The following is a 56,663-nucleotide window of genomic DNA, read 5'->3' on the forward strand; positions in this document are numbered from 1 at the left end:
GGACCCACTCTAGGCACCGCAGCGGCGGCCGCAAACCGCATAGTTAATTTAACCTTAACGCGACAAAACAGGGGTTAACGGAAGCCCGTCCGGCTTCCGGCATGGACGCTGCAACGGCCCTCCTGCAGAACCATTCAGGGGTCTGCGCTGCGCGGATACGGGACAGAACTGTCCCGGACGCGCCCGGCGCGGGCCAGGGACACGTATGAAGCATCCGTCGAGTCGCGCATTCTTTGCCTATTGGGACCGACAGCGCGGCGCCGCGCCGACGCCCCAACGCAGCGAGATCGAGCCCGGCGCAGTCCGCGAGCTGCTCGGCGACATCTTCGTGCTGTCATGCGATTCCAGCGCCGGCTATCCGTTCCGCGTCGCCGGAACACGGCTGTGCGCCCTGCTCGGCCGCGATCTCAAGGGTGAAAGTCTGACCGGCCTGTTCGCCGCCGACAGCCGACAGGAGTGCGAGGACATTCTCGGCGTCGTCGCCGAGGAAGCGCTGCCGCTGGTCGCGGGAGCCACCACCGCGTCCGGCGACGGCTCGATCGCTCATTTGGAACTGTTGCTGCTGCCGTTTGCGGCGCGCGCCCATACGCCGCTGAGCATGACCGGCCTGCTGGCCCCGCTCGGCGCGAGGATCGCAGGCGAGTTCGGCGAATTGCGGCTGACGGCCTGGCGCACGCTCGGCCGCCCGTCCCGCCGCCTGCGGCCGCGGGTGTTGCGCAAATGGGAAGTCGCGCGCGGGCTGATGGTCTACGAAGGACTGCGCTGAGCCAGACCGAACTCCTGCGCCGGCCGTTGCGCCAGCAGCGCCGGGCACGGACGGACCGGCATTTGCGCGACCGTCAGACGATCCGCGGTGTGGCACTCGCACGAACGCCGATTGAGTCCTTCGACATCGACGATCGACATCCGACCGCGGCTGTAGCGGATCAATCCTTGCTGCTGAAGCCCGTGCGCGATGAGCGAGATGGTGTTGCGCTTTACCCCGAGCATCTGCGCCATCAGCTCCTGGCTCAACAGCATGGAGTCGCTCGCGGCCATCTCCCGGGACTGCAGCAGACGGCAACACAGCCGCGCTTCAGCGGCGTGGGCCGCGTTGCACGCCGCGGTCTGCTCCGCCCTCACGACGCGGACCGATTGATCGTGCAACAGCGCGTTGCGTAGCGCGGGGCTGAGTTCCACCGCGGCGCGGAAATGGCCGGCATCGATCACTGATGCAGCGCCGGGATAACGAACGATCGCCGCAGTCGAGGCCAGCGCATCGTAGAACGCCGCGCCGGCGCCGACGACGCTGTCACGCCCGATCACCCCGACCTCGACGGTCTCGCCGCGCCGCAGCCGCGCCAGCGTCGACACAATGCCCGCGTGCGGGAAGATCACCTGCTTGAACGGCGCACCGGCCTCGACCAGCAGCTGGCCGAAGCTCAGTTCCATCGTGCGCAAATGCGGCCGCAACAGATCAAAATCCTGCGACGGCAGCGCAGCCAGAAGATCGTTTGGTGATTGGCGACTCGTCAGCATCGCAGCCGTCCCGACAAAGGCCGGGACGCAGGGCGGTTACCTGCTGCCAACGGCCAGTTCCCCGATCCCGCGCGATTCATCAGGAACGCGAGCCCTGGTTACATAATTGTGCCGTTCGGTCGGACGTCTACTTCGTATCACTACGCGCGGCGCTGGCTCAGACCGCCTTGTCAAAGTCGGAAATCAACCGCGGCGGCCGCGAATGCGGCATCAGGCTGCGGCGATCGTGACGACCGCCGGTGTCCTCGGCCACCATGATACACCCGATCAGGGCGGTGAGGACACGCAGTTCCTCTTCGGCGTCGACCTGCACGACAGAATCGCGGCGTGCGGATTCAAGGCTGTCGTCGATGTTTGCCATGGGCATTTCTCCTGACCGAAGTGTGCAATAAGGCACGTGAAAATGGCAGCTTTGATCTTGCTCAAGTTCAAAGAATTTCTTGGCCATGCGGGTTGCACCGGCCGGGTCGAGCCGGCCGCTACCGAGATCGGCGCGGTGAATACAGCGCGGTATGACGCCTTCGGCATCAAGGATTTGCCGGATATCCGAACAGTCGCGCTCGCGCCCGCCTGCTGCAGGGCGATGGCCGCCAGTGGACTGTTCCTGCACACCGAGCATCCGGCGAGTTCCTCCGGGGTGAGCGACAGGTTGTCGCGGATCGGGAGCAGCGATGACTACAGCCGGGCCGCGATCGAGGCGCCGGCGATCGGTTCCACCGGTTGCAGGTTCGGATTCGAAGTCGATTGCCGTGAGAGTCGATTACTCGAGGCTGTTTCGCGGGAACTTTTTCGTCGATCGCCGACGACGCCATCGTCACGCCTTTCACAATTGAACCGGACCGGCGATTGTTCCAACTACCAACTAATCGACGGTCGTTGACGGGGCCACCGGCAAGATCAACCGTGGACTACGCTTCGTATTCCGCAATTCGGGCAGACATTCCGTGCGCGTGTCGAAAAGCTGTGACGGCGCGACGATTCGTTCATGCAGCGTTCTGCGCGATGCGTCGGCCGGGAAGGACTTGGGATGGAGCGACTTGGCACCGATCACGATTGCGTTGCTACGTCGCCCCGCCAAAGCCCATCGCAGGACATGTTGCACGATCTGCTGTACCAATCGTATCGAGCACCGTCCGCATTGCGGGCGAAGGCTTGGCCCAAAAGCGGATAGCGATGATTTCCGAGAACCCCGAGGCATCGATCCTTCGCGCGCTGATCAAAGCCGCACCCGACGGTGTTCTCCTGGTCGACCCTCAACAACGCATCGTGCTGTTCAATCAAGCCTGCGAAGACCTGTTCGGTTGGACGGCCCGCGAGGCGCTCGGCGAGGAAATCGCCAAGCTGATCCCAGACTGGCGCGAGCTTTCCCGAAGCACGCACCGGTCCTCGGCGCTGGCACGGCGCAAGGATGGAGCCTCCTTCACCATCGCGCTGTCGACGGCGCCCGTCCCGACCGGGGATGCGGATTTCCACGTCGTGCTGGCGCGCAAACGCGATGAGGATGTTCTTCCGCGCGCCGACCGCAACGTCGACGAACACAGCTTCCGGCGATTGGTCGAAGGCGTCACCGACTATGCCATCTTCATGCTCGATATCCACGGCTGCGTCAGCAGCTGGAACCGCGGTGCCGAGCGGATCAAGCAATATACCGCCGCTGAAATCCTCGGCCGGCATTTCAGCGAGTTCTACCCGGAAGAGCAACGCGCAAGCGGCGAGCCGGCGCGGAACCTCGACCTCGCGCGCGACAACGGCCGCTTCGAAACCACCGGCTGGCGGCAGCGCAAGGACGGCAGCCAGTTCTGGGCCCATGTGGTGCTCGAACCGCTGCGCGACGAGAACGGCGCGCTGATCGGCTACGCCAAGGTGGCCACCGACATCACCGAACAGCGCCGCGCCGAGCAAGTGATCCGCGAGGCGGATGCGCGCATCCACACGTTGATCGAGACGGTGGTCGACGGCGTTATCCTGAGCGATCGGCTGGGCCGGATCCGAACCTTCAACCTCGCCTGCCACCGGCTGTTCGGTTACGAGGCCGAGGACGTGATCGGCCGACACATCTCGATGCTGCTGCCGGCGACGAGCGCCGATGAAGTGCACTCATTCTTCCGCCACGGGGCGTACGCCGGCGAACACGACCGGATCGGCAGCGTTCGCGAAATGACCGGACTGCGCCGCGACGGCCGGACTTTCCCGATGGATCTGTCGATCGGCGAGACCATGCAGGACGGCGAGTCGGTATTCGTCGTGGTGGTCCACGACCTCACCGACCGCAAGCGGACCGAGGAACAGTTGGTCCAGGCGCAGAAGATGGAGACGGTCGGCCAGCTGTCCGGCGGCATCGCGCACGACTTCAACAATCTGCTGACCGTGATCGTCGGCAACGCCGAGTTTCTCGGCGATCAGCTCAAGGCGCGGCAGGATCTGCGTAGCCTCGCGCGGGACATCAGCCGCGCCGGCCAGCGCGGCGCGGAACTGACGCAGCGCCTGCTCGCCTTCAGCCGACGGCAGACGCTGAAGCCCGTCGAACTCGATTGCAATGAACTCGTGGATTCGATGCACAAGCTGCTGCGGCCGACACTGCGGGAAGACATCGTGATCGACACCGATCTCGACCCCGGCCTGCGCACCGCCTATGCCGACCGCTCCCAGCTCGAATCCGCGATCCTCAATCTCGCGCTCAACGCGCAGGACGCGATGCTTGGCGGCGGCAGGCTCAGCATCACCACGTCGAACGTCTCGCTCGATGCCTCGTACCAGGTCGTCAACCAGGACGTTCGCCCGGGCGACTACGTGCTGGTCTCGGTCACCGACAACGGCTCGGGGATGCCGAGGGAGGTGCTCGAGCATGTGTTCGAACCGTTCTACACGACCAAGGAAGTCGGCAAGGGTTCGGGCCTCGGGCTCAGCATGGTGTACGGCTTCGTCAAGCAGTCGAACGGCCACGTTTCTGTGTACAGCGAGCCCGGCCTCGGCACCACGGTGCGGCTTTATCTGCCGGCGATCGCGACCGGGCAGCCGGCAAGCGCCGAGACCGCCGACGTGACCGAGCACCTGCCGTCGCGCGGCGAAGTCGTGCTGATCGTCGAGGATGACCCGTTCGTCCGCTCCTATGCGGTGATGTGCCTGCGCAGTCTCGGCTACATCGTCATCGCCGCGATCGACGGCGCCGACGCGCTGCAGACGCTCGATGGCGACGGCCACATCGACGTGCTGTTCACCGATATCGTGATGCCCGGCGGGATCAGTGGATGGGAGCTCGCCGAGACCGCGATGCTGAAGCGGCCCGGCCTGCACGTGCTGCTGACGTCGGGCTACGCGCTCGACACCATCGCCGGGCGGAGCCGCGGCGGCGGCCTGCCGGTCCTGAACAAGCCCTACCGCAAGGCCGATCTGGCGAGGCGACTGCGTGAGGTGATCGATACGCCCAGATCGCAGCGCTGAGCCTCGAATGCTAACGAGGCGTTAACCCTGACCATCCTAGGGTTACCAAATTGCGTTCCGGCCGAGCAACGGAAATCCCGTGCACTTGCAGAAGCAGACCATCCAGCCGGCCACGGCCGAGCGGCGGCGATTCCAGCGGGTCAAGCTGCACCTGCTGGGACGCTACATGCTGCCGGATCGGCGGGAGTTTCCCTGCCAGGTGATCAACATGTCGCCGGGCGGTCTTGCGATGCTGGCGCCGGGGATCGGCAATGTCGGCGACCGCGTCATCGCCTATCTCGACCACATCGGCCGCGTCGAGGGAAAGATCACCCGGATCATCGACAACGGCTTCGCGATGACGGTCGGCGCGACGCCGCGCAAGCGCGACAAGCTCGCCGCGCAACTGACCTGGCTCGCCAACCGCGACATCCTCAACCTGCCGGAAGACCGCCGCCACGATCGTATCGTGCCGCGCAATCCGATTTCGCTGCTCACCCTTCAGGACGGCAGCCGGATGACCTGCCGCATCATCGACATGTCGCGCTCCGGTGCGGCGATCGCAGCCGAGCATCGGCCGCCGATGAACTCGCAGGTGTCGCTCGGCCGCGTCCAGGCGCGCGTCGTGCGATATCTCGAAGACGGCTTCGCACTGGAGTTCGTCCACGAGCAGCTCGAAGAAACCCTCGAAGACAGCGTTACCGCGCGGTGAACGCTCGCGGCCCCGCGGCCGCCCCCTGACAGCTCTGCATCGGCCTGCCGCGCGTCTGTTCAGCCGCGCGCCGACGCACGCGCCCGAGCCGGCGATGGTTAATCCGCGCGATTGTTGAACCCGAATTCGCAGCGGCCGCAACGCGTTGCGGCCTAATCCCTCAAATTTGAATCAATTACAGTCTTGTCAAATTTTACGCGTATTTGATTCAAGTATAGAACGAACATCCGAACAATTTTACGAGTATTCGTCTCAACTCTACTTGTTTGATTTAGCAGCCCTGCAAAGCGTTTGTGCAAATCATGGTCCCAACAAGAAAGCGGGGGCCACAATGCTTGTTAGCAGGGGATTTCGGACGGGACTGATCATCGCAGCGGCGATCGTCACGATGACGGCGGCAGCACAAGCGGGAGAGAAAGTTCGCTACGCCAGCATCGGCGATACGACGCGTGCGCCGATCGGATGGATCGAATTCTGCGCCGAGAATCCCGGCGAATGCCGCGGCGGCCGAAACCAGGCGCGCGACATCGTGCTGACGCCGATCGCTTGGCGCGATCTACTGAAGGTCAATCGCTGGGTCAACGACAACGTCAAGCCGCTGACCGACATGGACCACTGGGGCGTGATCGAGAAATGGTCGATGCCGACCGACGGCTCCGGCGACTGCGAGGACTACGTGCTGCTCAAGCGCAAGATGCTGATCGACGCCGGATGGCCGCGCGAAGCTCTGCTGATCACCGTGGTCCGCGACAAGAAGAACGAAGGTCACGCGGTGCTGACGGTGAAGACCGACAAGGGCGAGTTCGTTCTCGACAATCAGAACGAGGATGTCGTCGCCTGGACCGAGACCGGCTACCGCTTCGTCAAGCGTCAGTCGCAAACCGAAGCGAATGAATGGGTTGCTCTCGGCGATTCCCGCCCGGCCGTCGCTACCGCCAGCGCGCAACAGCGCTGAAGCGACGACAGCAAGCGATCGAACCACGACAGGAGAATTTCGGAATACACGATCCGGTCAAATCCCCACCCCTCCCCGTCCCAGATCGGATCGTGCGCGGCCAGCCTCCCCCAAGGCTGGCCGCAACTTTTTTGGGGCGAGACAAACGAGCGTGCGCTGAAAGCTGAATGAGCGGCCGTCTTGGGATCGGCGCTTAGTTGTCTTCCGCTACGCGCTGCATCGCGACCTTGGTGCGGCGCTTCAGCATTTCGAGCTTGGCCTTGACGTCGTTCATGGCCGCGGCGTCGAAGTCGCGGAAAATATATTCGTGCAGCGCCTCCCAGCGCGGCATCAGCTCCGTCATCTTTTGCCGCGCCGTCTCCGACAGCGACATCAACACCACGCGCGCGTCGGTGGTCGAGGTGACGCGGTTGATCAACCCCAGTCGCTCGAGGATCTTGGTCTGCGTCGTCACGAAGGTCGAGACCGCGTGGATCTTTTCCGACACATCGCCAACCGACACGCCATTGCCTTTGTCGAGATCGCTGATCGCCATCAGGATCAGCCATTGCGACCCGCTGATGCCGAACAGTTTCGCCCAGGCGCGACGGATGTCTTCGAGATTGTTGCTGATCGAGACGAAGTCCCAGATCACCTGATACGACAGGTCACAGTCCGCAGTGCCGGGCGCCTTCGCGGGCTCGAGTGCGGTCACTTTGATCTTCTGAGCGTTATGCCGGTACGGCATTCGGCAGGCCTCCGATCCCGACGTTTCCCTGAGTTGTCCATTCGTTCGAATCCACCTCGTTAGCGATGGGCGGAATGTAATTTGGTGAGGCATAGCGCGGCGCAATTTACAACCACAGTAATACTTTCTCGACCCAGCGCTGGATGGCATGCCCTCGGCGCCGCCGCTGAGGAGAAGCCTCACGCGCAATTCTGTTTCAGATTCAGCAAATTATCTCCCGAACTCGGGATCGACCGGGTTGAATAAAGCGCGCCATGCCTGATCCTTCAGTATGACGGAATCATGACGCAGTGTTGCGTGCTTACCACAGGTTCCCCAAATGAAGATAGGTATCTTTGTTTGGTCCTTTCAATAGCTAACTTTGTTATGTATCGAGTCTCTGACGGACGGAGGGGGGCACCTCGAAGTCATCCCTGCCCAACGAGAGGCCACGCAGGATCTGCGGGCTCTCCCAGGGTGGTTCGCGGGTGATACCGTGCGGCCGATGCTTGAAGCCGACGGCGTTGCCCAAAAAGGCAAACTTGGAGGTTTCAAATGAATTTCGTTAAGGGGCTGTTGCTGGGCAGCACGGCCGCGTTGATGGCGACGACCGCACAGGCCGCCGACCTTCCGCTCAAGGCCAAGGCCGTCGAATACGTCAAGATCTGCTCGCTCTACGGCGCGGGCTTCTACTACGTCCCCGGCACCGACACCTGCATCAAGCTCGGCGGCTACACCCGCGCTGAAGTCGCGTTCAACGCGTCGGGCATGACCGAGACCCCGGCCTGGAACGGCAATGCCGGCCAGGGCAACCGCCTGTCCAACAACACCATCTTCCGGTCGCGTCAGGACATCAACATCGACACCCGCACCGCCACCGAATACGGCGTTGTGCGCACCTATTTCGACTCGGTGTTCACCTGGACCAGCGGTGGCTCGGCTTCGACCGTTGCGGGCGGCGAACTCGGCGTGTACTTCGCCTTCGTGCAGTTCGCCGGCTTCACCTTCGGTAAGGCGGTGTCGCAGTTCTCGACCCCGTGGAACGGCACCCCGGGCAACATCACTTCGAACCTGCTCGGCGGCGACGACACCTCGACCGGCGTGAACCAGGTCGCCTACACCGCCGAATTCGGCAACGGCGTGAGCGGATCGGTCAGCCTCGAAGATCAGTCCAGCTATCGCCAGGCCCAGGGCGTCTCCGGCGTCTTCAACACCACCGGCCTTGGTGCGAGCGGCACGACCCAGAACACCCCAGTGAGCTGGCTCTCGGGCGCCGGCCCGGGCGTGAACTACATCGCCGGCACGCAGGTTCCTGACATCGTCGGCAAGATCCGCGTCGACCAGGCCTGGGGCCTGTTCCAGGTGTCGGCGGCTGCGCATCAGATCCGCGCCAGCTACTACAACCCGACCCTCGAGACCACCGGCCATCCTGACGACAAGTGGGGCTACGCCGTGCTCGCCGCGCTGTCGCTCAAGAACCTGCCGACCGGCCCCGGCGACAGCATCAACCTCGATGCGACCTATGCCGACGGCGCGATCCGCTACGTGATCGGCGGCACCAGCCCGAACAACTTCTCGATGTTCGGCAACAACGCGCTCGGCGCGTACCAGTCCATCGCGATCGGTTCCGCGGTCGACGGCGTGTTCACCACCGGCGGCGGCATCGAGACCACCAAGGCCTGGGGCATCCGCGGCGCGTTCAACCACAACTGGACTCCGCAGTGGTCGACTTCGATCTTCGGCGCTTATTCGTCGGTCGACTTCGGCGGCACCGGCGGCGCCCTCTACACCACCGGCCTCCGCAACGCGATCGGTGGGAACTTCACGGGCACCCCGAACTTCAACATCGCGCAGATCGGCACCCGCACTGCGTGGACTCCGGTCAAGAACCTGACGTTCTCGGGCGAAGTGATCTACACCCGCATCGACCAGAACTACGAAGGTACGACGAACGCGGTCAACGCCGGCGCAACCAAGCCGACCAGCGCTGTCTACCAGTTCAAGGACCAAGATACCTGGACCGGCGCGCTCCGCGTCCAGCGGACGTTCTAACTTGTAACGAAAGGAAACATGTAAACCTCCAGGAACCTCCGGCGATGCCCCGCCGGAGGTTTTCCTGTTTGTGGGGACCGCTGAGCTGCGCCGGGTAGCAGACGAGAACTCATCGACAGATCGAACTGATAGCAGACGCGAATGAGCAAGAGGCTTGAACGCGCTGCAACCGCCAGCCATCGGCGTCGATGCCTTGGGCGCTGCCAGCGCCGCGAAGGCCAGCGTGGCCAAGGCGACGATCCTTTTCCGAAGCAACTCTCAGTCATTCCGGTCCGTCCGTCGCCACGCCAGATCTTCGCTTCTGTCGCGGTTTGTCGATCGAACGCTGGAAGCAGCTTTCACATCCGCGCGACGCCCCCACCCTGCGGAACCATTGGCGGCGCGGCGCTTTGTGATTGCGGGAGAACAAATCGCACCATGCGCAAGCTGATCGCGTTCGACGAGGACACGTTCGACAAGCTCAGGCAGCTCGGCCGCGACCGCATGGCCACGCTGCAGGAGCTGGCCGACGAGGCCTTCGCCGATCTGTTGAAAAAGCACGGCATTCCGATCGATCTGAAGGACGCGCTGCGCAAGAGCGCTGCGACGTCCGACCAGCATCGCGGAAAACACTGAGGGACAAGACCGATGGCAAACGATCCGTTCGAACTCGGCGAACGCGCCGCGCGGCTGAACATTCCCGCCGAGGCCAACCCCTATCAGGACGGCAGTGAAGAGCACGCGCTCTGGGCCGCCGGCCATGAGCGGTTCGCATCCGCGATCGAAGCAACCGAATCAGAAGGCGGATGAGCGGCGACCCGATGCAGATCGGTCAGCCGATCTTCTTGAGGCCCTTGGCGTAGCGCGGGCCGTTGGCCGCGTAGAACATCGCAGGCCGCTCCATCGCCGCCGCCTGCGCCGAATCGAGCGCGCGCGCCACCTTGGCCGGCGCGCCGATGATCAGCGAATTCTCCGGAAACTGTTTGCCCTCGGTCACGATCGCGCCGGCGCCGACGATCGAGCCGCGGCCGATCCGCGCGCCGTTCATCACGATCGCGCCCATGCCGATCAGCACGCCGTCCTCGATGGTGCAGCCGTGCAGGATGACGTTGTGGCCGATCGTGCAGTTCTTGCCGACGGTGAGCGGGAATCCCGGGTCGGTGTGGCAGGTCGAGCCGTCCTGCACGTTGGAGCCCTCGCCGATCTCGATCCACTCGTTGTCGCCGCGCAGCACCGCGCCGAACCATACGGTGGCGGACGGCTTCAAGCGAACCTTGCCGATCACCGTCGCGGTGTCGGCGATGAAGTAGTTTCCATCCTGCGGAAGATCAGGGCGCTGCCCGTCGAGCTCGTAGATCGCCATCTCGGTCTCCTGTTGCCGAAGCACTCATGGCAACGCGGGCGCAAGAGGGCAATGGTTTTTCAGGCGACGACGCCGACCGCGTGCAGCACCATCAGCAGCACGGTGCCGGACATCATGCTCCAGGTGCCGGCGAGCACGGTCGCCAGCATCACGAATTCCGTGCGGCGGCGCTCGATGCGCGGACCGAGCAGGGTGTTGCGCATGATGATGAAGGGTGCGGCGAACATCAGGAACGGAACCGCGGCGAAGCTCCGGGGCACGACCCCCTGCTGCAGCAGGCCGAAGCCCGCCGGCTGGCGCAGCATCGCCTGATAACCGCTTGTGAGCGCGCCGGCGACCGCAAAGCCGATCAGCAGCGAAAACAGATTGTTGAATGCATCCGGCGACATCGACAGCCTCGCTTACGCAACCCCACGCCCCCGGGTGTCGCAAAAAGCGGCCTTGCCCGCCATCGCATCGTTAAAGAACGGTTAACGGGACGCGTGCGAAGGTGGCGCTGCATTGCTCAAAATCGTTCGGCGGTGCCGCGCCGCAATGGCTCGTCGTTCGTCATTCGCTCGGGTTATGATCCTGTAATGACTTTGGTTTCGTCCGCGTCCCAGCGTCACCGCCGCCGCCCTGCGGCGCCCCGCAGCACCCGCATTCCGATCGCTGTCGGGGGCATCGTGCTCACCGTTTCAATCGCGGCGGTGGTCTATCTGCTGTGGCCGACTTGGCGCGCGCAGGCGGTCGGCGATCCCGAACGCACGCCGGTGAGCGTCGGCGAGACGCTGTTCAACGTGCCGACCAAGGCCTTCCGGGTCAAATTCCAGCGCCATTCCGGGCCGCAGGAGCGCGTCGACCTGGCGTTCCTCTATCCCTCGCTCACACCGCCGGAGCGACCAAAACGCGCCACCGCGGAAGATGTCGCGGAGTTCCATCCGATCGACCGGATCTTCGTGTCGATCGCCGAGCATAACGACACGCTGGCGCCGGAGGCGCGGCTACGGACGATCTACCCGCGCTATCTCGCGCCGTCTGCGCAGCAGGTCGAGGACGGGCTCACGGTCCGCCCGTTCGCCGAAGCATCGCCGTACAGCGCCGAGGATCTGGTCACCGCCGAGCAGCCGGGACTGGCGGCGCGCTGTACCCGCGACCGGCAGACGCCGGGCATGTGCGTCGCCGAGCGCCGGATCGACGGCGCCGACCTCAGCTTCCGGTTTCCGCGGCAATGGCTTGCACAATGGCGCGACGTCGCAGCCGCGATCGAGCGGCTCACCGCGCAGCTCCACGCCATTCACGGTTAGAAATTTCGAGGCTCTGATCGAATCAGAACCTCGGCGCGTCCTCCGCGAGCGAGCTGCGCGACTGCGGACGACGCGCCGTGGGGAGGGTCGCGGGTTCAGCCGAGGTCGACGAGATCTTCTTCGAGGATCGCCATCTGAAACTGGAATGAGCGATCGTCGTCCTCGTCATCGACGAACAACACGCCGACAAACTCCTCGCCGATATACACTTCGGCGGAATCGTCCTTCTTCGGCCGCGGCACTACGCGGATTTTCGGATTTCCGAACACCCGCTTGAGATACGCATCGAGTTTTCTGACTTCCTGAACGTCCACGGTGTTCTCCAATCCAGACAAAATACAAGCGCTTCCGGCGCGATTCGGACATGCCGTCCGAACGGCCAATCGCGGCAAGCGAGGCCGCCGTCAGTACGTTCTGGGGCCGTTCACCGCAACCCCTCGCGTCGAGTTGCAAACCGCATTCGCGGCGAGATGCGCAACGCCCGACGAAAGTTCATCGGCTCATATCCCGATGGCGTTGAGCATCTGATCCATGGTGCGCGACGGCTCGGCGCAGCCCGCCTCGCCCACCACCTTCGCCGGCACGCCGGCGACCGTCATGTTGTGCGGCACATCCTTCAGCACAACCGACCCGGCGGCGACGCGCGCGCAATGCCCGACCTCGATATTGCCAAGAATCTTCGCGCCGGCGCCGATCATCACGCCGTGGCGAATCTTCGGGTGACGATCCTCGTGCTCCTTGCCGGTGCCGCCGAGCGTCACGCCGTGCAGGATCGAAACATCGTCCTCGATCACCGCGGTTTCGCCGACGACGAGGCCGGTCGCATGATCGAGGAAAATCCCGCGGCCGATCCGGGCGGCGGGATTGATGTCGGTCTGAAACACCGCCGATGCGCGGCTCTGCAGATACAGAGCGAAATCCTTGCGCCCCTTGAGATGCAGCCAGTGCGCAAGCCGGTGTGTCTGGATCGCGTGGAAACCTTTGAAGTACAGCAGCGGATCGATGAACCGGGAGGTCGCCGGATCGCGATCGAAGATCGCGACCAGGTCGGCACGGAAAGCATTGCCGATATCGGGCTGCTCGCGCAGGGCTTCCTCGAAAGTCTGGCGGATCAGATCGCCCGACAAAGCCGCGTGATCGAGCCGCTCGGCGACCCGATGCACCACCGCGTCTTCGAGCCGGTCGTGATGCAGCACGCTGGCGTAGATGAAGGAGGCGAGTTCGGGCTCGCGGCGGACAACGTCTTCCGCTTCGTTGCGCACCCGTTCCCAGATCGGATCGAGCGTCGTCAGTGTCGCGGGTTGCGAATGGACCTGATGCATCACCATGCCGGCTCTCTCGATCTCGTCTCTCGCGTTCATTATAGCACGCCGACGGCAACCCTGTCGCGGCGCCTGACGACCGCCGCAAGGCCGCCTGATGGCGTCGTTAACCTGTTGAACGCGCCCGACATTCTTTTTGAACGCGCGGCAGCGCCCGCGGTTCGTGCGGACTCTCGAGATGGGGAGCCGGGCGCTTCCGTCAAGCGCAGCGCCCGCGGACCGGGGACGTGCGGCTTACGGACGGCGCGCGAGAAAATCAACCACGCCCTCCTTGTAGACGCGATCGCCGACCGCGCGCATGTGGTCGCGGCGCGGGATATCGAGCACTTCGGAGCCTGGGATCATGCCGCTGAGTTCGTGCGCCGAGCCCGCGACGTCATCGGCCGTGCCGACCGCGATCAGCACCGGCACCGCGATCCGCGCCGCCTCCTGTTCGCTCATCAGCAGCCGTGAACCGCGCAGGCAGGCGGCCAGCGCCTTGCGATCCGAGCGGGTCTGATCGGCGAAGGCGCGGAAAACCCGGCCGACCGGATCGCTGACGTCATCGAGCGACGGCGCTTCCAGCGCCTGCGCGACGGTCTCGCCCGGCCCGCCGCCTTTGACCAGACCGCTGCCGATGCCGCCGAGGATCGCCGCGCGGACGCGCTCGGGACATTCGCGCGCCAGCGTCGCGGTGATCCGGCCGCCGAGCGAGTAGCCCATCACATCGGCGCGATCGATCGCCAGATGATCCATCAGCGCGATGACGTCGGCCGCCATCGCGGCAAGTCCGTAGTCGGCGGGATCGTACAATTTGGCCGACTCGCCGTGGCCGCGATTGTCGATCGCGATGACGCGACGGCCCGCGCGCTTCAGCTCCGACAGCCAGGACGGATACACCCAGTTGACGTTCTTGTTCGACGCGAAGCCGTGCACCAGCACGATCGGATCGCCCTCGCCGTCGTCCAGATACGCAATGTTGACACCGCCGTGATTAAAGCTCGGCATCGACCGTCCGATGAGTTGTTGAAGGAGATGGTGAGGCAGGAACGCAGCAGGACCAGGAGGGAGCAGGATAGAGCGTTACTTCGGTCGGCGACAGTTACGAAACAGACAGGGCAGACGCCACCGCAGACGGATTGACTTGCGCGCGCTGCGCCCGCTTCGCCTCGGCCATCAGACGTTTCGCGCGTCGCGCCTTGCCGCGATCGATCGCGGCCTGTGTCAGCCGCTCGACGCCGGCCTTGAGCGAGGTAACGAGGCCGAACAGAGTCATCAGCGCGCCGAATATCCACCAGGCGAAATTCCAGGCGCCGGTGGTCAGCAGCAGCGCACCGCGGCCGAGGATCTTGAGAAAGGCGCGCGTCTGACCGCCCTTGGATTCGGCGAGCCGCGCCGCCCGCGCAACGTCCTTCGGCCCCTCGGCGATCTTCAGCGTATCGAACGCGCCGCGCGCGCCGGCTTTCTCGCCGACTCGCCCGACGTCCTTGGCGAGCCGCATCAGGCCGCCGGCCTTCTCGGCGCGGAACGCGGCCTTGACCGCCGTCAGCATCTCGGCCGGGCGGCTGATCGACGAGCCTGCGACCGCGCGCTGCAGCGCCGGCGCATCGACCACCTCGCGCGCCGAGCGGCCGGTCCATTTCGCCAGCCCCTCGCTGAGCCGGCCGACCTTGCGGGCGTCCTTGACCAGCGTCAGCCCCGCCCGCACCGGCGCAGCGCCGCCGATCGTCACATAGGTCGCCGCGGTCGCCGCGATCCCAGCCGCGGCGAGGCCGAGCACGACGCGATCGATGTCCGCGCCGGTCGCGAGATTTTTTCCTTCGCGCACGACGTCGCGAATGTCGCCGAACACCAGCAGGTCGCCCGCCACTGTGCCGGACAGGCTGGCGACATCATCGGCCTGTCCGGTGACGAGGCCGGTGGCGAAGCGGGTGGCGATGTTCACCGCCGACTGCTCGGCCGCAATCGCCTCCCTGACTTTCGCGATGAGGTCCTCGGGAAGTTTGATATTTCGTGTAGCGGCAAGCTCGACCAGACTGCTGGCGAGGTCGGCGTCCTTGGCGTCGAGCGCGTCCGAGATGTGACGTTCGATCAGTCCCGGGTCTTGTTGTAACGCGGACCCGATCTGCAGTTCCGACAGTTGCGCCGGATCGTCCTGCGCGGCAAGAAGCGCGGCACTGCGGCGGGCATGCGGCAGGGCGAGCACCAGCGCGACCGCGCAGAGTGCGATGCCAGCCTTTGCGATGCCTAGTTTCAGACGCATTTCACGCGGCCCTCATTGCTCTCAATGTGGGATGTCACACTTGGGACACAACCGATCCGACGAAAGAAGGGCTTCTCCAACACCATGGGATTGTGTCGAATTTCGACGGGCAAAGCCTGTCCGCGCGCTCTAGGAATCATGAGCAGACGCCGGTATGGTGCGCTGCACCGTGATGATTGCCCTCCGTCGCGAGCAAAGGTGAGCTGAATGTCCGACCACGTAGTTCCACATTTCCAGAACGATGCCGGCGTTCCAATGATCGAGATCGGCTCGAAGGAATTTATGTGCGTGGGCGCCAATCCGCCGTTCGATCATCCGCATGTGTTTCTCGATCTCGGCAACGACAACGAGATCATCTGCCCGTATTGCTCGACGCTGTATCGCTACGCGCCCGACCTCAAATCCGGCGAAGCGCGTCCGCCGGAATGCGTGCTGAAGGACAAGGTCGCCTGATCGCGACGTGTCAGCCCCCCGCACAATCATCGTTGCTGGTGCGGGAATTGGCGGGCTGACGACGTCGCTCGCGCTCGCGGCAAAGGGCTTCCGAGTCATCAATCTGGAGAAGGCGGAACGGCTCGAGGAAGCCGGCGCCGGACTCCAGCTTTCCCCCAACGCCAGCCGCGTGCTGATCGATCTCGGTCTTGCCGGCCGGCTCGCGCAGCGCGCGATCGTGCCGGACGCGGTGACGGTGATGAGCGCGCGGACCGGCCGCGCGCTGGTGCGGCTGCCGCTCGGCGACGCCGCGGGCGCACGCGCCGGCGCGCCCTATTGGGTGATCCACCGCGCCGATTTGCAAGCCGCGCTCGAAGCGCAGGTCAACGCCCACCCGTCGATCGATCTGCGGCTCGGCTGCCGGTTCGAGGATTTCGCCAACGACGTCCACGGCGTCAGTATCGGCCATCGCTGCCGCGCCGAGCGCAGGCAGGACTCTGCGCTGGCGCTGATCGGCGCCGACGGCATCTGGTCGACGGTGCGCGGGAAATTGTTTCCGACGGCGCAGCCTCGTTTCAGCGGACTAATTGCCTGGCGCGGCACGGTCGAGGCCAAGGCGCTGCCGCAACGCGCCGCGCTCGCCGGCGTGCAGCTCTGGATGGGACCGGACGCGCATCTCGTGGTCTATCCGATCTCCGGCGGGCGGCTCGTCAATCTGGTGGCGATTGTTGCGGACGACTGGCGCCGCGAGGGTTGGAGCGCACCCGGCGACGCCCGTGACATCCAACGCCGGTTCGCCGCCGCCGGCTGGGCGTCCGCGGCGAGGCTGCTGATTGACTCGGTCGAAAACTGGAAGCGCTGGGCGCTGTTCGCGATGCCGGATGGCGGGGTGTGGACCGCGGGCTCGACCGCGCTGCTCGGCGACGCGGCGCATGGAATGCTGCCGTTCGCAGCGCAGGGCGCGGGCATGGCGATCGAGGACGCCGCGGTGCTGGCGAAATGCCTCGGCGAAAGCCATGGCGCGGACGCTTCAAACGCCGCGCTCCCGGTTGCGGCGTCGCTCCAGCGCTACGCGCAGGCGCGCAGCGCGCGGGTGGCGCGGGTGCAGCGGCTGGCGCGGCAGAACGGCGGCATCTATCACCTCAAGGGTCCGATCGCACTGGCGCGCGATCTGGCGATGCAGGCGCTCGGCGGCGAACGGCTGCTGGCGCGGCAGAATTGGATCTACGACTGGCGGGCGTGACGCACGGCGTCGCAACGTCGGGTTTCTGATCGCATCCGACCCCGAGTGTCAGCGTTTCGACGTGACGCGGTCCGATCGTGCGGGGTCGCGGGCGCCGGACGGAGCCGCCACAGGCGCAGGCGGCTCCTCGACGCATTTGTTGTCGCGCCAGGTCTGCTCGGCGAGGCGCGATTGCGCCTTCAAGTTGATGTAGTCGTTGCGATAGGCGATCTCGGAGACGGCCGAACCGGCGACGCCGGTCTCCGCCTTGCGCATCAGCCCGTTCAGCTCGGCAAGGCGCGCGTCGAGCCCCTTTCGCTCGACCGCAAGCTGCGGGCAATTGAACAGCTCGTACTTCGCCGGATCGACGAACGCCTGCGATATCGCGCTATCGCCGATCACGGCGCAACCCGACAGACCGGCCCCGCCGGCCATCAGGACGGCGGACACCGCAAGCCGAATCCGGAACGGACGGCCGCGGCGATCGATCATCAGACTGGGGCGCTGGTTCAGCATGGTGGCGGCGTCAGATCACGCGTCGGTGTCCGGAATGAGGCCGATTTCGCGCAAGGCCAGCGTCGGGCCCGCATGAGCCGACAGCATCGGAGACTCGTTAACGCTGACAATTGACAAAGCCCCTTTGAGACCAGCACTCATTGACTGAATCGATTCAACGCTATCTGTTCCCTGTGGAAATCACCATACTGGTTGAAGGACGAGGCATGCACGGCCCGAATATCCGGCGCAGGATCGACAGCGAACCGGCGCGTTGTGGGACGGATTCGGCCCAGACACAACCCGCACCACAACCGACCGATCGCCCCGCTGCAGATCCATCCGCGACCGGAACCGCCCTGCCCGCCGCGCTCTCGATCGCTGTGGCGGCGAAGCTGTCGGACCTCCCGTTCTGGCCCGGGATCAGTGAAGCGACGCCCGGCCATCGCTTCGTGTTTCAATGCGCCGACGTGCTCGAGGTCTGGCGCGACACCATCGGCGCGGCGCAGCGCGTGAAGCCGCTGTTCGTCGCCGTGACCACACAGGACGGCGCACCGCTGCTGCTGCTGCCGCTCGGGATCGAACGCCGCGACGGACTGCGCGTGCTCGGCTTCCTCGACGGCACCGTCAGCGACTTCAACGCGCCGATCGTCTTCGCGCCCGCACAGCATTGGGACGGCGCTGCGATGCGTCGGCTGTGGGACGATCTGCAGCCGCATCTGCCGGCCTACGACATCGCGATCTTCCGCAAGATGCCCGAGACCATCGACGGGATCGCCAATCCCTTCCTGCATCTGGCGACCGCGCGCAGCGCCCACGGCACGCATACGCTCAAACTGCCGGCGGACTGGTCGGCGGCTGCGCGCGACATCCTGCCCGACCTCTCGGATTCGCGCCGCAGGCTGCGCAAGCTCGACCGACTCGGCGCGACGGAGTTCCGCATCGCCGACAATGTCGACGAGGCGATCGCCTTCACGACGGCGGCGATGGCGATGAAAGGCCGGCGGCTGGTCGACACGATCGGCGTCGACCGCTTCGCCAGCGAACCCGGCTACGCCGATTACTACGTCGAGATCACCCGCCGGCTGTTCGCAACCGGCGCCGTCCACGTCTCTGCGCTGATGATCGACGGCACGCCGCGCGCAGCGCATTGGGGCTTCGTGTTCGCCGGCCGGTTCTATCATCTGCTGACGGCGTTCGACGTCGACGCGGCGTGGCGGCCCTACGCGCTCGGCCGGATGCACAATGAATTCCTGATGGAATGGAGCGCCAATGCGGGGCTCGCGACGTTCGATTTCGGCGTCGGCGACGAGCCGTACAAGACCGCCTACAGCAACGACTATCAGCAACTCGCCGATGCGATCCTGCCGCGCACGCTGATCGGCCACGCCTATGGATGGCTGGTCGACCTGCGGCGCTATTCCGCGCGCACGATCCGCGCCTCCGCTTTCGCCACGACGGCCGAGCGCATCCGCCGCGATCTCAACAAATGGCGGAATTGAAATCAGCAGTGAGCAAGGGACGCGCACCGATCGCTGCGTGAACGGGACACGCGGGCGGTGCCGCATCGCGATGCTGAAGCTGATCAGAAAGTACTGCTTCGCCGGGCGAGGACATGCCGCGCTGTGCAAAGCATTGACTTCGATGCCTGTGGTGCGGACGGCGGGGGTCGAACCCGCACGACGTTGCCATCGAGGGATTTTAAGTCCCTTGCGTCTACCAGTTCCGCCACGTCCGCATCCGGCCGCCGGGTCGCAACGGATGCGACCGCAATGGTCAGGTCCAGGCGGGCGGCGATGCACGCCGCGTTCCGCGCCAGATCGCCGCATTCATAATCGAGGTGGCGCGGCAACGCAAAGCGGGGTTGCGTCAGCGAAGCGGCTTTCGCGGCTTGGCGCTTTGACATCGCCCCGCAATATCGGCTGAGATGCCGCCCGGCGCCCTGCGGCCCGTGCGGATCGTCGCTGCCCGATCCCTGCCGGTCCTTGCCTGCAGATCGCCCTAACGTGTCCCGAACCCCCAGGGTGACCTCAGCATGCCGACGATCGACCGCATCGATGCCTTCGCCGACGAACTGACCGCGATCCGCCGCGATCTGCATATGCATCCGGAGATCGGCTTCGAGGAGGTCCGCACCTCCAACATGGTCGCCGAGAAGCTCGACGAATGGGGCATCGAGGTGCATCGCGGGCTCGGCGGCACTGGCGTGGTCGGCGTGCTCAAGGGCAAGGGCAATAGCGGCCGCCGGATCGGCCTGCGCGCCGACATGGACGCGCTGCCGATGGAGGAGCACACCAACCTGCCGTGGCGCTCGACCATCCCCGGCCGCTTCCACGGCTGTGGCCATGACGGCCACACCACGATGTTGTTGGGAACCGCGCGGTATCTCGCCGAGACCCGGAATTTCGACGGCACGGTGCATTTCATCTTCCAACCGGCCGAAGAAGGGCTCGGCGGCGCGCGCGCGATGATCAAGGACGGGCTGTTCCAGAAATTTCCGTGTGACGAACTCTACGGCCTGCACAACGCGCCCGATCTGGCGCATGGCGAGGTCGCGATCCTGCCCGGACCGGCGATGGCGGGCGCCGACTTTTTCGACATCACCATCTCGGGCTACGGCGCGCATGGCGCGATGCCGGAGCGCTCCAAGGACCCGGTGGTGATCGCGATGACGCTCGGCCAGGCGCTGCAGACCATCGTCAGCCGCAACGTCGATCCGCTGCACTCGGCGGTGCTGTCGATCACCCAGATTCATTCCGGCTCGGCCTACAATGTGATTCCCGGCGAAGCGCGGCTCGCCGGCACCGTCCGTGCGTTCTCCGACGACATCCGCAAGCTGGTGCGCGAGCGAATGCGCGCGCTCGCCGCCGGCATCGCAGCGGCGTTCGACGTCGAGATCAGCGTCGACATCCGCGACATCTTCAGCGTGCTGGTGAACCAGCAGGAGCAGAGCGACGTGGTCGCTACGGTCGCGCGCGGCGTGGTCGGCGACGCCAACGTCAAGCTGCGCGAGCAGCCGAAAATGGGTAGCGAGGATTTCGCCGACATGCTGCAGACGATCCCCGGCGCGTATTTCTGGATCGGCCATGACGGCGACGTACCGGTGCACAATCCCGGCTACGTGCTCGACGACAAAATCCTGCCGATCGGCGCCAGCATGTTCGCGCGCATCATCGAAACCCGGCTGCCGGCGGGCGCCTCACATGTCTGACGGCGTGATGAACAAGGCCACCGCGCTGCACGCGCTCTCCGCCACCGAACTGCTCGCCGGCTACTACGCCAAGCAGTTCTCGCCGCTCGACGTGATCGACGATGTGATCGCGCAAATCGCGCGCTGGGAGCCACACATCAAGGCGCTGTACGCGTTCGATCCCGACGGCGCGCGCGCCGTGGCGAAGGCCTCCACCGAACGCTGGCGCAACAGCGACCCGATCGGCCCGCTCGACGGCGTGCCGGTGACGATCAAGGAGAACCTCGCGACGCAAGGCACGCCGGTGCCGCTCGGCGCGGCGACGACGGGGCTCGCGCCGGCGCCGGCCGATGCGCCGCCTTCGGCGCGGCTGCGCGAAGCGGGTGCGGTGATCTATTCCAAGACCACGATGCCGGATTTCGGGATGTTGTCGTCGGGGCTGTCGAGCTTCCACGGCATCACGCGCAATCCCTGGGATCTGACGCAGAACACCGGCGGCTCGTCCTCGGGCGCCGGCGCGGCCGGCGCTGCGGGCTACGGGCCGCTGCATCTCGGCAGCGATATCGGCGGCTCGGTGCGGCTGCCGGCGAACTGGTGCGGCCTGTTCGCGCTGAAGCCGAGCCTCGGCCGCGTGCCGATCGATCCGCCTTATGTCGGCCGCTGCGCCGGGCCGATGACCCGCACCGTCGACGACGCCGCGCTGATGATGAGCGTGCTGTCGCAGCCCGATGCGCGTGACGGCATGAGCCTGCCGCCGCACGATTTCGCGTGGCACGATCTGGCGATCGATCTGCGCGGAAAGAAACTCGGGCTCGTCACCGATCTCGGCTTCGGGCTGGCGCTTGAGGACGAGGTGCGCGACGTCGTGGTGAAAGCCGCGCGCGCATTCGAGGCGCAAGGCGCGATCGTGCAGGAGGTTCAACTCGGCTTCACCCGCGCGATGATGGACGGGCTCGACAATTTCTGGCGGGCGCGGCTCTGGGACGATCTCGCACAGCTCAGCGACGAACAGCGCAGTCAGGTGCTGCCTTACATCTATCGCTGGGCCGAGCGAGGCGCGCAGCTGACCGGCGTCGAGGTTATGCGCGGCTTCAACATGACGATGGCGGTCCGCGCGATCGGCGCGGAGCTGTTCGCGGATATCGACTACCTGATCTCGCCAGTCGCGCCGGTCGTCAGTTTTCCCGCCGAGCGCGCCTCGCCGCTCGACGATCCCGACAAACCGTTCGATCACATCCTCTATACCGTGCCATGGAATATGGCCGAGAACCCGGCCGCGTCGATCAATGGCGGCTACAGCGCGAAGGGCTTTCCGATCGGCGTGCAGATCGTCGGACGCAGGTTCGACGATCTCGGCGTCCTCAAAATGGCAAAAGCGTTCGAAGGCCTGCGCGGCCGACAGCTTCCATGGCCCGAGCCGCCGCGCTGAACGTCCGAGCTTGACCAACACACCGCGCACCAACTAACCATCGTCATTCCGGGGCGCCGCACAGCGGCGAACCCGGAATCCATAACCAATGCAGGGGATATGGATTCCGGGCCTGCGCGCAACGGCGCGCATCCCGGAATGACGCGACGAGAGGCTTCAACAAGAATAACAACGGGCGAAGGAAACACCCATGACGTTCGAGACGATCAAATACGAGGTCGCCGACCAGATCCTGACCATCACGCTGAACCGGCCCGAGAAGCTGAACGCGTTCAATGCGGCGATGCAGACCGAGCTGATCGAGGCGTTCGACAAGGCCGACGCCGACGACGACATTCGCGCCATCATCGTCACCGGCGAAGGCCGCGCGTTCTGCGCCGGCGCGGATCTATCCTCGGGCGCCGACACTTTCGATCGCGACGCGCGCCGCGGTCCGGTGAAGCGTCATGCCGACGGCGCCGCCGACTATAGCGACCCGCAGGTGCGCGACGGCGGCGGCCAGGTGACGCTGCGCATCTTCAAATGCCTGAAGCCGGTGATCGCGGCCGTGAACGGCCCCGCGGTCGGCATCGGCGTCACCATGCAACTCGCGATGGACATCCGCATCGCCTCGGAGGCTGCGCGGTTCGGATTCGTGTTCTCACAGCGCGGCATCGTCCCGGAAGCGGCGTCGAGCTGGTTCCTGCCGCGCATCGTCGGCATCAGCCAAGCCTTGGAGTGGTGCTACACCGGCCGCGTCTTCCCGGCGCAGGAAGCGCTCGCAGGCAAACTCGTCAGCCGCGTCGTGCCCGCCGATCAGTTGCTGGAGACCGCCCGTACGCTCGCGAAGGAAATCGCCGCGAAGACCGCGCCGGTCTCGGTCGCGCTGATCCGGCAGATGATGTGGCGGATGCTCGGAGCCGACGATCCGATGGAAGCGCACAAGATCGACAGCCGCGGCATCTACGAGCGCGGCCGCTCCGACGACGTCAAGGAAGGCGTCACCTCGTTCCTGGAAAAACGCCCGGCGCAATTCAAGAACAAGGTCTCTGCCGACATGCCCGCATATTTCCCGTGGTGGGACGAGCGGGAGTATAAGTAACAATCGTCATTCGGGGATGCGCGCACCCGCGCGCAGACCCGGAATGACGAACGAGAGGTGGACGCGCGACGCGCCCTCACCCCTCCTTCGCAGGCGCGGCTTTCAACTCCGGAAAATCCTCTTCGCGATACTCGACGCCACGCAGGGTGTCGGCGCGGTCGTCGTCGTGTTCGAGGCGACGCAGATGCACGCGGCGGATCTTGCCGGAGATCGTCTTCGGCAGTTCGGTCACCAACTCGAGCTTGCGGATGCGCTTGAACGGCGCCAGACGTCGCTGCATGTGGCGGAAGATCGACAGCGCCGTGTCGCGCGAGCGCTCGGCGTCGGCCGTGAGCAGCACATAGGCTTTCGGAATGGCCAGCTTGATCGCATCGGGGCTCGGGACCACAGCGGCTTCGGCGACGGCCTCGTGTTCGAGCAGGATGCTCTCCAGCTCGAACGGGCTGATCCGGTAGTCCGACGATTTGAAGACGTCATCGGTCCGACCGACGAAGGTGAGATAACCGTCGTCATCGGCGAATGCCACGTCGCCGCTGCGATAGATATCGCCCTCGGCGCCCGACAATTTGCCGCCTTCGCCCTGATAGCCCTGCATCAAGCCGGCCGGGCGCGCATCGCCGAGCGCCAGCGTGATCTCGCCTTCCTTCGCGGGATGGCCGTCGGCGTCGGTGATCCTGACGACGTAGCCCGGCAGCGGCCGGCCCATCGAGCCGATCTTCACGGGCTGGCCGGGCGAATTGCCGACCATCGCGGTGGTCTCGGTCTGGCCGTAGCCGTCGCGGATCGTGGCGCCCCATGCCGCGTTGACCTGATCGATCACTTCCGGATTGAGCGGCTCGCCGGCGCCGCACACTTCGCGCAGGCTCACCTTGTAGTCGGCGAGCTTCTCCTGAATGAACATCCGCCACACCGTGGGCGGCGCGCACAGTGTGGTGACGCCACAGCGGCCGATCGTCGCGAGCAGACTCTTGGCGTCGAACCGCGGCTGGTTGACCACGAACACGGTGGCGCCGGCGTTCCACGGCGCGAAGAAACAACTCCAGGCGTGCTTGGCCCAGCCTGGCGACGAAATGTTGAGATGGACGTCGCCCGGCTGCAGACCGAGCCAGAACATCGTCGACAGCGCGCCGACCGGATAAGAGCGCTGACTGTGCCGCACCAGTTTCGGCTTCGCCGTGGTGCCGGAGGTGAAGTACAGCAGCATCGGATCGTCGGCCTGGGTCGGCCCATCCGGCGTGAAGCTGTCGGATTGCTGCGAGGCCTCGTCGTAACCACGCCAGCCGTCCTGCGGGCTGCCGACCACGATGCGGATGAGGTCATCGCCGCCGAGATCGGCGAATTTCGCCACCTGATCGGGCGCTGCGACCACCGCCTTGGCGGCGCCGCGGTCGAGCCGGTCGCGTAATTCGTCGGGCGTCAGCAGCGTGGTCGCCGGGATCACCACGATTCCGAGCTTGATCGCCGCCAGCATCGTCTCCCACAGCGGCACGACGTTGCCGAGCAGCAGCAGCAGATGATCGCCGCGTTTCAGGCCCTGCGCGCGCAGATAGTTCGCGACCTGATTGGAGCGCTTCGACATCGTCGCAAAGCTCGGCTTGAGCTCGACGCCGGTGATGCCGTCGACGATCCACAGCGCGGCGCGATCACGGCTGTCGGCGTTGGTCGCGAGTTCGGCGTCGAACCAGTCGAGCGCCCAGTTGAACGGCGCCGGATCCGGCCAGCGGAAGCCGGCGACGGCCGCGGCGTAGTCGGTCCGATGTTCGAGTAGAAAGGCACGGGCTTGCTGGAAGGTGGTCATGGCGCCCTCATTAAAAAGCAACAGCATCGGCTATGCTAACCAGCGTCATCCTGAGGAGCCGGGCCTGGCCCGCAGGGCGAAGCCCGGCGTCTCGAAGGATGGGCCGCTTGCGCTTGTGTCCGCATCCGTCGAGGCTCGCCCTGCGGGCGAGCGCCTCAGGATGACGGCTCTGTGCCCACGGCACGCGACAGAGGCGAAACTACTTCCTTCCCTGCTCGCGCAGGTGGTTGATGATTCCCGAAAAATCAGCGCCGCCATGGCCGGCCTGTTCGAACGCCGTGTAGATTTCGGCGGCATGTGCGCCGAGCGGGGTGGCCGCGCCGGAGGCCTTCGCCGCCTCCTGCGACAGCTTCAGGTCCTTCAGCATCAACGCCGCGGCGAAGCCCGGCTTGTAGCTGTTGTTGGCGGGCGACGCCGGCACCGGGCCAGGCACCGGGCAATAGCTGGTCAGCGACCAGCACTGGCCCGACGAGGTGGACGCGACATCGAACAACGCCTGATGCGACAGGCCGAGCTTCTCGGCCAGCGTGAATGCTTCGCTGACCGCGATCATCGAAATGCCGAGGATCATGTTGTTGCAGATCTTGGCCGCCTGCCCGGCGCCTGCGCCGCCGCAATGCACGATCTTCTTGCCCATTTGTTCGAGCACCGGCTTGGCCGCGGCGAACGCCGCCTCGCTGCCGCCGGCCATGAAGGTCAGCGTCGCCGCTTTCGCGCCGCCGGTGCCGCCGGAGACCGGCGCATCGATCGACGCGGCGCCGCACTTCGCCGCCAGCGCATGAGCCTGCACCGCGCTTTCGACGTCGATGGTCGAGCAGTCGATGATCAGCGCGCCCTTGGCGACGTGCGGAAGGATCTCGTTCCAGACCGCGAGCACGTGCTTGCCGGCGGGAAGCATGGTGACCACCACGCCTGCGCCCTGCACGGCTTCGACCGCTGATTTCGCAATCGTAATGCCGTCGGCCTTGGCCGCCTCGATCGACGCCGCGGCGAGATCGAAGCCGGTGACGTGCCGCCCGGCCTTGACCAGATTGGCGGCCATCGGGCCGCCCATATTGCCGAGACCGATGAATGCGATTGCTGTCATTGTCCTCCCCTTCTTCGTTCTCGACGGGCCCGTCTGTTCAGTCCGGAAACTTCAATTCCTCGACACCGCGATCGGCAAAGTAGCGCGCCACGATCTGCGGCGTCACCTCGTCGATCCGCGCCGGCTGCCATTTCGGAGCGCGATCCTTGTCGATCACCGCAGCGCGGATGCCCTCGACAAAGTCGGCGCTTCGGAAGACTTCGAGCGCGGCGCGATATTCATGCACCAGACACTGTTCCAGCGTCGCCGCGCCGCGCGCCATCCGCAGCAGCTTCAATGCCACCTTGAGGCTGGTCGGCGACTTGCCGCGCATCGCCTTCAGCGTCGCCAGCGCGAACTCCGATCCGTCACGTTCCAGATCGGCGAAAATCTCTTCGACCGTGTCGTGCGCGAACCACGCATCGATCTGTCGGCCGTGAAGCTGCGCAGGCCCGGGCTCGGGCGTCGCAGCGAAACCCGCGATGATGCTGCGAACCTGATCGGCGTCAGCCCCCGCGGGCGCTGCGATCAGCGCCGCGCGCAATTCCGCCCACGCGGACGTCGGCACATGAGCGTCGGCGAATCTGGCGTGGATCGCGTCGGCGCCATTCATGGTCTCGCCGGTGAGGCCGAAGTAAGTGCCGATCTCGCCGGGCGAGCGCGACAACAGCCAGGTGCCGCCGACATCGGGGAAAAAACCGATGCCGACTTCCGGCATCGCGATTCTGGTCTTCTCGGTGACGATGCGATGGCTGCCATGACCGGCGATGCCGACCCCGCCGCCCATCACGAAGCCGTCCATATAGGCCACATAGGGCTTCGGGTACTTCGCGATGCGGGCGTTCATGACGTATTCTTCGCGCCAGAACACCGCACCGAGATCGCCGCCTTCGCGCGCGCTGTTGTACAGCCCGACGATGTCGCCGCCGGCGCACAGCCCGCGTTCGCCGGCGCCCTCGATCAGAATCAGCGCCACGGCCGGATCGGCCCCGAACTCAGTCAGCGCCGCGTCGAGGCCGCGCGCCATCTCGAGCGTCAGCGCATTGAGCGCCTTCGGCCGGTTGAGACGGACGACGCCGGCTGAGCCCTCACGCCGCACAATCAGGTCGGGCTCGATCATCGGCGCGTTCATCGATTGTCCTCGAGCAGTTTGCGCGCCACGATCAGCCGCATGATCTCGTTGGTGCCTTCGAGAATCTGATGCACGCGCAGATCGCGCACGATTTTCTCGACACCGTATTCGGCGAGATAGCCGTAGCCGCCATGCATCTGCAGTGCGTCGTTGGCGACATTGAAACCGACATCGGTGCCGAACCGCTTCGCCATCGCGCACAGTTTGGCCGCGTCGGGGTCCTTGCGATCGAGCGCCGCGGCCGCGCGCCACAGAAATGTCCGCGCCGCTTCCAGTTCGGTCGCCATGTCGGCGATGCGGAACTGCAGCGCCTGGAATTCGTCGAGCCGCTTGCCGAAAGCCTTACGATCTTTCATGTAGCCGAGCGCCTTGTCGAGCGCCGACTGCGCGCCGCCGAGCGAGCACGCCGCGATGTTGAGCCGGCCGCCGTCGAGACCGGCCATCGCGATCTTGAAGCCGATGCCCTCGTCGCCGAGCCGGTTGGCGACCGGCACGCGCGCGTTCTCGAAGATCACCGAGCGGGTCGGCTGCGCGTTCCAGCCCATCTTGCGCTCGTTGGCGCCGAACGACAGGCCGGGCGTATCCTTGTCGACCACCAGCGTCGAGATTCCGCCCGGGCCGTCGCTGCCGGTGCGCACCATCACGACGTAAAGGTCGTTCGCGCCCGCGCCGGAGATGAACTGCTTCTGGCCGTTGAGCACGTAGTCATCGCCGTCGCGCACCGCGCGGGTACGCAGCGCCGCGGCGTCGGAGCCGGAGCCGGGTTCGGTCAGGCAGTAGCTCGCGATCAGCTCCATGCTGCACAGTCTCGGCAGCCATTGCCGACGCTGCGCGTCGCTGCCGTAGCTGTCGATCATCCACGCCGCCATGTTGTGGATCGAGATGAACGCCGACACCGCCGGGCAGCCTTCCGCCAGCGACTCGAAGATCAGCGCCGCGTCGAACCGCGTCATCGCGCTGCCGCCGACGTCGTCGCGGATGTAGATTCCGCCGATGCCGAGCGAGGCCGCCTGCCGGATCACGTCGAGCGGCAGGTGCTTGTCCTCGTCCCATTTCAATGCGTGCGGCGCGATTTTCTCGGCCGCGAAATCGCGCGCCATGTCACGAATGGCGCGCTGGTCTTCGTCGAGGTCGAACTGCATCGCAGCCCGCGCCTACTTCATCAACGGGATCGAGAACTCCGCGCCTTCCTTGACGCCGGAGGGCCAGCGCGAGGTGACGGTCTTGGTCTTGGTGTAGAACCGCACCGAATCCGGACCGTGCTGGTTGAGATCGCCGAAGCCGGACTTCTTCCAGCCGCCAAACGTGTAGTAGGCGATCGGCACCGGGATCGGCACGTTGATGCCGACCATGCCGACATTGACCTTCGCCGCGAAGTCGCGGGCGGCGTCACCGTCGCGGGTGAAGATCGCAACGCCGTTGCCGTAATCGTGGTCCGAGGGCAGCGCCAGCGCTTCGGCGTAATCGTGGGCGCGTACCACGCTCAGCACCGGGCCGAAGATCTCTTCCTTGTAGATCCGCATGTCGCGGGTGACGTTGTCGAACAGACAGCCGCCCATGTAGAAGCCGTTCTCATAGCCTTGCAGCTTGAAATTGCGGCCGTCGACGGCCAGCGTCGCGCCTTCCTTGACGCCGATATCGACGTAGTTCTTGACGCGCTCCAGCGCCTCACGCGTGACCAGCGGACCGAAATCGGCCGATGGATCGGTCGAGGGACCGATCTTCAGCGCCTCGACGCGCGGGATCAGCTTTTCCATCAGCCTGTCCGCGGTCGCCTTGCCGACCGGCACCGCGACCGAGATCGCCATGCAGCGTTCGCCGGCCGAGCCGAAGCCGGCGCCGATCAGCGCGTCGACGGTCTGGTCGATGTCGGCGTCGGGCATGATGATGGCGTGATTCTTGGCGCCGCCGAAGCACTGGGCGCGCTTGCCGGTCGCCGCCGCGCGCTCGTAGATATATTGCGCGATCGGCGACGAGCCGACGAAGCCGACCGCGCGGATGTCGGCGTCATCGAGAATCGCGTCGACCGCCTCCTTGTCGCCGTTGACGACGTTGAGGATGCCGGGCGGCAGCCCAGCTTCGATCATCAAAGCCGCAAGCGCCATCGGCACGCCGGGATCGCGCTCCGACGGCTTCAGGATGAAAGCGTTGCCGCAGGCGATCGCGGGGGCGAACTTCCACATCGGGATCATCGCCGGGAAGTTGAACGGGGTGATGCCGGCGACCACGCCGAGCGGCTGGCGCATCGAATAGATGTCGATGCCGGGGCCGGCGCCTTCGGTGTATTCGCCCTTCATCAGATGCGGAATGCCGCAGGCGAACTCGGCGACTTCGAGACCGCGCTGGATGTCGCCCTTGGCGTCCGGAATGGTCTTGCCGTGCTCGCGCGCCAGCAACTCGGCGAGCTTGTCGTAGTCGCGCTGCACCAGGTCGAGGAACTTCATCATCACGCGGGCGCGGCGCTGCGGGTTGGTCGCGCCCCATTCCGGCTGCGCGGCCCTGGCGTTCTCGACGGCGGCGCGCAGCTCGGCGCGGGTGGCGAGCGCGACCTTGGCTTTGACCTCGCCGGTCATCGGCTCGAATACGTCGGCGAAACGTCCCGACTTGCCTTCGACCTCTTTGCCGCCGATGAAGTGCCCGATCGTGCGCATCCGTATCCTCCTGAAAGGCTGTTTTCTGGTCCCCTTGAACAGCCTTTTTTGATCTTTGGGAAGGGCCTGCGCGCGTGAGACACCTGCCAAAATGCAGAGATCACCTTGAAGCGGCATAAAGTCACCGCCGCACACGGCGCGTGCGAGCGGCTCTCAGTGTCGGAAGCAGAATCAGGCGGTGGCTTTGCGGGGTTTGGCCACGGCTTTAGTTTTCGCCACCGGCTTGCGCGGAGCGCGCGGTTTCACCGGCGCCTTCCGATCGGCCGCCCCTGCAAGAACGGCATCGCGGCCAGCCTGCAGAATGGCGTCGGAGAGTTCCCCACCGCCGGCGATCCGCGCCATCAGCAGCGATCCCATCATGATAGCGAGCGTCGCCATCGCCTGCTTGCGTGCCGCTTTTGGTGGCGCGTCGACGAAATCCGTCGCGATCGTCTCGATCATCCGCTCGAGCTTGGCGGCAAACGCCCTGCGCGTCTTCGGGCTTTCGCGGGCGATCTCGGCGCCGAGCGCCGGCACAGCGCAGCCGCGGCCGGGGTCGTCGCGATGCGTCGCCGACAGATAGCTGTTGACGATCAGCGCCATCCGCTCCTGCGGCGGCGTCTCCGCGGCGAGCTTGCGCCAGCGTTCGTCGGAGCGGTCCATCGCATAGGCGAAGGCCTCGATCACCAACTGCTCGCGCGAGGAGAAATGCGCATAGAACCCGCCATGGGTCAGGCCGGCATCCTTCATCAAATCGGCGACGCCGATGCCGTGAGCGCCCTTCTCGCGCAGCCGCACCGAAGCCTTCCGCACGATGCGGTCATGGGTTTCGAGCTTGTGTTCTTTCGAGTAGCGCATCGTAGCCTATCAGATGTTTCTGATCATATCATAGCGAGCTCCCGCCGGAACGCCACTGCCGAAAGCGCGACATATCGGATGGCTTCGCCCGCTTGACAAACAGCCGCTTGCCCCAGAACAAACAGACCGAGGAAACGTGAGGCAATTCATGCGGATGATCAATTCCCATTGCGGCGTTGCGAAAGATGCCCGCGGCGTCGTCCGGTTGACGATCTGTAACGCCGGCCCACTCAACATCCTGAACTCTCGGGTGATCGACGGGGTCCGCCAGGGCGTCGCGGAGGTCGCTGCCGACGAGACAAATCGCGTCGTGATTGTCGCCGGAGAAAGCGACCGCAGTATGATCGGCGGCGCCGATATCAAGGAGATGGCGACGCTGGATCAGGCCTCGGCCGAACGCTTCATCACCGGACTCGGCAGATTGTGCGAGACGGTGCGCACGGTTCCGTCTCCGGTGATCGCGCGAATTCCCGGCTGGTGCCTCGGCGGCGGACTGGAATTCGCCGCCGCCTGCGATTTCCGCGTCGCAGCCCACGATTCCAAATTCGCGATGCCGGAAGTGCGGGTCGGAATCCCGTCCGTGATCCACGCCGCTTTGTTGCCGCGGCTGATCGGCTGGAGCCGGACACGCTATCTGCTGATGACCGCCGACACCATCGACGCAAAGACCGCGCTCGACTGGGGCCTGATCGACAAGATCGCGCCGCCGGGCGAACTCGACGACGCCGTCGAGAGCCTCGTCGAATCGCTACTCGCCTGCGCGCCGCAGGCGCTCCGGGCGCAGAAGGCTTTGCTGACCGCATGGCACGACATGCCGCTGCGCGAGTCGGTCGCGCACTCGATCCCCGTGTTCGGGCAGTCCTACCTCACAGGCGAGCCGCAGAGACTGATGGGCGAGTTCGTCAATCGGAAACGCTGATTCCGCGATACAGCTAACGCACCCGCCTCAGGAATCTTCGGGGAGCGCACGTGGCTGCGAAGGCCCGCCCCCGATCATCGAGAACGTCGCAGTGCCGTGCACCGCGAGCTTGCCGGCGCCGTCGCGGACGAAGCCCTCGGTATAGCTCGACTGCCGGCCGAGCTTGATCACCCGGCCCTCGGCCCGAATGGTGCCCGAACGTACCGACAGCGGCCGCAGATAGGTCAATTTAAGGTCCAGCGTCACCGATCCCTGCCCGGCCGGCAGGTGGGTCGAGAGGGCGCAGCCCATCGCGGTGTCGAGCAGCGCGGCCGCGACGGCGCCGTGTAACAGGCCGACGGTGTTTTCCAGGCTCTGCTCCGGCTCGAGCTCCATGACGACCAGCCCGGGCTCGACCTCCGCCATCGTGAATCCGATCAGTTTCGCCAGCGGCGGCGGCGGCAATACGCCGTCCCGGATCGCACGCATCGCCTCCAGCCCCGACATCGCCATCGCGGCGCGGGTCACCAGCCGGGGCTCCTGCCACTCGATGCTGCGGCACCGCCTCGACTGCGGCGCGAACAGAGCGGCCTGCGGCGAAAGGGCGGACGTTTCGGAAGGACTTTCGGAAAGACTCATCGGGCTAACCATGCGTTCGATTTGATATGACGATCATCATATATATGGACCACGGAGCACGGCAAGCGCCAGCTCCGGCGTGCGACAAGGTAGCGCTCCCCCGCGTCATCCACCGCCGGAGATTCACAGCGTTGTGCGCCGGCCGGAGGTTGCAATCCTCTAATCTCATTATATGATGACTATCATATTCAATTGCACCGCGGTCGTCGCAACGAACATCTGTGCTGGGAGAACTCGCATGTCGGATCCTGTCGTCATCGTTTCCGCGGCGCGCACGCCGCTCGGCCGCTTCCAGGGCGAGCTGTCTGGACTCAGCGCTCATCGGCTCGGCAGCCAGGTGATCGGCGCAGCGCTGGCGCGGGGCAAGCTCGCCCCCGAACGGATCGACGAAGTCCTGATGGGCTGTGTTCTCACCGCCGGCCAGGGTCAGGCACCGGCACGGCAGGCGGCGCGCGGCGCGAAATTGCCGGACGCCACCGGCGCCACAACGGTCAACAAGGTCTGCGGCTCCGGCATGAAAGCGACCATGCTGGCAAACGACCTGATCCGCGCCGGCTCTGCCGACATCGTGCTGTCGGGCGGCATGGAGAGCATGAGCAACTCCCCCTATCTGCTGGCCAAGGCGCGCAGCGGCTATCGCGTCGGCCACGACCGGATCATCGACCACATGCTGATGGACGGCCTGGAAGACGCCTATGAGAGCGGTCGGTCGATGGGCGATTTCGGCGAGGCCACCGCCGAGGCCTATCAGTTCACCCGCGCCGACCAGGACGTCTATGCGATCGAGACGCTGACCCGCGCCCGCAACGCGGTTCAGACCGGCGCGTTCCATGCGGAGATTGTGCCGGTCACCGTGACCGACAAGGCCGGACCGCGCGAAATCGCCAATGACGAACACCCGCTGAAGGTCGATCCGGCGAAGATCCCCGCTTTGAAGCCGGCGTTCCGAGCCGACGGCACGATCACGCCGGCGGCCTCCTCCGCAAATGCCGACGGCGCCGCGGCGCTGATTCTGGCGCGGCGCTCGCTCGCCGAGCGCAACGGCCTGCCGCTACTGGCCGAGATCAAGGGCCATGCCACCCACAGCCAGGAGCCGCAATGGTTCACCACCGCGCCGATCCCGGCGGTCCGCAAACTCCTCGACAAGGTCGGCTGGAACGTCAAGGACGTCGACCTGTTCGAAATCAACGAGGCCTTCGCGGTGGTGGCAATGGCGGCGCAACAGGACCTCGATATTCCGCGCGACAGGCTCAACGTCAATGGCGGCGCCTGCGCGCTCGGCCACCCGATCGGCGCCACCGGCGCGCGGCTGATCGTGACCCTGCTGCACGCGCTGCAGGCACGCGGCCTGAAACGCGGCGTCGCGGCGCTGTGCATCGGCGGCGGTGAAGCCACCGCGATTGCAATCGAGCGCGACGCTCACTAGCCCGCTCCCGCTTCGGCCGCCCGCAACGCCAACTCTCGCACGACTCCGCAGGTGCCCCAGATGATCTCCAACGCCCTCGCCGCCACCCTCGCCCGCCGCGACATCCACTACGGCTGGGTGATGGTCGGCGTCACCTTCCTGACCACACTGGTCTCGGCCGGCGCGGTCGGCGCGCCGGGCGTCTTCATCCTGCCGCTGCAGCAGGAGTTCGGCTGGACCACCGCGGAGATTTCCTCGGCGCTGTCGGTCCGCTTCGTTCTGTTCGGACTGATGGCGCCGTTCGCGGCGGCGCTGATGAACCGCTACGGGCTGCGCAACATCGTGCTCGCCGGTCAGGTGATCGTCGCGCTGAGCCTGGTCGGCTCGGTGGCGATGACACAGGTCTGGCAGTTGATGGTTCTGTGGGGGCTCGCGGTCGGAATAGGCACCGGGCTGACCGCGATGGTGCTGGGCGCCACCGTCGCCACGCGCTGGTTCAACGATCGTCGCGGCCTCGTGGTCGGCATCCTCACCGCCAGCATCGCCACCGGGCAACTGGTATTCCTGCCATTGCTGGCGAGCCTCACCGAACGGCTCGGCTGGCGCGCCGCGCTGCTGCTGCTGTGCGCCGGCCTCGGCGTCGCGGCGATGGGCGTGCTGCTGATGATGCGCGACCGGCCGAGCGATCTCGGGTTGCGGCCGTTCGGCGATACGGGCACCGAGCCGCTGCCGCCGCCCCCGCCCGCCAACGCCCCGATCGTGGCGGCGGCGCTGGGCGCACTCCGCGACGCGGCGAAGACCCGGGTGTTCTGGATCCTGTTCGGGACCTTCTTCATCTGCGGCGCGTCGACCAACGGGCTGATCCAGGTTCACCTGATCCCGCTTTGCGCCGATTTCGGCATTCCGCAGGTGCAGGCGGCGGGCCTGCTCGCGGCGATGGGGATCTTCGATTTCGTCGGCACGATTCTGTCGGGCTGGCTGTCGGACCGCTACGACAATCGCTGGCTGCTGTTCTGGTATTACGGGCTGCGCGGCCTATCGCTGCTGTTCCTGCCGTTCAGCGATTTCACCCTCTACGGCCTGTCGCTGTTCGCGCTGTTCTACGGCCTCGACTGGATCGCCACGGTGCCGCCGACGGTGCGGCTCACCGCACAGAAATTCGGCCCAGAGCGCGCCGGGCTGGTGTTCGGCTGGATCTTCGCAGGTCACCAATTGGGCGCGGCCGCCGCCTCGTTCGGCGCCGGGCTGTCGCGCACCGTACTGCTGAGCTATCTGCCGGCGTTCTTCGTGGCCGGCGCGCTGTGCATCATCGCGGCGGCGGTCGTGCTCATGATCAGCAAGCATCCGCGGCCAATGGCGGCGTAGGAAGCAGTAAATCAGCTCATGGCTCGAGACGGCGCTTTGCGCCTCCTCACCATGAGGGCCGAGCGACGACTCGGCCTCCCCGCACTTTGCTGAACCTCGTCCCGAGGAGCGGCGTCTTCGCCGCGTCTCGAAGGACGAGGCTGGAGGGCAAGCCGTCGTTGATCAGGCCGGCACCTGACCGTGTCGACGCCGCTCGTCCACTGCGCGGATGCTGCGCGGGTCGGTTCGTCGGGCCGCGGTCGCCGTTCCCGTCCGGCCTGTCGGCTTCCCCGCGCCGGCTGCCAGCAGTCCGCCATCGGCGTTCTGTATCAGGGCGTCGATCGTTGCGCTCAGCCGCAGCAGCACCGGCGCAACCTCGTCGTGAATCCGCTGCTCGTCGTACATCGCGGACAACAGGCCGATATTGACCACGACATAGGTCTGGTACTGCGGCGACCACATCGGCACTGCGATGCCGTTAATGCGCGGGCTGAACAGTCCGCAGGAGATCACGTAGCCGCGCTCGCGCAGCATCGCGCGATTGGCCTCGAGGCGGCTGCGCAGCAGCGGCGCGTGCTCGGGGAATTCGCGCTCCATTTCGGTCAGCAGCGCGTTGGCAGCGTCCTCTTCCAGCGCCGCTGTGTAGGCATGACCTCCAGCCGTAAGCGTCATCGCAATCCGGCTGCCGGTCGTCGATTGCAGACCCGACGCATGCGGCGCGCGGGCATATTCAAAGTATACAAGATGAAAGCGGTCCGGAATCAGGAACCCGATCGTGCCGGGGATCTGATCGGCGACTTCCTGCAGCCGCGCCCGGATCAGACTGCGCAGCTGCAGCCCGCGCATCATCGCCGTACTCATCGCCACCGCGCTCGGGCCGATGCGATATTTCTGGTCACGCGGCAGATACACCAGCTGGCCCATCCGCGTCAGCGTGTGGGTCAGCCGCGACACCGTCGAGCGCGGCAGTCCGCAGCGATTGGAGATCTCGAGATTGCCGAGACGCGCCTCAGCGCCCTCGAAGCAGCGCAACACGTCGAAGGCGCGCGACACCACCTGGATCACATCGCCTTCGCCGGCGAATTCGCCACTGCCACCCTGCCTGCAGAGCCGTTCCGAGCGTCGTCCCATCCTATTTCTTCCCGCTGGTTCTTGATGCCCAATGCGCCGCGCCGGGAGCGTCCATCGTTCAGGAACGACGCACATTTCTTGATTTCATTCTGCGGAATATATTTCCACTTGAACACAACGCTACATCACGCAATCTGTGTCGACAACACAAACAAGCCGGGAGCGCCCGCTGCTGTTCGACCACTCAGCGCAAGATTTTTCCGTGATACCGCCGGTGAAACTCAGCGCGCGCGAACTCAGACGCCGGAGGCACCATGCCCGACATCAAGATCGCCACCGAGGTTGCGGGCGCGTCTGCGTATTGCCGGTCGCGGTCGGTAACGACATCGGCGACGGAGCCATTTCGCCGTTTGTCGAAGCGATGAAGATTCCTGTTCCGCGCCCGTCGGCGGAACTCTGATGGCGCTGCATGTCAGCCTCGATGACGTCGTCGCCGAAGGCCAGTTGCTCGCCGTGATCGAGACCTGAACGGCGACGCACCGCGGCCAGTCGGATCGAACGTTCAGCGACTTCATGCCGCATTGCACAGCGACGATCTGTCCACACACCGGCACGGCAATCGACCCACTCGGCGTTGCTAACATCTATTCGCGATGACATGATCCTCAAAAAGCTATTCGCTCGAGCGAATGCATCTGGGGAGAGAGACATGATCCGACGGTTTGGTCCGCTGGCGACCATCGCCATCTCGTGCGCCGTTTTCGTCACCACCGGCGCGGCGGCAGATGAGCCGAAGCTGCCGTCGACGATGACGTTCACCGCTTACGACACCGGGACCGCCGGCTTCAACATCGCGGTCGCGATCGGCAAGATGATGAAGGACAAGCACAGCACCGACGTGCGCGTGCTGCCCGCCGGCAACGACGTCGCCCGCCTCGCGCCGTTGCGCGCCGGCCGCGCTCAAATGGCCTGGATGGGATCCGGCACGTATTTCGCGCAAGAGGGCGTGTTCGAGTTCGGCGCCAAGGAATGGGGACCGCAGTCGCTGCAGATCTCGCTCAGCGTGGTCGACTGCAGCGCGACATCGCTCGGCGTGGCCAAGGACGCCGGCGTCAAAGAGATCAAGGATCTGCGCGGCAAGCGCGTCGGCTTCGTGGTCGGCTCGCCGGCGGTGAACCAGAACACGCTCGGCATCATCGCGTATGGCGGCCTCACCCAGAAGGACGTCAAGATCATCGAATTCGCCAGCTACGGCGCGATGTGGAAGGGGCTGATCAACAACGACGTCGACGCCACCTTCGGAACGACCATCACCGGCCCCGCGAAGGAGGTCGAGAATTCGCCGCGCGGGTTGATGTGGCCGCCGATGCCCCACGCCGACAAGGCGGCCTGGGAACGCGTCATGAAAGTCGCGCCGTTCTTCAAGCCGCATGTGTCGACCTGCGGCGCGGCGCACGAGCCGGGCAAGCCGATCGAACTGTCGCACTACCCCTACCCGATCGCGACCGTCTACGGCTCACAGCCGGCCGATCAGGTCTACGCGATCACCAAATCGATGATCGTCAACTACGACACCTATAAGGACAGCGCGCCGGGCGCCGCCGGGCTCGCGGTGAAGACACAGACGATGAAATGGGTGGTCCCGTTCCATCCCGGCGCAGTGAAGGCGCTGCAGGAGGCCGGGCAATGGAGCCCGGAGGATCAGACCCACAATGACGGGCTGATCAGGCGCCAGGGAGTGCTCGCCGCCGCGTGGAAGACCTATGTGGGTTCGGCGCCGTCCGGCGACAAGGAGTTTCTCGACGGCTGGATGGCGGCGCGCGCGGCCGCGCTGAAGAAGGAAGCAATGCCGAACGGCTTCGAGCAGTAATCCCCGACGCGGCCACCGGGGGACAACGCCATGCGCGCAGACCAGCACGCCTCTCGCCCGACCAAACGGATCGTGTTCGACGATCCGCATTCGGTCGACAACATGCAGGAAGCCGAAGTCACGCGGGTTCGCACCCTGCACGGCTTCTGGCGATGGGCGCTGATCGCCGCCGCCGCCGCGACCATTCTGCTGTGCATCAACCAGCAATTCTCGCTGCGGTTCTTCATCGACTACACCCAGCTCAATACGGAGTACTTTTATCTCCTGATCGCCCTGATGCTGCCGTTCACCTTCCTGATCTTTCCGGGCTCGGCGCAAGCGCGGCTCGACCGCGTGCCATGGTACGACATCGTACTGTTCGCACTGACGGTCGCGTCGGCGCTGGTGTTGATGAGCTACATCCGCAAGGCGGCCGAGGCCGGCTGGGAGTTCGGCGGCGCGCCGACCCAGGTGTTCATCGCCGGATTGGCGATGTGGGCGCTTCTGATGGAGGCGCTGCGGCGGACCGGCGGCTGGAGCCTGCTGCTCTGCGTGTTTCCGTTCACGGTGTATCCGCTATTCGCCGGCGCGAGATGGCTCGGCCCGCTCGGCGGCTCGCAGTCGACGCTGGAACAGGCGACCGCCTATCACGTCCTGTCCGGCGAGAGCCTGCTCGGAATTCCGATCCAGGCCTTTGCCGACACCGTGATCGGCTTCCTGGTGTTCGGCACCGCGCTGATGATGACCGGCGCCGGCAAGTTCTTCATCAACCTTTCCTTTGCGATCTGCGGCACCTTCCGCGGCGGCGCCGCGAAAGTGTGCATCTTCGCCTCCGGCCTGCTCGGCATGATGTCGGGCTCGATCATCTCCAACGTGCTGACCGCCGGGACCATGACCATCCCGGTGATGAAGAAGAGCGGGTTCCGCGCCTCTTATGCCGCCGCGATCGAAGCCTGCGCCTCGACCGGCGCTGTGCTGGCGCCGCCGGTGATGGGCGCCACCGCCTTCGTGATCGCGCAATTCCTCAACGTTTCCTACGCCGAGGTCGCGGTCGCCGCGATCATTCCGGCCACGCTCTACTACATCGGCCTGTTCATGCAGGTGGATTCCTACGCCGCGCGGCACGGGCTGGAAGGCATCCCGCGCGCCGAACTGCCGAGCGTGATTCAGACGCTGAAGGAGGGCTGGTACTACGTCTTCGTCATCGCGCTGCTAGTGGTGATGCTGCTGCACTTCAAGCGCGAAAGCCACGCGCCGTTCTACGCCACCGCGCTGCTCTTGGTGCTCAACCAGATCTTCTCGAAGGATACCCGCTGGACGCTCGCGACCATCGGCCGGTTCTTCGAGGTCAACGGCCGCACCTTCGTCGAACTGGTCGGCATTCTCGCCGGATGCGGCCTGTTGATCGGCGCCTTTTCGATGACAGGCGTGATCTCCAGCCTCGCGGGCGACCTGCTGCGGATCGCCGGCGACAACGCCTTCCTGCTGTTGGTGATGTGCGCGGTGACGAGCCTGGTCCTCGGTCTCGGGCTGACGACGACCGCCTGTTACATCTTCCTCGCCATTCTGGTGGCGCCGGCGTTGGAGAAGCTCGGGCTGAACCGCATGGCGGTGCACATGTTCATCTTCTACTGGGGGATGCTGTCGTCGATCACGCCACCGGTCGCGATCGCCTCGTTCGCCGCGGCCGGGATCGCCGGATCGCCGGCGATGAAGACCGGCTGGGAATCGATGTGGGTCGGCAGCATCATCTATTTCATCCCGTTCTTCTTCGTGATGAATCCGGCCCTGGTGATGCAGGGACCGGACCCGTATCTGGCCGCGATCGGCCTGATGGCGCTGGCGGCGATCGGCACGCTGTTCATCTGCGGCGGCATCCAGGGCTATCAGATCGGCATCGGCGATCTGCGCCGGGCCGGCGCGGCGGAATGGCCGCTGCGGATCGCGCTGGTGATCGGCGGCTTCGTGCTGGCGACGCCCGGCGGCGGCATCAATCCGCTGTCGCAGATGCAGATCACCGGGCTCGGCCTCTGCATCCTCACGCCGACCGTTCTGATCGCAGTGCTTCTCCTCCGGCGCGGCGGCGAGAGCGGCCTGTTGCGGCCGTCGACGCGGCCGTCGGCCTCGTGACCGGCGCCGCAACCGATCCCGTCAGGCGCCGTGAAACACCACGGCGTCGACGACCACGCAACCCTTGCCGGCGCTGCCGAGCATCACCGGGTTGAGGTCGAGGCTGACCACGCGCGCAGCGGGATCGCGCATCAGCTCCCCGATCTTGACCACGGCGTCGGTGAGCGCGTCGAGATCCATCGGTTCCTCGCCGCGCACCCCGGCGAACAGCGGCGCGACCCGCAGCGTCCGCAACGCCTCGCGGACGTCGTCGGCGCTGAACGGCGGCAGCAGCAGCTTGGTATCGCGGAAAATCTCGACATATTTGCCGCCGTCGCCGACCACCACCACCGGACCGAACACCGGATCGCGATGCGCGCCGATCATCATCTCGCGCCGCCCGCCGGCCATCGCCGCGACGATCACACCGTCGAAGCATGAGCCATTCCTGGCGATGATCTGCTCCATCTCGGTGAAGATGTCGCCGGTCGCATCTGCCGAAGTCACGCCGAGCCGGACCAGGCCGAGTTCGGATTTGTGCGCGATATCGGCCGAACAGCCCTTCACCACCACGGGGCCGCCGATCATCGTGAATGCCGCGACCGCCTCGTTGCGCGACAGGCACAGCCGATGCGGCACGACGGGGATGCCGCGCGACGCCAGCAGCGCCAGGCTATCGGCCTCATTGAGCATCAGCGCGCTGGAGCGCGTTGCGACCGGCGCTTCGCTCGCATTGTGTGTCCGGCGTCGCTCGCGGGCCGTGGCCATCAGCTCGCGATGCGCGAGGAACTGGTGCAGCGCCGTCACCGCCTCGACTTCGGTCGGGAAAACCGAGGTGCCGTTGGCCGCGAACGCCTGCGCCACGCTCGGCTGCGTCGCCGCCACCACCAGCGGCTTGCCGGTCTGCTTGCCGAACGCCGCGGCGTCGCGCGAAAACGCCTCGACGTCGTAGCCGGGCCCGGCGACCGGCACACCGATCAGGAACGCGTCGGCGGCGGGGTCTTCGGCGATGACCGGCAGGATGTCGCCGAACAGCGCGCTGTTCGACAGCAACGCCGCGGTGAGGTCGATCGGGTTGGTGGTGGTGGCGAAGCTCGGCAGAATGCCCTTCAGCTTGGCGTCGGTCTGTGGCGCGAGCTTCGCCATCGGCATTCCGACGCTGGTCGCGGCGTCGGCGGTCAGCACGCAGACCGCGCCGGAATTGCTGATCGCCACCAGCCGCCGCCCCTGCGGCTTCCAGCCCTTGAGATACAGCTCGGTCGCTTCGACCAATCCGCGCATGTCCGGCGCGCGCCAGATGCCGTGATGTTCGAAGAACGCATCGACGACGCGGTCTTCATTCGCGAGCGCGCCGGTGTGCGATTGCGCCGCCTGCTTTCCGGCTTCGGTGCGGCCCGATTTCAGCGCGATGATCGGCAGATCGCGATCCAGCGCGATCGACGCCAGTTCTTCGAGATACTTCTTGTCCGGAATGCTCTCGAGATAGAGCAGCATCAGCCTGACTTCCGGGTCCTCGGCGACCGCGCAGGCGAGCTCGCCGACGGTGATATCGGCATCGTTGCCGGTGGCGTGGGTGTGGCGGACGCCAATGCCCTTCTGCCGCAGGAAGCCGACCGGCACGGTCGACAGCGCGCCCGACTGGCTCAGCATCGCGACGTGCCCCTCCGCGCGATCCATGTCCATGAACATCGTCGAGAACGACGCGATCGCGCCGGTGCCGAAATTCGCCAGCCCCTGCGAGTTCGGACCGACGATCCGCATCCCGGCCTTGTGCGCGGCGGCGACCATGCGGCGTTCTTTCGCCTTGCCTTCGACCGCATCGACTTCGCCGAAGCCCGACGCCATCACCACCGCGATCTTGACGCCGGCGGCTGCGCAATCCTCGACCGCGGCGATCGCGTTGTCGCCGGCGACCGCGACGATCACCATCTCCGGCGCTTCGGGCAGATCAGCGAGCGAGGCGTAGCTCTTGTGGCCCTGGATTTCCGGCCGGCTCGGATTGATCGGATAGACCTTGCCCTTGAAGCCGAATTTGTCGAGGAAATGCACCGGCCGGCCGCCGACCTTGTTGGGATTGTCCGAGGCGCCGATGATGGCGACGGATGTCGGGTCGAGGGCAGCGCGCAGGCGGCTCATGAGGCAGTCCTTTCGAAATACGGAACGAGGCGACCGGTGAAGTGTGCAAACCGCGCGCGCACAGGGTCGCCGATGGCGAGATCATTGGCGCCGTGCGCCATCATGCGGAAACCCTCGGCGGCGTCGATCAGCACGATCTTGAAGGGCACGTGCTCACGCGCCTCCGCCGTCGCGGCGCGGCACACCAGCGTCGCGGCATGAACCGTACCCGAGCCACTCGCCCGCAGCGTGGCGAGATCGCCACCGCCGCAGGCGGCGCAGAAGTCGCGGCGGAAGTACTGCGCCGCGCCGCAGGCGTTGCAGCGCTGATAGACGATGACCTCCGCGCCCGTGGTCCAGTCCGACATCGCCGCCATGCTCATCGCACCCGCTCCAGAAACATGCTGACATGCGACGACAGCACGCCGCCGTCGCCGTGCAGCAGCGCTACCGAGGCGTCGCGGACCTGACGATCGCCGGCGCGACCGGTCATCTGCAGATGGGTCTCGACCAGATGCGCCATCGCCCCGCCGACGCCGCAATGGCCGTAGCTCAGCAGCCCGCCGTGGGTATTCAGGGGCATCACGCCAGCGCGCGAGAAATTCCCACTGCGCGCTTGCGCGGCGGCTTCGCCGCGTTTGGCGAGGCCGAGGTCTTCGAGTAGCATCAACAGCGTGATGGTGAAGCTGTCATAGACCGCGGCGTAGCGGACATCGCCGATCGCCACACCGCTCGCCGCTTTCGCCCGCTCCACTGCAAGCTCCGCTCCCGATGGCCCCGCGGCCGGCATCGCGGTGACGTGCTGATGAGTATGCGCCTGGGCGCAGCCGCGCACCTTGACGCGATGCGCCGTGGTCGGCTCGGCGCTGATCACCAGCGCCGCGCCGCCGTCCGACACCGGGCAGCAATCGAGCAGTTTCAGCGGCGAGGCAATCGGCTTCGACGCCATCACCTCGGCGACGCTGATCGGATCGCGAAACTGCGCCCCGGGATGTGTCGCCGCATGTGTGCGCATCAGCACCGCAAATTCGGCGAGGTCCTCTTCGGTGACGCCGTGATCGTGCATGTAGCGCGACGCGACCAGGCCGTAATAGGCAGGAATGGTCGGCCCGAGCGGCACTTCGTAAGTCGGATGGCCGACCTGCGCCAGCGCCTGCACGGAGGCGTCGCGGCTCTGGCCGGTCAGCCGGTTCTCGCCGCCGACAACCAGGATGTTCTTCGCCGCGCCGCTTTCGACGAGCTGATGCGCCAGCATCGTCATTGCCATCCCGGTGGCGCCGCCGACCTGTATCGCGTGGCAGTAACTCGGCTGGATGCCGAAATGCTCGGCGAACACCGTGGCCAGCATGATATGCGGCATCGTCGTCGAATAGCCGCACAGCAGCCCGTCGATATCGTTCCGCGCGAGCCCGGCGTCGGCGACGGCCAGCTCGGCCGCCTCGCGCATCAGCGACAGCGTGGTCGAGCCTTCGATCTTGCCGAACGGGGTGAGGCCTGTGCCGGAGATGTAACTCATGAAGCGCGCCCGGCGCTTAGCATCACCCCATCGTCCGTCATTCCGGGACGCGCCCCTTGGCGCGGGCCCGGAATCCATACTCCCTGACGGTGGTCATGGATTCCGGGTTCGCCGCTACGCGGCGCCCCGGAATGACGATGGAGAGGTTTTCCACGATGATCAGTAAGAGCTTTCATCGCCTCAACTCTGTCCAGTCGCTGCGGGCAGCTTCAACGCACCGCATCCCGCCAGCGCCGCTATCTCATCCTTCGCATAGCCCGCCTCGGCCAGCACCTCAGCGCCTTGCTCGCCGAGCCGAGGCGCGAAGCGCTGGCGTTCGACCGGGGTTGCGGACCACGTCGCCGACACTTTCATGTCGCGGATTGCGCCTTCGCTCGGATGCTCGACCACAGCGAAGAAATCAGTCGCGACCAGATGCGGATCGTCGAGAATGCTCTCGAGGTCGTGCATCCGCATCGCCGGAACATCGGCTTCGTCGAGCAGCCGGGTCCATTGCGCCGTGGTGCGCGTCTGAAAAATCCGCGCCAGCTCGGCATAGACCACGTCGATATTCACCGCGCGCCTGGCGAAGCTGGCGTAGCGCTCGTCGGCCAGCAGATCGTCGCGGCCGACCGCGCGCAGGAAACTGAACCATTGCTTGTCGTTGTAGACCATCGCGCAGATGTAACCGTCTGCGGTCTGGTACGGACGCCGGTCCGGCGACAGATGCCGCGCATAGCCGCCACGATCGAGTGGCGGCTCGTAAGTGAGCCCGCCGAGGTGATCGCCCATCACGAAGCTCGCCATCGTTTCGAACATCGGAATATCGACGCGCTGGCCCTGCCCGGTCCGATCGCGATGCACCAGGCTGGCGCAGATCGCTCCAACGGCGGTGAGACCGACAATACGATCGACCAGCGCGTTCGGCACGTAGCGCGGCGTGCCGTCGCCGACGCGAGCGTTGAGCGACGGCAGCGCGGTGGCGCCCTGGATCAGATCGTCATAAGCCGGCTTCGCCGCGTAGGGTCCATCCTGGCCGAAGCCGAATACGCCGGCATAGATCAACCGCGGGTTGATCGCGGCGACATCGTTGTAGCCGAGGCGCAGCCGCGCCATCGCCTGCGGGCGTACATTATAGACCAGCACATCGGCGGTCGCGATCAGTCGAAGCGCGGCGTCACGGTCGGCGGGGTGCTTGAGGTCGAGGCAAATGCTGCGCTTGTTGCGGTTCGTATTGAGGAACACCGGGCCCATGTCGGGGTGGCGCGCAGGCCCGATCTGCCGCGTGACATCTCCTTCGGGGGCCTCGATCTTGACCACGTCGGCGCCGTAGTCGCCGAGCATCTGGGTCGCATAGGGCCCCATCAGCACCGACGTCATGTCGACGATCTTCACGCCCTCGAGTGGCCCCATCGCCGCGTGTGCTCCCTGGTGCGTTTAGCGGCGCTCTCGGCGGCGCCGTCGCTCCCGTGTAGCGTGGAGCGATCGCGAAGATCAAGCTGGCCCGCGGCATGGCGCCCCTGCGCCGCCACTTGCGGCGCGCGATGTTCCGCGCCGCGGAAACGTTGAGCGTCCTCATTGACCGCGGCAGCCCAGATAGTCCACTGGGTGAGCAAGCCGGAACAGCTGCGATCGATCCCGACGCCAGAGCACACCAGATGACGACACACCACAAGACCTTCCTTGCGCCACCGTTCGTGGCGACGATGGCGCTCGGCGCGTTGTGGCCGTCGCCGGGCTGGAACGCAAAGCACGGCTTTCCGGAGTTCAGCTTCATCTGGCGCGACTACCGGATCAGCAAGGATGCGCTCGGCGTGCTGCAGCGGCTCGCCGGCCGCGACGACGACACGACCACCGATCGGCTGTTGCTGCTCGCGCCGCACGTCACTGGATTCCGCCTGACGATGACGATGCTGATGCATCCGCAATGGCCGCTACCGATCTGGCGCGCGCTGCAGTTGCGCAACCGGTTGATCCGCCGCGGCGAGATCAAGGTCGCCTATCCGTCCGACCTGATCGTGCGGGCGATCGCCTGGCGCGTGCACGACAAGGGCATCGAGCTCGACATCCACGCGCAACTGCTGCAAGGCGACGATTGCCCGTGGGAGAGCATCACGACTTTCTATTACCGCGGCCGTTTCCAGCCGCTGTTTTCGCGCGGCCCGGCCGAGGGCGCATCGGCGATGTCCCCGGTTGTTGATCCGACCCTCGCGCCGATGGCGCGATGGACCATCGATGGCGGCCGACGCCTGCGCTTCGCGGGGCTGACCGGCGATTACAATCCATTGCATCTGCTGGACGCTTACGCGCGACGAACCGGCTTTGCTGCGGCGTCGGCGCATCCGCAGCGCATCGTCGCGCAATGCCTCGGTCACATCGCCGATGCGGACGCGCCGGCGCAGCAACTCGAACTATGGCTCAAGGGACCGGTGTATTTCGGCCGCGACGTCACGCTGCGCGCGTGCCGCTCGCCGCACGGCGACGACTTCGCGCTGTGGCTCGACGGCGATGAACGGCCGGCGCTGGTGGGGCGTCTATCGAGCGCGATCTGATCGAAGATCGTCCGCACGGCGTTAGAGAGCCGTCCCCTGAGGTGGCCGCGCAGCGGCCCTCGAAGGGCGACGGCGGGACGCGCCCGCCACACCAGTCATCCTTCGAGGCTCGCCGCGCTCGCGCCTCAGAATGAGGGTCGGTGCGCCATGCGACCGGACGCTTACTTCACCATCTTGCGCAGCTCGGTCTTCAGCACCTTGCCGTAATTGTTCTTCGGCAGGCTTTCGAGAAAGACGTAGCGCTTCGGACGCTTGAAGCGCGCGATCGCGTTGAGGCAATGCGCGTCGAGCGCGGCATCGTCGGGCACCGTCCCTTCCGCGAGCACGACGCAGGCGACGACGTTCTCACCCCATTCCGGATCGGCGACGCCGATCGCCGACACCTCGCGCACCGCGGGATGCGTCAGCAGCGCTTCCTCGACCTCGCGCGGATAGATATTGGTGCCGCCGGAAATGATCACGTCCTTGGAGCGATCGGACAGCGTCAGGAAGCCGTCTTCGTCAAGACGACCGACATCGCCGGTTCGGAGCCAGCCGTTCTTGAGCGTCTCGGCATTGGCGTCGGGATTGTTCCAATAGCCGAGCATCACGGTCGGGCCCTTGGCCTCGATCTCGCCGGTCTCGCCGGCCGGCAGCACTTCGCCATCGGCGCCGGTGATCCGCACCGACAGCGCGCTTTGCGCGACGCCGACCGACGCCAGCCGCTGCAGATAGCGCGGATGATCGACGTCGGCGTGACGCTCGCGCTTCAGCGAAGTGATCGTCATCGGCGATTCGCCCTGACCGTAGATCTGCACGAAGCGCTGGCCCATCACATCGATCGCATCGCGGATGTCGGCCAGATACATCGGCCCGCCGCCATACACGATGGTGCGCAGCCCGTCGCCGCGCTCGCCGCGGCGCCGGGCGGCGTCGACCAACCGCCGCACCATGGTCGGCGCTGCGAACATCGCAACGTTGCCGAGCTGCTTGCCGAGGTCGAGGACTTCGTCGGGGTCGAAGCCGCCGGAGTCCGGCACGACATGGCGCGCGCCGAACCGAACGTGGATGAAGTTGTACAGCCCCGCGCCGTGCGAAATCGGCGCGGCGTAGAGCGCCGCATCGTCCGGCGACACGGCGTCGACGTCGGCGAGATAGCACAACGACATCGCGATCAGATTGCCGTGGCTGAGCATTACACCCTTCGGCCGGCCGGTTGTGCCCGAGGTGTAGAACAGCCAGGCGAGGTCGTTGTCCTCCCGCGCGACCGGGACCTTGTCGCCGCCGCCACTGCGGGCTCGGTGATACTCATCGCTGTCCAGCGACAGGGTCGACATGCCGGACGGCAGATCGTCCACCGCCTCGCCGAGCGAGGCGGCGGTGTCGTCGCAGATCAAGGCGAGCTTCGCCTCCGCGTTGCTGCAGATCCACGCCGCCTCGCGGCCGTGCAGCTTGGCGTTGATCGGAATCGCGACCGCGCCCGCCCACCAGATGCCGTAGAGCGCTTCGAGATACTGCGTGCAGTTGGTCGCGAACAGCGCGACGCGGTCGCCGGGCGCGATGTTGTAGTCACGCGCCAGCGCCGCGGCGAGAGCCGCCGCGCGGCCTGAAAACGTCGCGTAGTCGGCCTCGATCGTCGCGCCACGCAGCAGCGCGGGCGCGCCGGGCCGAAGCCGGGCGCTCGCTGCGAGCCATTCGGCCAGATTCATCGCCAGACTCCAACCGGCAAGCGTTACTTCGCCGGCTCGAGCACCGAGACGTAGTTGGCGACCGCGGCGCCGCCCATGTTGAAGATGCCGCCGAGCTTGGCGTCCTTGATCTGCATCCCTTCCGGCGCCTGGCCGAGCAGCTGCATCGCGGTCAGCACGTGCATCGACACGCCGGTGGCGCCGATCGGATGGCCCTTGGCCTTGAGACCGCCGGACGGATTGATCGGCAACTTGCCGCTCTTCAGGGTCCAGCCTTCCTTGATCGCGCGCGCGCCCTGCCCCTTCGGCGTCAGCCCCATCGCTTCATATTCGATCAGTTCGGCGATGGTGAAGCAGTCATGGGTCTCGACGAAGGACAGATCGTTCAGCGTGACGCCGGCCTGCTCCAGCGCACGCTGCCAGGCGAGCGTGCAGCCTTCGAACTGCAGGATGTCGCGCTTCGACATCGGCAGGAAGTCCTGCGCGTGCGCGGTGGCGCGGATGTTGACGGCCTTGCCCATCGTCTTGGCGTTCTCGGCGGAGGTCAGCACCAGGGCCGCCGCGCCGTCGGACACCAGCGAGCAGTCGGTGCGCTTCAAGGGACCGGCGACGAACGGGTTCTTGTCGCCCTCGGCGCGACAGAACTCGAAGCCGACGTCCTTGCGCATCTGCGCGTAGGGATTCGACACGCCGTTGTGGTGATTCTTGGCGGCGATCATGGCGAGGGCGTCGGACTGGTCGCCGTATTTCTGAAAGTACTTCTGCGCAATGATGCCGAACACGCCGGCGAAGCCGGCAGGCGTCTCGCCGTCTTCCGGCAGATACGAAGCGCGCAGCAGGTTCTTGCCGATCTCCGGGCCCGGCGTCCGGGTCATCTGCTCGACGCCGACCACGAGGACCACCTTGGCATGGCCGGCTTCGATGGCGCGGATACCCTGATGCACGGCGGCGGAGCCGGTGGCGCAGGCATTCTCGACGCGGGTGGCGGGCTTGAAGCGCAGCGCCGGATCGGCCTGCAGCACCAGCGCCGCGGTGAAATCCTGCGGCGAGAAGCCGGCGTTGAAATGACCGAGCACGATTTCATCGACGTCACCCGCCGCGATACCGGCGTCCGCGATGGCCTCGTTCGCGACCCGGACGATCATGCTCTCGACGGTCTCGGCGTCGAATTTGCCGAAGGGCATATGCGCCCATCCAACGATGCTGGCGGTCATGGCGTTTCTCCTCAAGACAGGGTGGTAGTGATTTGCCCGCAATATAGGACGGCCGTCAGCCAAAGGCACCCCCCGCCTCGGTCATGCCGGTAGGGCAAAAAGTCTGGCGGGCGAGGTGGCCGGACCGGCGGCCGGCCGCGTCAGGCGACGAAATTCCCGCCGAGTTCGTCGTCGATGTGATTCCGGATGATGTCGTCGAAGGTCTTCTCGGCGGTGGTGAAACCGAGCTGCCGCGCGCGGTCGGTCGAAAAATTGCGCGGCCAGCCGGCGACGATGCCCATGATCACCGGGTCCGGCTCGCGCCTGATCCGCGCGACGACATTCTTGCCGGTGACGCGCTCCAGCGCGGCAATCTGCTCGCCGACGGTCGCGGCGAGGCCGGGCATCGAAAGATTGCGCCGCGGGCCGATCGCCTTTGTGTCCATCGTGCCCGCGTGGATCAGGAAACCGACCGCCGAGCGCGGCGAGGCGTGCCAGTGCATCACGTCGTCGGAGACCGGCAGCACCGCCTCCTGCCCGGCCAGCGGTTCGCGGATGATGTCGGAGAAGAATCCGGACGCCGCCTTGTTCGGCCTGCCGGGCCGCACGCAGATCGTGGGCAGACGAATGCCGACGCCGTCGAGAAAGCCCCGGCGGGTGTAGTCGGCGATCAGGAGTTCGCAGATCGCCTTCTGGGTGCCGTAGCTGGTCAAGGGCGTCGACAGGAACTCGTCGCCAATCTTCTCGGGGAACGGCGCACCGAACACCGCGATCGACGAGGTGAACACCAGCCGCGGGTGATAACCGTCGCCGACCGCGCGGATCGCTTCCAGCAGATGCCGCGTGCCATCGAGGTTGATGCGATAGCCCTTGTCGAAATCCGCCTCAGCTTCGCCGGAGACGATCGCGGCGAGGTGGAAGATGACTTGCGGCCGCGGCGCCAGCAGCGGCGCGGCGCTCGCAGCGTCGGCGAAATCGCTGGTGACGATCTCGACCGGAATCGTCGCATCCAGCGGCTGCGCCGCGGCGACCACATCGTGCAATGTGATGCGGGTGATCTGGCGATCGCCGAGATGGCCGTCGGCCAGCAATCGATCCACCAATTTGCGCCCGACCATGCCGGCGGCGCCAAGAACGAGAATGTGCAAGGAACGTCCCCTCTCTTCTGTCATTCCGGGATGCTACCAGGCGGCGGAGCCGACTGGTGGCAGGCCCGGAATCCATATCCCCTGCAGGGGTTATGGATTCCGGGTTCGCGCTGCGCGCGCCCCGGAATGACAATTTCCAATGTTGGCATTCGACGCAAGATCCAGCCCGCGCTATTCCTTGACCGCACCCGTCATCGCCGAGACGTAGTGCTCGACGAAGAACGCGTAGAGGATGACCAGCGGCAGTGAGCCGACCAGCGCGCCGGCCATCAGCGAGCCCCATTTGTAGATGTCGCCGTCGACGAATTCGTTGACGATTGCGACCGGCACGGTCTTGTTCGGCGTCGATTGCAGAAAGGTCAGCGCGTAGATGAACTCGTTCCAGCACAGCGTGAACGAGAAGATGAAGGCCGAGATCAATCCGGGCACCGCCAGCGGCACGATGATCTTGGTGAGGATCTGCCAGCGCGAGGCGCCGTCGATCAGCGCGCATTCCTCGAGCTCGAACGGGATGGTCTTGAAATAGCCCATCAACAGCCAGGTCGAGAACGGGATCAGCAGCGTCGGATACACCAGGATCAGCGATAGCGGCGAGTCGAACAGCCCGTAGGCCTGGATCACCGACGCCAGCGGAATGAACAGGATCGAGGGCGGCACCAGATAAGCGAGGAAGATCGCGCCGCCGACGCTGTCGGCGCCGCGGAATCGCAACCGCACGATCGCATAGGCCGCGAGCACGCTGGCCACGATCGACAGCGTGGTCGCCGCCGCCGCGACATACATCGTGTTCCACAGCCAGCGCGGATATTGCGTCTCGAACAGCAGCTTCGAGATGTGCTTCAGCGTCGGCTTCACAACCCAGAACGGGTTGTAGGTCTCCATGTCGATCAGCTGCTCGTCCGGCTTGATCGAGGTCAGCGCCATCCAGTAAAACGGAAACAGCAGGATCACGACGATGATGAACAGGGGTAGATACAGCGTCACCAGTCGTCGCGGCAGCGACTCCAGATAGCTCATGCCCTCGCTGTCGTCGTCCTTGGTCATGGTCGGCGATTTCGCGAGGCGCGGATCGGATGCGGTGGTCTCAGTCATTGTCCGTTCCTTGCTGCCATTTGCGGCGCTGCATTCCGAACCAGGAGATCGCGATCGCCGCGAGCAGGAACGGGATCATCGCAGTGGCGATCGCCGCACCCTCGCCGAGCCGGCCGGAGAGAATTCCACGCTGATACGACAACGTCGCCATCAGATGCGTGGCGTTGACCGGACCGCCGCGGGTCAGCGCCCAGATCAACTGGAAATCGGTGAAGGTGAACAGCACCGAGAATGTCATCACCACGGCGATGATCGGCGTCAGCAGCGGATAGGTGATGTAGCGGAAGCGCTGCCACGAGGTCGCGCCGTCGAGCGTCGCCGCTTCATACAGCGACGGCGACACGGTCTGCAGGCCGGCCAACAGCGTGATCGCGACGAACGGCACGCCGCGCCAGATATTGGCGAAGATCACGCTGGCCCGCGCCCAGGCGGTGTCGCCGAGGAAATTGATGTTCTGATCGATCATGCCGAGCTTGATCAGCGACCAGGAGACGATCGAAAATTGCGAATCGTAGATCCACCAGAACGCGATCGCCGACAGCACGGTGGGCACGATGAACGGCACCAGCACCGCGGCGCGGATCATCGCCTTGAATGGCATGTGCCGGTTCAGCAGCAACGCGAGATACAGCCCGACCGCGAATTTGATCGCACTGGCGACCGCGGTGTAGAGAATGGTGTTGAACACCGACAGCCAGAAGATGCTGTCGTCCCACAGCCATTCGTAGTTCTCGACGCCGACATAGACGCCGTCGCGGCCGATCCGCGCGTCGGTGAAGCTCATCCACACGCCGAGGAACAGCGGATAGGCCAGGAACAGGATCAGGAACGCCGCGGCGGGCATCATGAACCACAGCGCCAGCCAGTTGCGGTTGGTCGAGAGCCGCTGCCACGCCGACGCGCCGCCGCGCGAGGGAACCGGCGATGTTGTTTGAAGGGTGCTCATCGACGGCTGCTTCCTTGAAGGGGCATGCGCTGATTCATCCTCGGTACCGATTTTGCCGGATCTCAAACAACCCGTTCGTCATTCCGGGGCGCGCGGAGCGCGAACCCGGAATCCATAACCACCACCGGGAGTATGGATTCCGGGCCTGCGCCCCAAGGGGCGCATCCCGGAATGACGAACTTGATCGCTTCAATGCGGTCTACCGGCCGCAATGAAAGGAGGCTGGCGCCGCGCGCCAATCTCGCGTCGTCAATCGCCTCACGCCCGGAAGATTCGCTTCGCCGCGCGTTCGGCGCTGCTCATCGCGGTCTTCACGTCTTCGCGGCCGGTGCAGTAGTTCGCGAACATGTCGACCACGACGAAGTCGGCGATCGCGGCGGCGGCGTTCTCGCCCATCTGGCCGTCGCCGGCAGGCGTCGAGGCGGTGCGGCCGACGTCGCGATACGGCGTGTTCTTCGGGTCCGCGGTCCACATCGGATTCTTCTCGTAGTCGAGTAGGAACGGCGACAGATAGCCCTGCGCCGCCTCGACCCAGGGGTTGAACTGCTCCGGCTCCATCATGAAGGCGGTGAACGCCTTGCAGGTGTTCGGGAACTTGGTGAAGTTGTAGATCAGGATCGGAAAGCCGAGATGCATTTCGCGGGTCTTGCCGCTGACGCCGGCGGGCAGATGCGCGTGGTTGATGTCCGCCGCCATCTCCTTGTTGTCCTTCTTGGCCGTCACGTAAATCGAGATGCCGTTGACGGTGAGATAGAGCTGGCCGGCCAGAAACGCCTTGTTGTTGGACGCGTCGTTCCACGACGCCGTGCCGGGAATAAAACTGTCGTACAGACCCTTGGTGTACTCCAGCGCCTTTGCGGTCTCGGGTGAATTGACGACGACCTTGTTGTCCTTGTCGATCAGCCTTCCGCCATGCGCCCACAGCGCCCAGTGCAGCCAGCTGTTGGCGTCGCCCGAGGCGTGGCCGAGCGCCATTCCGGCCGGCGTGCCGTTCTTGTTCAGGCCCTTGATCAGATCGGAGAAGCCGGCGAGGTCCTTCGGAAACTCCTTGTGGCCCGCTTTCTCCGCCGCGCTGATCCGGTAGTTGACGAGGCCGCCGGTCGCCGCGACCGGAATGCCGATCCACTTGCCGTTGTGCATGCCATAGGCCTTGCCGGAATCGGTCCAGCCGCCGCACTTCTTGGCGAGATGGTCGGCGACGTCGGAGACGTCGGTGCACTTGCTCGGGAACAGGAACGGCAGCGAATACAGCCCCCACACCATATCGAGACCCTGCCCCGTATTGGCGGCCACCGAGGCCTTCGGCTGGATGTCGTCGTAGGATTCGTTGGAGACGTTGATGGTGACGTTGTTGGCCTTCTGGAACGCATCGACGATCTTCATGAAGGCCACGTCTTCGGCCTCGACGAAGCGCTTCCAGCGCAGCAGATTGATCTTGGCGCCCGCTTCCGGCACCCAAGGCGAGGTTTGCGCCCAGGCCTTCGCATAACCCAGCAATTGATCAGCGGACATGGTCGCCGCCGCGGCCAGAGTCAGCGCGCCACCCTTCAGCAACGAGCGGCGATCGAATGTGAAGTCAGTCATCGGTCGTTAACTCCCTGTCTTTGCTTGGTATCGCTTCTTGCTTGGTATCCTGGTTCGTGATCGAGCAATTTGTTCGATCGAAGCCGTCAGATGCGTTGGCCGGTCTCCTTGTCGAACAGATGGGCGACGCTCGGCCGCGGCTGCAGGTGAATGACGTCGCCCGGCTGCACCTGATGGCGCTCGCGAAACACCGCGATGATTTCCTGAGCGCCGACGCGTGCGACGATCTGGGTTTCCGATCCGGTCGGCTCGACCACGACGACCTCGGCCTCGATGCCGCTGTCGGCGAAATCCAGATGCTCGGGGCGAATGCCGTAGGTGATCGGACGTTCATTGCTGCCCGCCGGCGCCTCGCTGATCGGCAGCCGCGCGCCATTGGCCGTCTCGACGAAGGGCTCGCCGCCATTGACCTTCAACGTTCCATCGAGAAAATTCATCGCCGGCGAGCCGATGAAGCCGGCGACGAATTTGTTGGCCGGGTTGTCGTATAGATCGAGCGGCGCGCCCATCTGCTCGACGATGCCGTCCTGCATCACCACGATCTTGTCGGCCATGGTCATGGCTTCGATCTGGTCGTGCGTGACATAGACGGTGGTGGTCTTCAGCCGCTGATGCAGCTCCTTGATCTCGGTGCGCATCGCCACGCGCAGCTTGGCGTCGAGATTCGACAACGGCTCGTCGAACAGAAACACCTGCGGGTCGCGCACGATCGCACGGCCCATCGCCACGCGCTGGCGCTGGCCGCCGGAGAGCTGGCGCGGGAAGCGTTCGAGCAGTTTCCGCAGATCGAGAATGTCGGCGGCCCGATTGACCTTCTGGTCGATCTCGTTCCGATCAGCGCCGCGCAGCTTCAGCGAAAAGCCCATGTTCTGCGCGACCGTCATATGCGGATACAACGCGTAGTTCTGGAACACCATCGCAATGTCGCGCTCTTTCGGCTGCACGTCGTTGACGACGCGGTCGCCGATCGAAATCGTTCCGGAGGTGATTTTTTCCAAGCCTGCCAGCATCCGCAGCAGGGTCGACTTGCCACAGCCCGATGGGCCAACCAGCACGACGAACGCCCCGTCCTCGATCGGAACCGTCACGCCATGCAGGACTTCGAAGCCGCCAAATGATTTCCGCACGTCGTGAATCTGCACCGACGCCATACAGCACCTCCCGGGACCGGCCTATTGTGTGCGGTCGTTGCCGCCGGCCGGATCTTTGTTGCAATGATCTTAGCAGAAATTCCGTACTCTGTCGCGCCACCAAATTAACTCCGCCGATCAGCATGACCGCCGATTGCGGAGCTGCGAACGACATGTCAGCATGCGTCTCCGCTGAATGACTCAACATCAAAACGCTCAAGAGCCCGACAAACGGGAGTGTGCGCTGCGGGAGAGACGATGAACAAGATCACCCCGGGGACTGCCCGGCGCAAGCTCCGCTCCAGCGAATGGTTCAACGACCCGCACAACCCTGCGATGACCGCGCTGTATCTCGAGCGCTATCTGAACTACGGGCTGACCCGCGGCGAGCTGCAATCCGGCAAGCCGATCATCGGCATCGCGCAAACCGGAAACGATTTGTCGCCGTGCAACCGCCACCATCTGGAATTGGCGCAGCGTGTCCGCGAAGGCATCCGCGCCGCCGGCGGCATCGCGATGGAATTCCCGGTGCATCCGATCCAGGAAACCGGCAAGCGGCCGACTGCGGCGCTCGATCGCAATCTCGCTTATCTCGGCCTAGTCGAGATCCTGTTCAGCTATCCGCTCGACGGCGTGGTGCTGACCACAGGTTGCGACAAGACCACGCCAGCCTGCCTGATGGCGGCGGCGACCGTCAACATCCCGGCGATCGTGCTGTCCGGCGGACCGATGCTGAATGGCTGGCACAATGGCGAACGCTCCGGATCGGGCACAGTGGTCTGGAAATCCCGCGAGCGCCTCGCCGCCGGCGAGATCGACTACGAAGAGTTCATGGAGATCGTCGCATCGTCGGCGCCGTCGGTCGGCCATTGCAACACCATGGGCACCGCCTCGACGATGAATTCGCTGGCCGAAGCGCTAGGCATGTCGCTGCCGGGCTGCGCCGCGATCCCTGCGCCCTATCGCGAGCGCGGCCAGATCGCCTACGCGACCGGCCTGCGGGCGGTGGAGATGGTGTGGGAGGATCTGAAGCCGTCCGACATCCTGACCCGCAAGGCTTTCGAGAACGCGATCGTCGTCAATTCGGCGATCGGCGGCTCGACCAACGCGCCGATCCATCTCAACGCGCTCGCCCGTCACATCGGCGTCGAGCTTTCGATCGACGACTGGCAGAGCGTCGGCCACGCCATTCCGCTGCTGGTCAACATGCAGCCGGCCGGCTTCTATCTCGGCGAGGAGTATCATCGCGCTGGCGGCGTGCCGGCGGTGGTCCGCGAATTGATGAGGCACGGCAAAATTCATACGGACGCGATCACCGTCAACGGCCGTACCATGGGCGACAATTGCGCGTCGGCCCCCGCCCCCGATGGCGAGGTGATCAAGTCCTACGACGGGCCGCTGGTACAGGACGCAGGCTTCCTGGTGCTGCGCGGCAATCTGTTCGATTCCGCGATCATGAAGACCAGCGTGATCTCACTGGAATTCCGCGAGCGCTATCTCGCCAATCCGAACGATCCGAACGCGTTCGAGGGCCGCGC

51 protein-coding genes and 1 tRNA gene (1 of these 52 running past the window's edge) are annotated in these 56,663 nt (G+C 65.5%); 21 read left to right on the forward strand and 31 right to left on the reverse strand.

What is annotated here, in order from left to right; all coding sequences use genetic code 11:
* Positions 1 to 205 precede the first annotated feature (205 nt).
* Positions 206 to 766 (forward strand): PAS domain-containing protein, encoded by a 561-nt coding sequence (locus BMY71_RS06540; RefSeq protein ID WP_092682565.1) that lies wholly within the window; start codon positions 206 to 208, stop codon positions 764 to 766.
* Here BMY71_RS06540 and BMY71_RS06545 read toward each other — a convergent pair.
* Positions 748 to 1,518 (reverse strand): Crp/Fnr family transcriptional regulator, encoded by a 771-nt coding sequence (locus BMY71_RS06545; RefSeq protein ID WP_175557624.1) that lies wholly within the window; start codon positions 1,516 to 1,518, stop codon positions 748 to 750. The two genes, BMY71_RS06540 and BMY71_RS06545, sit on opposite strands and share 19 nt — an antisense overlap.
* 157 nt (positions 1,519 to 1,675) lie before the next feature.
* On the reverse strand, positions 1,676 to 2,137 hold the full coding sequence (locus tag BMY71_RS25195) for a hypothetical protein (protein WP_244525999.1): 462 nt from the start codon (positions 2,135 to 2,137) through the stop codon (positions 1,676 to 1,678).
* Between the two features lie 383 nt (positions 2,138 to 2,520).
* Here BMY71_RS25195 and BMY71_RS06560 point away from each other — a divergent pair, with 383 nt between their 5' ends.
* The 3 genes from BMY71_RS06560 (at position 2,521) to BMY71_RS06570 (ending at position 6,605) form a co-directional block, all read left to right on the forward strand.
* Positions 2,521 to 4,959, forward strand: coding sequence for a PAS domain S-box protein (locus tag BMY71_RS06560; RefSeq protein ID WP_092682571.1), 2,439 nt, complete (start codon positions 2,521 to 2,523; stop codon positions 4,957 to 4,959).
* Positions 4,960 to 5,038: 79 nt separating this feature from the next.
* Positions 5,039 to 5,650 (forward strand): PilZ domain-containing protein, encoded by a 612-nt coding sequence (locus tag BMY71_RS06565; protein WP_011503669.1) that lies wholly within the window; start codon positions 5,039 to 5,041, stop codon positions 5,648 to 5,650.
* Between the two features lie 388 nt (positions 5,651 to 6,038).
* On the forward strand, positions 6,039 to 6,605 hold the full coding sequence (locus BMY71_RS06570) for a transglutaminase-like cysteine peptidase (RefSeq protein ID WP_430715319.1): 567 nt from the start codon (positions 6,039 to 6,041) through the stop codon (positions 6,603 to 6,605).
* 193 nt (positions 6,606 to 6,798) lie between these two features.
* Here the strand turns inward: BMY71_RS06570 and BMY71_RS06575 are convergent, their stop codons facing one another.
* Positions 6,799 to 7,332, reverse strand: a complete 534-nt coding sequence (locus BMY71_RS06575) for a MarR family winged helix-turn-helix transcriptional regulator (RefSeq protein WP_011503671.1) — start codon at positions 7,330 to 7,332, stop codon at positions 6,799 to 6,801.
* Between the two features lie 534 nt (positions 7,333 to 7,866).
* Here BMY71_RS06575 and BMY71_RS06580 point away from each other — a divergent pair.
* The 3 genes from BMY71_RS06580 (at position 7,867) to BMY71_RS24830 (ending at position 10,152) form a co-directional block, all read left to right on the forward strand.
* The gene (locus BMY71_RS06580; protein ID WP_092682573.1) at positions 7,867 to 9,363 is read left to right on the forward strand and encodes a porin; all 1,497 of its coding nucleotides are present in this window, start codon (positions 7,867 to 7,869) and stop codon (positions 9,361 to 9,363) included.
* Positions 9,364 to 9,780: 417 nt separating this feature from the next.
* Positions 9,781 to 9,978, forward strand: coding sequence for a hypothetical protein (locus BMY71_RS06585; protein ID WP_092682576.1), 198 nt, complete (start codon positions 9,781 to 9,783; stop codon positions 9,976 to 9,978).
* A gap of 12 nt (positions 9,979 to 9,990) precedes the next feature.
* On the forward strand, positions 9,991 to 10,152 hold the full coding sequence (locus tag BMY71_RS24830; RefSeq protein WP_011503674.1) for a hypothetical protein: 162 nt from the start codon (positions 9,991 to 9,993) through the stop codon (positions 10,150 to 10,152).
* A gap of 22 nt (positions 10,153 to 10,174) precedes the next feature.
* On the opposite strand, the gene BMY71_RS06590 is transcribed toward BMY71_RS24830, so the two are convergent.
* Positions 10,175 to 10,705, reverse strand: a complete 531-nt coding sequence (locus BMY71_RS06590) for a gamma carbonic anhydrase family protein (protein ID WP_092683123.1) — start codon at positions 10,703 to 10,705, stop codon at positions 10,175 to 10,177.
* 59 nt (positions 10,706 to 10,764) lie between these two features.
* Complete coding sequence (locus BMY71_RS06595; RefSeq protein WP_092682578.1) at positions 10,765 to 11,094, reverse strand: DUF6949 family protein; 330 nt, start codon at positions 11,092 to 11,094, stop codon at positions 10,765 to 10,767.
* 186 nt (positions 11,095 to 11,280) lie between these two features.
* Here BMY71_RS06595 and BMY71_RS06600 point away from each other — a divergent pair, with 186 nt between their 5' ends.
* Positions 11,281 to 11,991 (forward strand): hypothetical protein, encoded by a 711-nt coding sequence (locus BMY71_RS06600; protein ID WP_011503677.1) that lies wholly within the window; start codon positions 11,281 to 11,283, stop codon positions 11,989 to 11,991.
* 95 nt (positions 11,992 to 12,086) lie between these two features.
* Here BMY71_RS06600 and BMY71_RS06605 read toward each other — a convergent pair whose 3' ends face one another.
* From BMY71_RS06605 to BMY71_RS06620, 4 genes are all read right to left on the reverse strand, one after another.
* Positions 12,087 to 12,305 (reverse strand): DUF3126 family protein, encoded by a 219-nt coding sequence (locus BMY71_RS06605; RefSeq protein ID WP_011503678.1) that lies wholly within the window; start codon positions 12,303 to 12,305, stop codon positions 12,087 to 12,089.
* A 186-nt stretch (positions 12,306 to 12,491) separates the two neighbouring features.
* Positions 12,492 to 13,319 (reverse strand): serine O-acetyltransferase, encoded by an 828-nt coding sequence (gene cysE / locus BMY71_RS06610; RefSeq protein ID WP_092682580.1) that lies wholly within the window; start codon positions 13,317 to 13,319, stop codon positions 12,492 to 12,494.
* Positions 13,320 to 13,547: 228 nt separating this feature from the next.
* Entirely contained in the window at positions 13,548 to 14,300 is a 753-nt protein-coding gene (locus BMY71_RS06615; RefSeq protein ID WP_092682582.1) for an alpha/beta fold hydrolase, read from the reverse strand.
* Between the two features lie 94 nt (positions 14,301 to 14,394).
* On the reverse strand, positions 14,395 to 15,555 hold the full coding sequence (locus BMY71_RS06620) for a hypothetical protein (RefSeq protein WP_092682584.1): 1,161 nt from the start codon (positions 15,553 to 15,555) through the stop codon (positions 14,395 to 14,397).
* Positions 15,556 to 15,762: 207 nt separating this feature from the next.
* Here BMY71_RS06620 and BMY71_RS06625 point away from each other — a divergent pair, with 207 nt between their 5' ends.
* The gene (locus BMY71_RS06625; protein WP_011503682.1) at positions 15,763 to 16,008 is read left to right on the forward strand and encodes a zinc-finger domain-containing protein; all 246 of its coding nucleotides are present in this window, start codon (positions 15,763 to 15,765) and stop codon (positions 16,006 to 16,008) included.
* A 7-nt stretch (positions 16,009 to 16,015) separates the two neighbouring features.
* A complete protein-coding gene (locus BMY71_RS06630) occupies positions 16,016 to 17,230 on the forward strand; it encodes an FAD-dependent monooxygenase (protein WP_092682586.1) in 1,215 nt (404 codons plus the stop codon).
* Positions 17,231 to 17,278: 48 nt separating this feature from the next.
* Here the strand turns inward: BMY71_RS06630 and BMY71_RS06635 are convergent, their stop codons facing one another.
* Positions 17,279 to 17,725: a twin-arginine translocation pathway signal gene (locus BMY71_RS06635; RefSeq protein ID WP_092682588.1), complete on the reverse strand. Its 447-nt coding sequence runs from the start codon at positions 17,723 to 17,725 to the stop codon at positions 17,279 to 17,281.
* A 362-nt stretch (positions 17,726 to 18,087) separates the two neighbouring features.
* Between BMY71_RS06635 and BMY71_RS06640 the strand changes: the two genes are divergently transcribed.
* Complete coding sequence (locus BMY71_RS06640; protein ID WP_175557625.1) at positions 18,088 to 19,206, forward strand: GNAT family N-acetyltransferase; 1,119 nt, start codon at positions 18,088 to 18,090, stop codon at positions 19,204 to 19,206.
* A 149-nt stretch (positions 19,207 to 19,355) separates the two neighbouring features.
* On the opposite strand, the gene BMY71_RS06645 is transcribed toward BMY71_RS06640, so the two are convergent.
* Positions 19,356 to 19,442, reverse strand: a tRNA-Leu gene (locus BMY71_RS06645).
* A gap of 297 nt (positions 19,443 to 19,739) precedes the next feature.
* Between BMY71_RS06645 and BMY71_RS06650 the strand changes: the two genes are divergently transcribed.
* From BMY71_RS06650 to BMY71_RS06660, 3 genes are all read left to right on the forward strand, one after another.
* Positions 19,740 to 20,915 carry a M20 aminoacylase family protein gene (locus BMY71_RS06650; protein ID WP_092682592.1) on the forward strand — a complete coding sequence of 392 codons (1,176 nt, stop codon included), beginning with the start codon at positions 19,740 to 19,742 and terminating at the stop codon, positions 20,913 to 20,915.
* Positions 20,908 to 22,323, forward strand: coding sequence for an amidase (locus tag BMY71_RS06655; RefSeq protein WP_092682594.1), 1,416 nt, complete (start codon positions 20,908 to 20,910; stop codon positions 22,321 to 22,323). Before BMY71_RS06650 ends, BMY71_RS06655 begins: the two co-directional genes overlap by 8 nt.
* 190 nt (positions 22,324 to 22,513) lie before the next feature.
* Positions 22,514 to 23,404: a crotonase/enoyl-CoA hydratase family protein gene (locus tag BMY71_RS06660; protein WP_011503688.1), complete on the forward strand. Its 891-nt coding sequence runs from the start codon at positions 22,514 to 22,516 to the stop codon at positions 23,402 to 23,404.
* A 76-nt stretch (positions 23,405 to 23,480) separates the two neighbouring features.
* Here BMY71_RS06660 and BMY71_RS06665 read toward each other — a convergent pair whose 3' ends face one another.
* The 6 genes from BMY71_RS06665 to BMY71_RS06690 form a co-directional block, all read right to left on the reverse strand.
* A complete protein-coding gene (locus BMY71_RS06665) occupies positions 23,481 to 25,202 on the reverse strand; it encodes an AMP-binding protein (protein WP_092682596.1) in 1,722 nt (573 codons plus the stop codon).
* Positions 25,203 to 25,401: 199 nt separating this feature from the next.
* On the reverse strand, positions 25,402 to 26,289 hold the full coding sequence (mmsB, locus tag BMY71_RS06670) for a 3-hydroxyisobutyrate dehydrogenase (protein WP_092682598.1): 888 nt from the start codon (positions 26,287 to 26,289) through the stop codon (positions 25,402 to 25,404).
* Positions 26,290 to 26,326: 37 nt separating this feature from the next.
* A complete protein-coding gene (locus tag BMY71_RS06675; RefSeq protein WP_092682600.1) occupies positions 26,327 to 27,400 on the reverse strand; it encodes an enoyl-CoA hydratase/isomerase family protein in 1,074 nt (357 codons plus the stop codon).
* Positions 27,397 to 28,542, reverse strand: coding sequence for an isobutyryl-CoA dehydrogenase (locus BMY71_RS06680; protein WP_092682602.1), 1,146 nt, complete (start codon positions 28,540 to 28,542; stop codon positions 27,397 to 27,399). Before BMY71_RS06680 ends, BMY71_RS06675 begins: the two co-directional genes overlap by 4 nt.
* Positions 28,543 to 28,554: 12 nt before the next feature.
* Positions 28,555 to 30,051 (reverse strand): CoA-acylating methylmalonate-semialdehyde dehydrogenase, encoded by a 1,497-nt coding sequence (locus BMY71_RS06685; RefSeq protein ID WP_041805386.1) that lies wholly within the window; start codon positions 30,049 to 30,051, stop codon positions 28,555 to 28,557.
* Between the two features lie 171 nt (positions 30,052 to 30,222).
* Positions 30,223 to 30,888 (reverse strand): TetR/AcrR family transcriptional regulator, encoded by a 666-nt coding sequence (locus BMY71_RS06690; protein ID WP_011503694.1) that lies wholly within the window; start codon positions 30,886 to 30,888, stop codon positions 30,223 to 30,225.
* 148 nt (positions 30,889 to 31,036) lie between these two features.
* Here BMY71_RS06690 and BMY71_RS06695 point away from each other — a divergent pair, with 148 nt between their 5' ends.
* On the forward strand, positions 31,037 to 31,807 hold the full coding sequence (locus tag BMY71_RS06695; RefSeq protein WP_092682604.1) for an enoyl-CoA hydratase: 771 nt from the start codon (positions 31,037 to 31,039) through the stop codon (positions 31,805 to 31,807).
* Positions 31,808 to 31,834: 27 nt separating this feature from the next.
* Here BMY71_RS06695 and BMY71_RS06700 read toward each other — a convergent pair whose 3' ends face one another.
* Positions 31,835 to 32,425, reverse strand: a complete 591-nt coding sequence (locus tag BMY71_RS06700) for a PaaI family thioesterase (RefSeq protein WP_092682606.1) — start codon at positions 32,423 to 32,425, stop codon at positions 31,835 to 31,837.
* Between the two features lie 238 nt (positions 32,426 to 32,663).
* Between BMY71_RS06700 and BMY71_RS06705 the strand changes: the two genes are divergently transcribed.
* Together BMY71_RS06705 and BMY71_RS06710 are read left to right on the forward strand one after the other, a co-directional pair.
* The gene (locus tag BMY71_RS06705) at positions 32,664 to 33,851 is read left to right on the forward strand and encodes an acetyl-CoA C-acyltransferase (RefSeq protein WP_092682608.1); all 1,188 of its coding nucleotides are present in this window, start codon (positions 32,664 to 32,666) and stop codon (positions 33,849 to 33,851) included.
* Positions 33,852 to 33,911: 60 nt separating this feature from the next.
* Positions 33,912 to 35,195, forward strand: coding sequence for an MFS transporter (locus BMY71_RS06710; protein WP_092682610.1), 1,284 nt, complete (start codon positions 33,912 to 33,914; stop codon positions 35,193 to 35,195).
* A 162-nt stretch (positions 35,196 to 35,357) separates the two neighbouring features.
* Here BMY71_RS06710 and BMY71_RS06715 read toward each other — a convergent pair whose 3' ends face one another.
* On the reverse strand, positions 35,358 to 36,305 hold the full coding sequence (locus BMY71_RS06715; RefSeq protein WP_092682612.1) for an IclR family transcriptional regulator: 948 nt from the start codon (positions 36,303 to 36,305) through the stop codon (positions 35,358 to 35,360).
* Between the two features lie 264 nt (positions 36,306 to 36,569).
* Positions 36,570 to 36,827, reverse strand: coding sequence for a hypothetical protein (locus BMY71_RS25560; RefSeq protein WP_041805387.1), 258 nt, complete (start codon positions 36,825 to 36,827; stop codon positions 36,570 to 36,572).
* Positions 36,828 to 36,954: 127 nt separating this feature from the next.
* Between BMY71_RS25560 and BMY71_RS06725 the strand changes: the two genes are divergently transcribed.
* A complete protein-coding gene (locus tag BMY71_RS06725; RefSeq protein ID WP_092682614.1) occupies positions 36,955 to 38,115 on the forward strand; it encodes a TAXI family TRAP transporter solute-binding subunit in 1,161 nt (386 codons plus the stop codon).
* Positions 38,116 to 38,145: 30 nt separating this feature from the next.
* A complete protein-coding gene (locus BMY71_RS06730; protein WP_092682616.1) occupies positions 38,146 to 40,224 on the forward strand; it encodes a TRAP transporter permease in 2,079 nt (692 codons plus the stop codon).
* Positions 40,225 to 40,245: 21 nt separating this feature from the next.
* Here the strand turns inward: BMY71_RS06730 and BMY71_RS06735 are convergent, their stop codons facing one another.
* From BMY71_RS06735 to BMY71_RS06750, 4 genes are all read right to left on the reverse strand, one after another.
* Positions 40,246 to 42,339, reverse strand: coding sequence for an acetate--CoA ligase family protein (locus tag BMY71_RS06735; protein WP_092682618.1), 2,094 nt, complete (start codon positions 42,337 to 42,339; stop codon positions 40,246 to 40,248).
* The gene (locus tag BMY71_RS06740) at positions 42,336 to 42,701 is read right to left on the reverse strand and encodes a Zn-ribbon domain-containing OB-fold protein (RefSeq protein WP_092682620.1); all 366 of its coding nucleotides are present in this window, start codon (positions 42,699 to 42,701) and stop codon (positions 42,336 to 42,338) included. Before BMY71_RS06740 ends, BMY71_RS06735 begins: the two co-directional genes overlap by 4 nt.
* Positions 42,698 to 43,834: a thiolase family protein gene (locus BMY71_RS06745; protein ID WP_092682622.1), complete on the reverse strand. Its 1,137-nt coding sequence runs from the start codon at positions 43,832 to 43,834 to the stop codon at positions 42,698 to 42,700. The genes BMY71_RS06740 and BMY71_RS06745 overlap by 4 nt, the downstream gene beginning before the upstream one ends.
* A gap of 180 nt (positions 43,835 to 44,014) precedes the next feature.
* Positions 44,015 to 45,226 carry a CaiB/BaiF CoA transferase family protein gene (locus tag BMY71_RS06750; protein WP_092682624.1) on the reverse strand — a complete coding sequence of 404 codons (1,212 nt, stop codon included), beginning with the start codon at positions 45,224 to 45,226 and terminating at the stop codon, positions 44,015 to 44,017.
* A gap of 245 nt (positions 45,227 to 45,471) precedes the next feature.
* Here BMY71_RS06750 and BMY71_RS06760 point away from each other — a divergent pair, with 245 nt between their 5' ends.
* Entirely contained in the window at positions 45,472 to 46,365 is an 894-nt protein-coding gene (locus tag BMY71_RS06760; RefSeq protein ID WP_092682626.1) for a hotdog family protein, read from the forward strand.
* A 161-nt stretch (positions 46,366 to 46,526) separates the two neighbouring features.
* Here BMY71_RS06760 and BMY71_RS06765 read toward each other — a convergent pair whose 3' ends face one another.
* From BMY71_RS06765 to BMY71_RS06795, 7 genes are all read right to left on the reverse strand, one after another.
* Entirely contained in the window at positions 46,527 to 48,053 is a 1,527-nt protein-coding gene (locus BMY71_RS06765; RefSeq protein WP_092682628.1) for a class I adenylate-forming enzyme family protein, read from the reverse strand.
* Positions 48,054 to 48,076: 23 nt separating this feature from the next.
* Positions 48,077 to 49,246: an acetyl-CoA acetyltransferase gene (locus BMY71_RS06770; protein ID WP_092682630.1), complete on the reverse strand. Its 1,170-nt coding sequence runs from the start codon at positions 49,244 to 49,246 to the stop codon at positions 48,077 to 48,079.
* A 140-nt stretch (positions 49,247 to 49,386) separates the two neighbouring features.
* A complete protein-coding gene (denD, locus tag BMY71_RS06775; RefSeq protein WP_092682632.1) occupies positions 49,387 to 50,373 on the reverse strand; it encodes a D-erythronate dehydrogenase in 987 nt (328 codons plus the stop codon).
* A gap of 171 nt (positions 50,374 to 50,544) precedes the next feature.
* Positions 50,545 to 51,465 (reverse strand): carbohydrate ABC transporter permease, encoded by a 921-nt coding sequence (locus BMY71_RS06780; RefSeq protein WP_011503711.1) that lies wholly within the window; start codon positions 51,463 to 51,465, stop codon positions 50,545 to 50,547.
* Positions 51,458 to 52,411 carry a carbohydrate ABC transporter permease gene (locus tag BMY71_RS06785; RefSeq protein WP_092682634.1) on the reverse strand — a complete coding sequence of 318 codons (954 nt, stop codon included), beginning with the start codon at positions 52,409 to 52,411 and terminating at the stop codon, positions 51,458 to 51,460. The genes BMY71_RS06780 and BMY71_RS06785 overlap by 8 nt, the downstream gene beginning before the upstream one ends.
* Positions 52,412 to 52,669: 258 nt before the next feature.
* Positions 52,670 to 53,995, reverse strand: a complete 1,326-nt coding sequence (locus BMY71_RS06790) for an ABC transporter substrate-binding protein (protein WP_092682636.1) — start codon at positions 53,993 to 53,995, stop codon at positions 52,670 to 52,672.
* An 86-nt stretch (positions 53,996 to 54,081) separates the two neighbouring features.
* Positions 54,082 to 55,146 (reverse strand): ABC transporter ATP-binding protein, encoded by a 1,065-nt coding sequence (locus tag BMY71_RS06795; protein WP_011503714.1) that lies wholly within the window; start codon positions 55,144 to 55,146, stop codon positions 54,082 to 54,084.
* A gap of 237 nt (positions 55,147 to 55,383) precedes the next feature.
* Here BMY71_RS06795 and BMY71_RS06800 point away from each other — a divergent pair, with 237 nt between their 5' ends.
* On the forward strand, positions 55,384 to 56,663 hold the 5' portion of the coding sequence (locus tag BMY71_RS06800) for an IlvD/Edd family dehydratase (protein WP_011503715.1). 529 nt of this gene lie beyond the right edge of the window; the window shows 1,280 of its 1,809 coding nt (coding positions 1-1,280); it begins with the start codon at positions 55,384 to 55,386; its stop codon lies off the right edge, out of view.

This window comes from Rhodopseudomonas pseudopalustris (assembly GCF_900110435.1).
Classification (GTDB): Bacteria; Pseudomonadota; Alphaproteobacteria; order Rhizobiales; family Xanthobacteraceae; genus Rhodopseudomonas; species Rhodopseudomonas pseudopalustris.

Excerpts from the sequence above, each read along its gene's own strand:
- BMY71_RS06540 (WP_092682565.1), top strand. The coding sequence starts at position 206 with ATGAAGCATCCGTCGAGTCGCGCATTCTTTGCCTATTGGGACCGACAG.
- BMY71_RS06545 (WP_175557624.1), bottom strand. The coding sequence starts at position 1,518 with ATGCTGACGAGTCGCCAATCACCAAACGATCTTCTGGCTGCGCTGCCG.
- BMY71_RS25195 (WP_244525999.1), bottom strand. The coding sequence starts at position 2,137 with ATGCTCGGTGTGCAGGAACAGTCCACTGGCGGCCATCGCCCTGCAGCA.
- BMY71_RS06560 (WP_092682571.1), top strand. The coding sequence starts at position 2,521 with ATGCGTCGGCCGGGAAGGACTTGGGATGGAGCGACTTGGCACCGATCA.
- BMY71_RS06570 (WP_430715319.1), top strand. The coding sequence starts at position 6,039 with ATGACGGCGGCAGCACAAGCGGGAGAGAAAGTTCGCTACGCCAGCATC.
- BMY71_RS06575 (WP_011503671.1), bottom strand. The coding sequence starts at position 7,332 with ATGCCGTACCGGCATAACGCTCAGAAGATCAAAGTGACCGCACTCGAG.
- BMY71_RS06580 (WP_092682573.1), top strand. The coding sequence starts at position 7,867 with ATGAATTTCGTTAAGGGGCTGTTGCTGGGCAGCACGGCCGCGTTGATG.
- BMY71_RS06585 (WP_092682576.1), top strand. The coding sequence starts at position 9,781 with ATGCGCAAGCTGATCGCGTTCGACGAGGACACGTTCGACAAGCTCAGG.
- BMY71_RS24830 (WP_011503674.1), top strand. The coding sequence starts at position 9,991 with ATGGCAAACGATCCGTTCGAACTCGGCGAACGCGCCGCGCGGCTGAAC.
- BMY71_RS06590 (WP_092683123.1), bottom strand. The coding sequence starts at position 10,705 with ATGGCGATCTACGAGCTCGACGGGCAGCGCCCTGATCTTCCGCAGGAT.
- BMY71_RS06595 (WP_092682578.1), bottom strand. The coding sequence starts at position 11,094 with ATGTCGCCGGATGCATTCAACAATCTGTTTTCGCTGCTGATCGGCTTT.
- BMY71_RS06600 (WP_011503677.1), top strand. The coding sequence starts at position 11,281 with ATGACTTTGGTTTCGTCCGCGTCCCAGCGTCACCGCCGCCGCCCTGCG.
- cysE (WP_092682580.1), bottom strand. The coding sequence starts at position 13,319 with ATGGTGATGCATCAGGTCCATTCGCAACCCGCGACACTGACGACGCTC.
- BMY71_RS06615 (WP_092682582.1), bottom strand. The coding sequence starts at position 14,300 with ATGCCGAGCTTTAATCACGGCGGTGTCAACATTGCGTATCTGGACGAC.
- BMY71_RS06620 (WP_092682584.1), bottom strand. The coding sequence starts at position 15,555 with ATGCGTCTGAAACTAGGCATCGCAAAGGCTGGCATCGCACTCTGCGCG.
- BMY71_RS06625 (WP_011503682.1), top strand. The coding sequence starts at position 15,763 with ATGTCCGACCACGTAGTTCCACATTTCCAGAACGATGCCGGCGTTCCA.
- BMY71_RS06635 (WP_092682588.1), bottom strand. The coding sequence starts at position 17,725 with ATGCTGAACCAGCGCCCCAGTCTGATGATCGATCGCCGCGGCCGTCCG.
- BMY71_RS06650 (WP_092682592.1), top strand. The coding sequence starts at position 19,740 with ATGCCGACGATCGACCGCATCGATGCCTTCGCCGACGAACTGACCGCG.
- BMY71_RS06655 (WP_092682594.1), top strand. The coding sequence starts at position 20,908 with ATGTCTGACGGCGTGATGAACAAGGCCACCGCGCTGCACGCGCTCTCC.
- BMY71_RS06660 (WP_011503688.1), top strand. The coding sequence starts at position 22,514 with ATGACGTTCGAGACGATCAAATACGAGGTCGCCGACCAGATCCTGACC.
- BMY71_RS06665 (WP_092682596.1), bottom strand. The coding sequence starts at position 25,202 with ATGACCACCTTCCAGCAAGCCCGTGCCTTTCTACTCGAACATCGGACC.
- mmsB (WP_092682598.1), bottom strand. The coding sequence starts at position 26,289 with ATGACAGCAATCGCATTCATCGGTCTCGGCAATATGGGCGGCCCGATG.
- BMY71_RS06675 (WP_092682600.1), bottom strand. The coding sequence starts at position 27,400 with ATGAACGCGCCGATGATCGAGCCCGACCTGATTGTGCGGCGTGAGGGC.
- BMY71_RS06680 (WP_092682602.1), bottom strand. The coding sequence starts at position 28,542 with ATGCAGTTCGACCTCGACGAAGACCAGCGCGCCATTCGTGACATGGCG.
- BMY71_RS06685 (WP_041805386.1), bottom strand. The coding sequence starts at position 30,051 with ATGCGCACGATCGGGCACTTCATCGGCGGCAAAGAGGTCGAAGGCAAG.
- BMY71_RS06690 (WP_011503694.1), bottom strand. The coding sequence starts at position 30,888 with ATGCGCTACTCGAAAGAACACAAGCTCGAAACCCATGACCGCATCGTG.
- BMY71_RS06695 (WP_092682604.1), top strand. The coding sequence starts at position 31,037 with ATGCGGATGATCAATTCCCATTGCGGCGTTGCGAAAGATGCCCGCGGC.
- BMY71_RS06700 (WP_092682606.1), bottom strand. The coding sequence starts at position 32,425 with ATGAGTCTTTCCGAAAGTCCTTCCGAAACGTCCGCCCTTTCGCCGCAG.
- BMY71_RS06705 (WP_092682608.1), top strand. The coding sequence starts at position 32,664 with ATGTCGGATCCTGTCGTCATCGTTTCCGCGGCGCGCACGCCGCTCGGC.
- BMY71_RS06710 (WP_092682610.1), top strand. The coding sequence starts at position 33,912 with ATGATCTCCAACGCCCTCGCCGCCACCCTCGCCCGCCGCGACATCCAC.
- BMY71_RS06715 (WP_092682612.1), bottom strand. The coding sequence starts at position 36,305 with ATGGGACGACGCTCGGAACGGCTCTGCAGGCAGGGTGGCAGTGGCGAA.
- BMY71_RS25560 (WP_041805387.1), bottom strand. The coding sequence starts at position 36,827 with ATGCGGCATGAAGTCGCTGAACGTTCGATCCGACTGGCCGCGGTGCGT.
- BMY71_RS06725 (WP_092682614.1), top strand. The coding sequence starts at position 36,955 with ATGATCCGACGGTTTGGTCCGCTGGCGACCATCGCCATCTCGTGCGCC.
- BMY71_RS06730 (WP_092682616.1), top strand. The coding sequence starts at position 38,146 with ATGCGCGCAGACCAGCACGCCTCTCGCCCGACCAAACGGATCGTGTTC.
- BMY71_RS06735 (WP_092682618.1), bottom strand. The coding sequence starts at position 42,339 with ATGAGCCGCCTGCGCGCTGCCCTCGACCCGACATCCGTCGCCATCATC.
- BMY71_RS06740 (WP_092682620.1), bottom strand. The coding sequence starts at position 42,701 with ATGAGCATGGCGGCGATGTCGGACTGGACCACGGGCGCGGAGGTCATC.
- BMY71_RS06745 (WP_092682622.1), bottom strand. The coding sequence starts at position 43,834 with ATGAGTTACATCTCCGGCACAGGCCTCACCCCGTTCGGCAAGATCGAA.
- BMY71_RS06750 (WP_092682624.1), bottom strand. The coding sequence starts at position 45,226 with ATGGGGCCACTCGAGGGCGTGAAGATCGTCGACATGACGTCGGTGCTG.
- BMY71_RS06760 (WP_092682626.1), top strand. The coding sequence starts at position 45,472 with ATGACGACACACCACAAGACCTTCCTTGCGCCACCGTTCGTGGCGACG.
- BMY71_RS06765 (WP_092682628.1), bottom strand. The coding sequence starts at position 48,053 with ATGAATCTGGCCGAATGGCTCGCAGCGAGCGCCCGGCTTCGGCCCGGC.
- BMY71_RS06770 (WP_092682630.1), bottom strand. The coding sequence starts at position 49,246 with ATGACCGCCAGCATCGTTGGATGGGCGCATATGCCCTTCGGCAAATTC.
- BMY71_RS06780 (WP_011503711.1), bottom strand. The coding sequence starts at position 51,465 with ATGACTGAGACCACCGCATCCGATCCGCGCCTCGCGAAATCGCCGACC.
- BMY71_RS06785 (WP_092682634.1), bottom strand. The coding sequence starts at position 52,411 with ATGAGCACCCTTCAAACAACATCGCCGGTTCCCTCGCGCGGCGGCGCG.
- BMY71_RS06790 (WP_092682636.1), bottom strand. The coding sequence starts at position 53,995 with ATGACTGACTTCACATTCGATCGCCGCTCGTTGCTGAAGGGTGGCGCG.
- BMY71_RS06795 (WP_011503714.1), bottom strand. The coding sequence starts at position 55,146 with ATGGCGTCGGTGCAGATTCACGACGTGCGGAAATCATTTGGCGGCTTC.